The sequence below is a fragment of the Sporomusa sp. 246TCP1 genome (genome assembly GCF_057319775.1).
In genome coordinates this window covers 2,419,290-2,476,960 of record NZ_CM170492.1, presented here as the reverse complement: position 1 = coordinate 2,476,960, position 57,671 = coordinate 2,419,290, and the positions used below count along the sequence as shown (strand labels likewise).

The following is a 57,671-nucleotide window of genomic DNA, read 5'->3' as shown; positions in this document are numbered from 1 at the left end:
ACAGGTAATCCATATACGTGCAAAGCTCGTCAACGGATTATTGAGTCGTGGGACAGATGCTATCATGGGAGAGTAGATCCTTATGATGATCAAATTCACCACCAGTTAGATGCTTTGGACCTGCATAAGGTTTTGAAAGAAAAAGAAAAACTTATTCAGATAGCAAAACCATTTATGGCTATGCTTTATGAATTTTTTAAAGGATCCGGTTTTATAATTGCATTAACTGACGAAAATGGCTGTATTCTTGAAATGTTATGCGACGAAGATAATAGGCAAAATCCAATGAGTAGATGCTTTTATCCTGGTGTTAGTTGGCGGGAAGAAGATGTAGGGACTAATGCCATTGGAACAGTGATCAAGTTGGGAGAACCACTTCAGGTATCAGGTGCGGAGCATTATTGTAAAAAAATTCATTCTTTTTCCTGCTCGGCAGCGTCGATTTATGATTCAAATGGCCGGATTATTGGTGTTTTAGATATATCTCACGCGTCTCATACGTCCCATTTGCATACACTCGAAATGGTAGCAGTTATTGCTGAAGCTATTACTGCGCAGTTAAGCATTTGGCAAAAAAATTGTGAATTGGTTTTGCTTAATAAAAGAGTGACCAATTTTTTAAATAACATTTCCGATGGCGTGCTGTTAGTTGATAACAATGAGGTTGTAATCGAAATAAATCCTGCAGGTAAGGCTATGCTTGGAAAATCGGAACAACATATTTTAGGAATAGAACTTAAGCGCTTATTTGACAGTAGATCAGGGGAGAGGCTAACTGCTAGTAAAAGTTATCATAATGTCGAGATAACAGTGGATATCCAGGGGGGCGTATGTCAGTGTGTAGCATCTCGGGAGCCGATAATTAATGAGCAAAACGTGGTAACTGGCGGCATTATTTTCCTTAAATCGCTCAAGCAAGTGAAAAATACGGTTAATCGTTTTATTGGCAACTCTGCCCCGTTACAGTTCAACGATGTTGTTGGGAAAAGTGTTCAAATCTATGAAGCTATCCATGTTGCTACGCGGGCTGCGACTACTACATCAAATATTTTGCTGACTGGTGAAAGTGGTACAGGTAAAGAAATATTTGCCCAAGCCATTCACAATCGAAGTGCTCAGCATAATGGACCATTTGTGGCTGTCAATTGCGGGGCCATTCCACGGGAGCTGATTGGCAGTGAGCTATTTGGCTATGATGAAGGGGCTTTTACAGGTGCAAAACGGGGCGGTAAACCAGGAAAGTTCGAACTAGCTTTTGGTGGAACTCTTTTTTTGGATGAAATCGGGGACATGCCGCTCGAACAGCAAATCGCCTTACTAAGAGTGATACAAGAAAGAAAAGTAACGCGAATTGGCAGCGATAAGATGATCCCGATTAACATTCGTTTAATTTGTGCAACCAATAAAAATCTGCTGGAAGAAGTAGAAAAAGGAGCCTTTCGGCTTGATCTTTATTATAGATTAAATGTGTTGTCGATCATTATTCCGCCGTTGCGGGAGCGTTGTGAAGATATACAACCGCTTTTTGAACATTTTCTAGAAAAGTTGAGCCGCGAACAGGGTCGCAAATATTCTGTGGAATTCGAAGTCATTGCTTGTTTAAACAGATATCACTGGCCAGGTAATGTTCGAGAACTACAAAACGTGATCGAACACGCGGCCTGTTTAGCTGAAAATGGAGTTATTACCGTAGGGCATTTACCTGAAGTGTTTTATGCACCATCTTCGCTTAGGAAACAAGCAGTTTCACAACCAAATGATACTATTTTTAGCAGGGAACAGCGGAAGAAGATAGCGGGATTTACAGAGAAAGATAAGATAATTAGTAAGCTTGATGCATTTGCCGGCAATGTTAGTCGAGTAGCAAAAGAATTAGGGATATCTCGAAAAACTTTATATAATAAGATGCGATTGTATGCTATTGCCAATTACCAAAAGCGTTAATTGCCTGGTTTTGCAGGAATTGACGCTTTTGGTATTTTTTGTTTTGTGGTCATACTGGAAAATCCAGTTTCAAATTTCGGCGATGATGTCGCCCATCTTTGAAATATCATAACCATCTATACCGGCGACCTCTTGTTGAAATGTTTTGGACCGTAAAATTGAAATAATTTCTTGAAAGTGAGATTTTTCTAAATCTTGCCTTAAGAGCACAAGGTCATATCGCTCTTTCTGTAGCGGAACAAAATCGACATTCTTTACGTGCATAGCCGCCTGCTCCGTTCCTAGCCCCGCGTCAGCATCGCCCCTTGCTACGCTGCTCGCAACAGCCAGGTCGCTCATTTCTTCTTTTTCATATCCAACGATGTGGCAAGGGTCAATATCTAACTGACACAATTTTTCATCAAGTAGCACTCGTGCTCCTGACCCGCGTTCACGATTGATAAGTCGGACATTTGGTTTGGTAAGATCTGACCATTCCATAATTTCCTTTGGATTACCAGGTGCAACGTAGAAACCTTCCATCCGATAAACCAAATTAATAATAATTGGCCGTTGACCAGGTAGAAAGCGTCGTACATAGGGGATGTTATATTCGTCGCTATCGCCATCCCAAAGGTGAGCCGCAGCTATGTTGGCTGTTCCGTTGTATAGAGCCATTAACCCCTCCATACTTCCCGCATAATGCCTCAGGAAACGTACATTTTGAACCCGATACTCTAAATGCCGTGTCAGGATATCAAGCACTCCTTCCTGGCCGCAAAGAATGAGTTCGTTTCTACTATCAAATGAACTTTCTGACTGAGGCCTAGTAAATACTGGCCCAATGAGCTTTTTTTCCTGAAACTTTTTCTTATAGTTCTCAAGAGCGGCACTATCGATACGCATGTTCCGGCCAATCCGGTAGGCAACCAAATCGCCGCGCTTAATCATTTCGTAAACCGTATATCGAGTAACTTTTAGTATTTTAGCAATTTCATCCGGAGTATATGAAACTTCATCCGCCATTATTCTCCACCTCTCGGCAATAGCATATCGTATTTTGTTTTGTAAGACAACCCCATATTGGTTGCGTCAATGCTATGTATAATAAAATCAATATTTTGTTTGTTTGTTTCTGTTAGTTTGTTATTTGGATATCATTAAACAAAAACAAACTAGAATAAAATAAAATACGAAAAATGTTGAAACTTGTCATAGAATTTGCTAAAATATAGATAATAAACAACATAGTGTTGTTTAATTGCAGAGGAGTTGATAGTAATGGGAACCGGTAAAATATTTATTCGTGAAAGAAGAAAAGTAGGCGAAAGGGATAAGAAGCCCCGTTTTGTTATTGTTGCCATATCAGATATTGACCTCAAAGTTAAGGTTATGCATGTTCGCAAGCAGGAAATCGAGGAAATTGCTAGCCAACTTGGAGCAGAAATTATTTACCTAAAACCAGTCAAAGATGATGAAGATGACGATGATCATGGACACGAAGGTTGCGGACGCGATGGCCACAGACGCGATGGCCACAGACGTGATGGTCACAATTAAGTACTAGTTATGATTTAGCCGATACTAACAAAAAAGTAGGTATATATATGGCTCTTATTCGTGAGAGGGATAGTAAGAAATTACACATCAAAAGCAAGTTGATGGGCGAATCGCTTGTCAGTAAGTCGTTTCTCCAAAGCCTGGAAGAAAAAGAACCGTTCAAGGTGTATCCAAATGCGACTGTTCTTAAGCTTGGCGGTCAAAGTATTACAGATTACGGTTCAAAGGCGCTGACTCCCATACTTAAGGAAATTGTAGCTAACGCTCAGGAACATAAGATGCTTATTTCTACCGGTGGTGGTACGCGCTCTAGACACGTCTATGCGATTGCTATGGATATGGGGCTGCCAACCGGGATTATTGCTAAGCTGGGGCAAAGCGTGTCTGAACAAAATGCTTTAATGATCAGTACTTTGTTGGGTCCTTATAATGGAATAAAAATTAGTCAAGATGACATCCCTAAATTGGGACTGTATTTTTCCCAGGGTTGCATCCCGGTAATCCACGGCATGCCTCCATACGGATATTTTGAGCAACTTCCTGCCAAGGGGCTATTGCCTCCCAATAGGACGGATGTCGGCGCATATCTTCTATCAGAAGTTCTCGGGACAAAGCAGTGCATTTTTGTCAAAGACGAGGACGGTCTCTACACGGACAACCCGAAGGTTAATTCTGATGTAAAGTTCATTCCTAAGGTTGGGGTTCAAGAATTACTGGAAATGGATCTGGACGATTTGATCGTTGAGCGGGGCGTCTTGGAAATGATGAAAAACGCCCGCAATGTAAAGCAAATTCAGATCATTAACGGTCTTAAGGAAGGAAATATTACCAAGGCTCTAAATGGTGAGCACGTTGGGACGATTATCTTTAAAGACTAAACCAAATTTGATCGCAGAAAACGGCTTTCTTCCTGAATCAAGGAATGGAGGACTGCTGCTGCAAGAAGGGCAAGCCAACGAGGATATTCCAGTTAGCAATAGCTGGGGTATCCTTTTGTAATATTAGAAAATATATTATTTTTAGGTGAGAGCCCGTATACCTTTAATTAAGAATTTGATAAAATAGTAACATAAAAAAACGGTTTATTTTGTTTTGTGCCTTGAGCTTGTGAAAGGAATGGTTATATATATGGATAGTATATTTTCAGGTCTGATCCAGGCGCTATATCTATTGGTAACTGGTGATGCTGAGGTCTATGAGGTTGCCCTTTTGACTATCAAAGTATCTGGTTGGGCAACTCTGATTAGTGTGGGGTTAGGAATCCCGGTGGGTCTATGGTTAGCGTTAAAAGACTTTCCGGGAAAAAGACTGTGCATTAGTTTTATCAATTTTGGGATGGGGCTGCCACCAGTGGTAGTAGGGTTAGTTGTTAGTTTGTTTTTATGGCGATATGGGCCATTGGGTATGCTAGGCCTGATGTATACGGTCTGGGCGATGATTATTGCTCAGGCTGTTATTGCCAGCCCTATTGTAGCTGGCTTAAGTTTTGCGGCGCTTAGTGGACTCAATCCTAAACTACGGCTTCAGTTACTCTCCCTGGGCGCTACTGAGTGGCAGGCTAATTGGTTATTAATTAAAGAGGCTAAAATGGGTTTACTAGCAGCAGTAATGGCCGGTTTTGGCGGCGTGATTTCAGAGGTAGGAGCATCAATGATGGTTGGTGGTAATATTAAAGGCGAGACAAGGGTGCTGACTACTGCCACAGTTATGGAAGTTAGCAAAGGTAATTATGACATGGCGCTGGCTTTTAGTTTTGTATTGTTGATTGTTGCCTATGCGATAGTCGCTTTGCTGACCTATATGCAAAATGATGGAAAGCGGGAAAGTGTATGAGGCAAACAGTGCTGAAATTAGCTGATATTAAAGTTTTTCGAAATAAGCGCCAGATATTAAATATTGAAGCATTGTCAATATCGGCAGGTGAGATTATTGCTGTAGTCGGGCCTAATGGTGCAGGCAAAAGTACACTATTGCAGTTGATTAATATGCATTTGTCCTCTAAAGTGGGGAAGATGTATTTATTCGGAGAAGATGTTGACAGAGCTGACAAACAGACGCTGCGCCGCCGTTGTTCGATGGTTTTTCAGGAGACAATGTTATTAGATGATACTGTATTTAATAATGTGGCATTGGCGCTAAAGTTTCGTGGTATGTCTCCAAGTATAATCAAAGAAAAAGTAAATGGGGCGTTAGAGGCTTTTCATTGTACTCACTTGGTTACAAGAAGAGCCCGGAATTTATCTGGAGGAGAGGCGCAGCGGGTTTGTTTGGCCCGCGCTCTGGTTTATGAACCTGAACTGTTGTTGTTAGATGAACCGTTTGCTGCTCTTGATTCGCCTACCCGCAATACCTTGCTGGCGGAACTAAGGCAGGTGGCTATAGAACGTGGCACTACAGTAATGTTAGTCAGTCATAATTTTAATGATGTACTGTATTTTGCTGCGCGGGCTTTGGTGTTGCAGGCAGGTTGTATCGTGCAGGATGATAAGCCGGAAGAAATCTTGCGCCGCCCGGTGAATAAGGCAATTGCCAGTTTGGTTGAAATGGACAATATCGTCCCCTGTCAGGTGGAACAACAGGCTGATGCCGTTTTTGTGAAACTGATTAACGGTGTGCGTTTTGCCTGGACGGGAGAGGTTGTTCCGGCGGCGACGGTCTGTTGTCTGCCAGGAGATTGTCTGTATGTTTGCGATGAACAGTTAGCCTATCAGCTTAATCCATGGGTAGTTATGGGAGGCGTTGTTTCGCAGATAGTGCCAGGGATTGGGATGTATCGCATTATGGTAGAGGCACAAGGGTTGCCTTTGACAGTTCGTGTTCAAAGAGAACAGGTTATTGGCAGATTATCAGTAGGGATGCATATTAAGGTTGCCTTTAATCCTGGGGAAGCGCAACTTGTATGAAGCTGAGGGACGTTGAGTAAGGTTTCAGTACAGATCACTTTCAACCAAATATTGAAAAACATGAAAAAACTGTAGGTAGCTGAAATAGGCTTACCCTAGGTTTTTTTTATGTTAGATAACAGGTACTTTACTTTTGTGTATCCTTGTATGAAAACAAGCGCCCAAGTTGGGCGCTATACTTATTTTGTTTTTTGGGTAAATTTTGCACTTGCCAGCTCAGAGGCTTTATCAATTTTTGCGTTGTACTGTTGCGTTACTGTGTCTGAATTTTGATAGCTTGCTCCTTCTAATGCTTTTGCTGCATTATCAGTAGCTTCATTCATCAGATTTGTGGCTGCTTTTTTATTCTGCATGTCATCACCTCCTAATATAAGTGTGCACTACTTTAAAATAAGTTATGTCAAAATCTAAGATCAGTAAAATATTGGCTAATTTGTGTAGTAGTCCATTAATTGAAAGAACAGGATCGACTGTCGCTGCTTTTTTAGAGAGAGGCAGTAGGGGCGAGAATGATGGCGGAAAAAAGGATGCAGAACCAATAAATGAATTTTTTGTTGAAATAGAGAATACATCAGCGTAAAATCAAACTAACCGACAAGTAATATCAAAAGGTGAGGAGAATTTATGCAAAAGCAAAATGTTAGTAATGTATATTTTTCGTTAATTTATTGGCGAGATTTTCGCTTAAAAGTTTTTTTGGAAGGAATTTTGATTGGACTGTTAGCTGGAGTAGTAGTGGTGCTGTTTCGTTATTTGTTAGAACAAGGTGAACTGTTTCGGACATTATTATATCAATTTTTTCAAGATGGCCATTTTTTCTTGCGGGGAGTTTGGTTTTTTGTTTTACTCGTTATTGCGTGTGTACTAGGCTGGATTGTCCAAAGAGAGCCTATGGCGGCCGGTAGCGGTATTCCGCAGGTTAAAGGGATTCTTTTGGGATTGATGAAAATGAATTGGCTGCAGGTACTAATTCATAAGCTAACTGGTGGAGTATTGGCAATTAGTGCCGGGCTTTCACTAGGACGCGAAGGCCCTTCGATTCAACTTGGCGCAGCGGTAGGGCAAGGTATTAGCCGAATGCTTGGCAGAACCAAGATGGAAGAACGTTATTTATTGACAAGTGGGGCCAGTGCGGGTCTTGCGGCAGCATTTAATGCGCCCTTGGCAGGCGTAATGTTTTCATTTGAGGAACTTCACAAGAATTTTTCATCCACGGTTTTAATGACAGCTGTTGCTGCTGCAGTGACTGCTGATGTGGTTACACAGCATTTTTTTGGTTGTAGTTCGGTATTTTTTTTTGCTGGACTGCCAGTGCTTCCAACCGGTTTTTATGGATGGGTTGTCTTATTAGGAATGATCATGGGGTTATTTGGTGTGTTGTTTAATTATTGCTTACTAAAAAGTATGGACTTATACGAAAAAACGGGGTTTTCTCTTGGAAAGAAGGCAATTTTACCGCTTTTGGCAGCAGGTATTTTAGGTTTTCTTTTACCTCAGGTGCTTGGCGGGGGCAATCAGCTTGTTAATACTTTATCCATAGATCAAATAGGCATGAACATGATTTTTATTTTATTGGCAGTAAAGTTCTTTTTTACCATGATTAGTTATGGTTCAGGCGTTCCCGGCGGTATTTTTTTACCGATGCTGGTGCTTGGTGCTTTGGCAGGTGATTTGTATGGGCAAGTGCTAGTTTCAATGGGATTTTTTCAAACTGGTTATAGCGGAAACTTTATTGTACTTGCGATGGCTGCGTATTTTTCGGCGATTGTCAAAGCACCTATTACAGGGAGTATTTTGATTATGGAAATGACAGGATCATTTGAGCATATGTTATCATTAATTGTGGTATCTATGACAGCTTATGTGGTAGCGGATATATGCAAAGGCAAACCTGTATATGAGACTCTGTTAAACCGCTCATTGTGTAAGCAAGGAATAGCTCCTTATGTGACGATGCAAAAACGAATGGTAGTCGAAACTGTGATTGCATCAGGTGCGGCAATAGAGAGAAAAGAAGTAAAAGATGTTAACTGGCCTGACAAAGCTCTATTAGTTAGTATAAAGCGCGGTGAGCAGGAACTGGTCCCTCATGGGGATATCCGCATGTTGGCTGGTGATTATTTATATGTGCTGGTGGCAGTAGATAAAGCAGATGAAATTCGATTGTTGGCGGGGAACAAAATGTAATTACTATAGCAATTGGTTGTTTCTATTGATAGCCTGATACAAAAATTATTCACAACATAGAGATACGCTGTTAAATAGAGAGTTTACATCATACATAATACATTATATTATAATGTTATGTATGATACTGTCAGGGGGTAATTCGAGGTGTATGATGAATAAAACTACAATAATCAGCCGGGAAGAGGATCTGTATATTCCGGTACGGGATTATCTTGTCAGGCAAGGCTATACAGTTAAAAGTGAAATTAGTTATTGCGATGTCACGGCAATCAATAATGCCGGTACTCTCCTGGTTATTGAAATGAAGCTGCGAGTCAACCTTGAAGTCATATTGCAGGCGGTGCAAAGACAACGTACTGCCGATATTGTATATATAGCGGTGCCCAAAAACAATAAAGCTTTATCGACCGTAAAATGGCGGAATATATGCCATTTATTGCGACGGCTTGAAATCGGCCTGCTACTGGTCACTAACGGCAAAACGCCGGTAGTTGTCGAAGAAGCCTTGGCGCCGGAACCTTTTAACAGAGAGCTTAGCAGGCGGTCAGCCAAGCGGAAAAGACAGCAATTACTGGATGAATTTGCCGCACGGCATGGAGATTTTAATACCGGCGGCAGTACCGGCAAAAAAATAGTAACTGCCTATAAGGAAATTGCCATTCATATTGCTGCATTACTGGTCAAACATGGTTCGCTAAGTGTGAAACAACTCAAAGAACTGGGAACTGACACTAACAAAACAGCCGGAATTCTGCAGAATAATTACTATCATTGGTTTCAACGGACCGCCCGCGGGGTATATTGTCTCACCGAAACTGGTTTTGCTGAACTGAACTCCTATCAAGAACTGGTAAATTACTACACCGGCATAACAATATAGACGGAAACGGGTTGGCTGTTTATCGATTCATAGATGTATGCTATTTATATGGTTTATGCAGCGTTATTTTGGATGTCTTTAAGAAAATTATATAAATGAAGGGAGAGTTTATCACATGACAAAGAAAATTCCGCACAGATTATATTTAACTGAGGATCAGATACCAACACAATGGTACAATTTGCGTGCAGATATGAACGAGAAGCCTGATCCTATGCTAAATCCTGCAACAGGAAAACCAGTAATACCAGAAGATTTATATCCTGTATTCTGCGAAAAGTTGGCTCATCAGGAACTGGATGATACAACCAGGTATATTGACATACCTAAAGAAATTTTGGAAATGTACAAGAATTACCGGCCTTCACCATTATGTCGTGCATATAATTTAGAAAAGGCTCTGGAAACTCCAGCAAAGATTTACTACAAATTTGAAGGAAATAACACATCTGGAAGTCACAAACTGAACTCAGCCATTGCGCAGGCTTATTATGCAAAGGAGCAGGGATTAACGGGACTTACAACTGAAACAGGAGCAGGTCAGTGGGGAACCGCTCTTGCAGAATCTTGCTGCTATTTTGGAATTCCACTTACTGTATATATGGTAAAGGCATCCTATGAACAAAAGCCTTTTCGTAAATCAATTATGGAAACCTTTGGTGCAACTGTAATCGCCAGTCCCAGCAATACTACAGAAACTGGAAGAAAGATATTGGCAATGAATCCGAACACTTCAGGAAGCCTTGGATGTGCGATTTCTGAAGCCGTGGAAAAGGCTGTTACTACAGAGGGATATAAATATGTGTTAGGCTCCGTACTGAATCAGGTACTTCTCCACCAGTCAATCATCGGATTGGAAAGTGAAAAAGCTATGGAAATGCTTGGAGAGTATCCAGACGTAGTAATCGGTTGCGCTGGCGGCGGTTCCAATCTTGGTGGCCTAATTGCACCGTTTATGAGGGATAAGATCACAGGTAAGGCCAATCCACGCTTAATCGCAGTAGAGCCGGCATCCTGTCCATCTCTGACAAGAGGAAAGTATATGTATGATTACTGCGATACCGGAAGGATTACGCCTATGGCCAAAATGTACACACTGGGATGTACCTTTGCTCCATCACCAATCCATGCGGGCGGATTGAGATACCATGGCATGGCACCAATCCTTTCTAAGCTGTATCACGAGGGATACATGGAAGCAGTATCAGTAGAGCAGACAAAGGTATTTGAAGCGGCTACTTTCTTTGCTAAGTACGAAAGCATCCTGCCAGCTCCGGAATCTGCTCATGCCATTCGTACTGCAATTGATGAAGCGTTGAAATGTAAGGAGACCGGAGAAGAAAAAACCATTCTTTTTGGATTAACCGGAACAGGATTTTTTGATATGACGGCATACAGTTCCTTTCACGAAGGAACAATGATCGACCACATTCCAACAGATGAAGAGCTTCAGAAAGGCTTTGACAATCTTCCTAAAATACCGGGAATACAGGAATAGCGTGCTTCACCCCAAAAAGGCAGAGCCCGGCAATTTAATTTAGGCCAAACCACTTATAAGATAAAGTATAAGTGGTTTGAACCGCAGAGACGCAGAGTACGCAGAGGGAATGTTCTCGATATACATCTCCCCTCTGCGTTCTCTGTGTACTCTGCGGTTAGCCGTATCCTCAAGGGCGCGATAGCGCTTTTTTAATATATCAGAAAGTATAAGATTCGGGGTGTAGTCCTTTACTTGGAATTTTGGTAAAGTAAAAGCATGGCACACAATACATTATGGCAAATATTCTTCGACAAGAATGAGCATTGGGATAAATTTATAAAGCGTCATGGTAGACGTATTCGAGAAGTTGTGAAAAAAGAAATCAACAAATATCGTTATTGTGGTGATAGCAAGCATGGTTATAAAATGCTAGTATGTGAAGGGTGTCATGATGTAAAAATTATACCTTATCGCTGTAAAAGTAGATTTTGCACGACCTGCTCCTGTGGTGAAAGCGAAGAATGGAGTAGGATGATGTCAGAAGATGTTATCCAAACCAATCATCGTCATGTTGTCTTTACGATAGATGAAAATCTTAGAATCATATTTGAGAAGCACCGTAATTTGCTTAAAGGCTTAATGGATGAAGCAGCGCGTATGATTCGTGATTATTTTCAAAAAAAACATAAAGTAATACCTGGAATTATATCCGGATTACATACTTTTGGATCGAAACTGAACTTTAATCCGCATGTCCATATGTTAGTAAGTATGGGTGGTATGAAGGAAAATGGGGAATGGAAAAGTTATGACTTTATCCCTTTTCCCATGCTCCGTAAGCAATGGCAAACAGTGGTGCTTAAACTGATTCGAAAGAGTATTACGGCAGAAGAGAAGAAAAAAGTTCAGCCGCTATTACAACAAGCCTATGTAAATAATGCAGATGGCTTTTATATATATGCCCCGAAACAAAAGGGAAATTTTAAAGAACAATTACAATACATTGGTCGTTATATGAGACGTCCTGCAATCGGTATAAATCGAATAGTAGACTACGATGGTGAAATGGTAAGTTTTCGTTATCATGATAAAAATGATGGTCAAGAAAAGGTTGAAACAATAACGGTGGAAGAATTTATAGGTCGAATCATAAAACATATACCAGATGAACAATTTAAAGTGATTCGTCATTATGGAATCTACTCTAGACGAATCAAAACCCTATGCAAACAATTAATAACAGTTTGGCAAAAAAATGCACGTAAGTGGCTAGTAAAGATAAAGCGGTTAGTAAAAAGAAATTGGAGTCAAAGAATCAAAGAACAGACAGGAAAAGATCCAATGATATGTCCCCATTGTAGTAATTATTATGAATACAAGGGAGAAGTCTGTCTAAAAGAAGGTAAATTGACAGTAAAATATGCAAAAGATAGTATGGCGAGAGCTTATTTAGAAAGGATGATTGACGATAGCACAGGCAATGAGAAAAAAGAAAGCAAAGAAAATAGGCGGGAAGCCAACGCCTCCTCGCCCAAGTACGGTAAAGTATATTTGTTTAGTGTGTGATGAGATTGAGAATATTCCATACCAAGTTGTTAGGAATTTTGACAGAATGGATGACGGTGATCCAACGGTACCGCCACAGTTTGCTTGTCAAAAATGTGGCAATGCGATGTATCCTGAGTATTACAAAGGGGTTCATGGATTTGAGTATAAGATATCTGATTTGAGGTAGACCAAAAGGACGCGTAGCGTTTTTCTTATTTAATTGGGTGTGGTTTTTATATAAAGAGGGAAAAGACGAAATATGTCGAAATTAAACCAATAATAGAATGTTCTGTAATGAGCATCTATTCAGACTAATCGACCTAAAGCAAAAGTAATATATTGTTATGTGTGTTTATACAAGCCGCTGGTCATTAACTTTATTTCAAAAGGTGATATTGTGAAAAACAAGATGCAAAGTAAAAATAATGCGGCTAACGAGAGGGAAGTAAGTAAGACTAATTTGACTAATTTGATCGACATCGATTTCTTACAAAAATTTCAGGATGATTTTGCTAAAGGGGTCGGCCTAGCAAGTGTTACAGTCGATCTTGAAGGTAATCCGGTTACAAAGCCAAGTAGCTTTACCCGCTTCTGTATGGATTACACCCAGTCAACAAAATGTGGAGGCAAACGGTGTGCCGAATCCCATCGCAAAGGTGGTGAGGAAGCCGCCCGGACCGGTAAGCCGGTAATATACCAATGTCATGCAGGTCTTATTGATTTTGCGGCACCAATCATGTTGAAAGGGCAGCTAATCGGCACCATTCTGGGCGGGCAGATATTAACTACTTTCCCGGAAGAAGAAAAGTATCGTCGATTTGCTAAAGAAATCGGTGTCATTCCAGATGAATATGTAGAGGCGGTAAAGGAAGTTCGTATTGTATCTAAAGAGAGCATTGAAGCTGCCGCCAATGTGTTGTATATTGTAGCTAATAGTATGTCCAGAACTTCTTATCACCAAATAAAACTTAAAGCAGTGGTCACTCAGTCTGAAAGAAAGCTGCAACAGACCGACGAGGGACTTGTGGCGGTTCAAGAAAATCTACTGGCATCGCAAGACGAGCTAAGACAACAATTCGAAAACCTAAAAATACAAGCTATCGCGTTAGAGGAGAGCCAGCAACGGTATCGGTCTTTGTTTGACAACATGATAAACGGTTTTGCTCTCCATGATATTATCTGCGATGAAAGCGGAAAGCCGGTTGATTATCGTTTTTTATCTGTAAATCCGGCCTTTGAGCGTCTCACCGGACTAAAAGGAGATAAGATACTGGGAAAAACCGTGATGGAGATTCATCCCAATATTGAGCAGTATTGGATCGAAGAATATGGAAAAGTAGCTCTTACCGGCCAACCGCATTCAATGATTAAATATGCGCGGGAGTTAGGCCGCTATTATGAAGTAGAAGCATATTGCCCTGAACCGGGGAAATTCGCCGTTCACTTCCTTGACTGTACAGAGAGATTCAAGCATCATGAAAAAATGGAGCACATGGCCTATCATGATGCTTTGACTGACTTACCTAACCGATATCTATTCCGGGATCGTCTGCAAAAAGCTCTTGTTCGTGCTGCGGGGAGCAATAAGAAATTAGCTGTCATAATGCTTGATTTGGATGATTTTAAGCTGATCAACGATACACTTGGTCACTTTGCCGGTGATGAACTACTTAAGGTTATCGGTGAAAGATTGCGCTCCTCACTCCGTGAAGAAGATGTCGTATCCCGTGTGGGTGGAGATGAATTTATAATTTTGTTGGAAAATATTAAAAATATTGACAACATAACTCCAATTACTGAGAAGATTATCCAGGCGGTGGAAAAGCCATGGCATTACAACCAAAAAATGCACAATATTACATGCTCACTTGGAGTTTCGGTATTTCCAAGCGACGGACAAGACGCAGACGTTTTGCTAAAACAGGCTGATTTAGCCATGTATAAGGGGAAAGAGCTTGGTAACGGGTGCTGCCAACATTATCATTTCGATATGGGAGCTCAGGTTTCCCGGCGCGTGGAAATGGAAGCAGAGCTGCGCATAGCCATAGAAGAGGAGCAATTTATTCTTCATTATCAACCACAAGTCGATTTTAACGGGTGTATCGTTGGGGTCGAAGCATTAGTACGTTGGCAACACCCGGGCAGAGGGATGATCCCACCGATGGAGTTCATTCCTGCCGCCGAAGAAAGTGGTCTGATAACGAAGCTCGGCGAGTGGGTACTCCAGACAGCTTGCCGTCAGGCTAAGAAATGGCAGGATGACGGATTACCGCCCATCTATATGGCAGTAAATCTCTCGGCTCGTCAGTTTCATCAACAAAATTTGTTGCAAGTAATATCTCAGACAATTGAGCAATCGGGGCTGGATCCACAGAGGCTTATATTGGAAATTACCGAGACAGTTGCCATGAAAAGTGCTGAATACACTACTCAAGTACTACAAACATTACGATCCATGGGGGTTCAAATTGCGCTCGACGATTTTGGGATCGGTTATTCTTCGCTACTTTATTTAAAGAAATTTCCAGTTAATTTATTGAAGATTGATCGTTCTTTCATTCAAGATATCGACACTGAGCCTGAGGGGGGGAGTATTGCCAGAGCCATATTGGGGTTGGCAAAAAACCTTCAATACACTGTAGTAGCTGAAGGAGTCGAAACGGTTGAGCAACTCAACTTCTTAAAGAAGTTACAATGCGACCAAATGCAGGGCTATATATTCAGCAAGCCTTTACCTTCTGCCGGGATAACTGAAATATTGTTAACCATGCTACGTTAAAATAATTGGAGATGATTAAAGTTGATACGTTTTGAGAGTGATTATACAGAAGGTGCTCATGAGCGAATAATGAACCGATTAATGGAAACTAATGAAGAGCAGACACCAGGCTACGGCATGGATGAACACTGTGAAAGAGCCAGGGCTTATATTAGAAAAGCCTGTCATGTAGAGGAGGCAGATATACACTTTTTAGTTGGAGGAACACAGACCAATACTATTATCATTTCTTCGATTCTGCGTCCGCATCAAGGAGCAGTTGCTGCAATTACCGGACATATCGCAATACATGAGACGGGAGCGATTGAAGCTACTGGTCATAAGGTACTTACTTTGCCGAGTGAGGATGGAAAAATACAGGCAATACAGGTAAAAAAGCTATATGATGCTCACTGGAATGATGTAACTCACGAGCATATGGTGCAGCCCGGCTTGGTTTATATATCTCACCCTACCGAGAATGGAACCGCTTATAGTAAATCCGAGTTGGAAGCACTAAGTAAAGTTTGCCGGGAATGTGGATTGCCACTTGTTATGGATGGTGCCAGATTAGGATATGGTCTGTCTGCCAAAGATAGTGATCTATCTTTGGCAGATATTGCAAGCCTATGTGATGTATTTTATATAGGGGGAACGAAAATCGGAGCATTGATGGGGGAAGCCGTAGTAATTATAAATAATGCTTTGAAAAAAGATTTCCGGTATATTATCAAGCAAAATGGAGGAATGCTGGCTAAGGGTAGATTATTGGGGATTCAGTTTGAAACCTTATTCGAAGATGGTTTATACTATGAAATTTCAAAACATGCCGTCGATATGGCGATGATGATTCGAGAGGCATTTGCTGAAGAAGGATTTTCTTTCCGATATGATTCGACGACAAATCAGCAGTTTCCAATTTTACCGAATGAGGTGTTAAGCAAATTGAGCGAAAAGTATTCTTATTCTTTCTGGGAAAAAGTCGATGCTAAACACAGTGCCGTGAGATTTTGCACCAGTTGGGCTACGAAGAAAGAAAACGTTGAAATGCTGATAAAGGATAGTAAGGCATTACACAAGCTAGAGAATAGGAGATACCATTCATGAAAGAAGTAGTAGCCGGTTTAATAAAAAAAATAACAAACTTCTAATTACAAGACGAACGTTTCCACCAGAGCTAAATGGTAAGTGGGAGTTTCCAGGCGGTAAAATCGAAAAAAATGAAACTCCCCAACAAGGTCTTGAGAGGGAGATATTTGAGGAATTAAATATGCGTGTATGTGCGCGAAACCATTTTATGTCTGTCCGGCATCAGCACTCACGGGGTCCGATAAACTTGCTATTTTATTGGGCTGAGTGGGTCGAAGGTGATGCAGTATTGATTGATCACGACATGTTTGCCTGGGTAAATATTCATGAATTGAACCAGTATGATTTTGCTCCCGCGGATGCTGTAGTCGCCCAAAAATTACAGATTGTTTCGGGATAGACATTCCTTAAGGCGCAGACCGAAAATTCCTTTCTCTAAGAGAGACTGCACAGAGTGAGTCTCGTTAAATGAATAATCTATTGCAAATAATTAGGAAGTGTATTACTATAATACATAGATATACTATGCATTGAATAACAATGCTTAAACAAGGGGGATTCAAGAGTGCGGGTCAATAAGGAACTGCTTAAGGGAAGTACGGTTATCCTTATTCTGAAATTGCTGGAACGAAAACCGATGTACGGCTACGAAATGATCAAAGAGATGGCGAATACTTCAGGTGGGGTGTTTCACTTCAAGGAAGGAACGCTTTACCCCATATTGCATTCGCTGGAACTGGACGGGATGCTTGAAGCCTATTGGTCGGATGCCCAGGGGAATCGGCAAAGAAAATACTATCGATTGACCGAGCGGGGTCGGTCGCAGCTTGAAGAAAAAAGACGGGAGTGGGTTGTATTCCGCTCGGCGGTAGAACAGATTCTCGGGGAGGCGATTGTATGTCGTTAGAACAAAATCGTATAGTGCAAACCTATTTGGATGCAGTATGTTCTCAAATAAAATGGCATGAAGTACATGGGCAGGTGAAGTCGGAGCTGTTGTCTCATCTGGAAGAGATTGCTCTGGAATTGAAAAACGACGGCCTGTCAGAGCAGGACGCCATCCAGGCCGCGATACATAGAATGGGGGATGCGACCGACTTAGGCTGGCAGTTCCAGCAAACCCATGCACCCCAGAGAAACTGGCCGTTGGTCGGCGCTGTTGCCTTAATGAGCTTTCTGGGCTTGGCTGTAATGCATATGCTTGACACAAGTGGTGTGCTGCCAGGTGCGCTGCACGTGTTTGTCAAAAGCGCGATTTTTACCGGCATCGGAACCGCGATATTGTTTTGGCTGCATTACTATGATTTTAGAAAGCTGCGTCCTTACACTCCGCACCTTTATGCGGGCACAATACTGCTTTGGTTAGCCGTGTTGATGCTGGGGCCGTCCCTGAATGGAAAATCGTTTCTGGCGTTAGGTCCCGTTTTAATCGGTGGTTACAACCATAACCTCTTCATTAACTATATTGGCATTACGCCATGTTTCCTTACTCTTGCTCTGGCAGGAATCTTCATCGGCAGAGACTGGACAAATGGGTCCTGGATGATAAAGGCCGCTATGCTTTTGATCATTCCGGATTTCCTTTATATGATAAGCAACACCGCTTATCTTGCGGTGGTTTACACGTTGGTATTCATTGTCCTCATGGCTATGTCCGGTGCCCCAAAAACACGAATCATCGGCTTCCTGCTGATGCCGGTTGGTTTAATTCTGATCAAACTGTCATTGGCCGCGGATAATTTGAGTCTCCTCAATATTATCCGTTCTGCAGAGTTGCAAGGCATTTCCATGCCAGAAGCGGCTTCCACAGCATTTCACACCGACTTTGTCTTTCTTTACTTAGTGCATAAGTTTGGCTGGTTGGCAGGTGCCGGCGCTATTGCCGCAGGATGCACCATAACACTGGTATTGGTCCGCGCAGCGCGGCAGGTCAAGGACCAGTATGGGAGAATGGTTGTGGCGGGACTTGCCGCTTACTTTACTGTCAATTTTTCCTGGCATGTGCTGATGTCGCTGGGACTGGCTCCCGTTGCATCTGTATGCCTGCCGTTTGTCAGCTTTGGCGGCACGCAAACGATTGTAAACCTGGCAGCCACCGGGGTGATATTAAGTATTTATAAACGAAAGAATCTGCTGAATTTGACGAGATAAAAGTTCACAATAAAAGATTACGCATGTTTTTTTGTTTTAAGCAGGATTATGAAGTATTATGCAGAATAAAACAAAAAATAATATTGGCAAACCTCCTGAAAAGGCGGGACGCAAAGCCATGGGTCTAAAGATTCTAGTCTAAGATTGCCAGGTTGCAGCATGAAAGTTAGCTGAAGCTGGCAATTTTTTATTATCCAGAGGTAAAGGGTTACATTGATATTTGTACTTATTCTTCGGGGGTGGACTGGTGAAAGAAAATTATAATTATTTTGTGGTTAATATTGGTCCTGAATGTCTTGCCATCAATACTGATTGCGTTCGCGACAGAGTCTACAGCTTCTTTAAAGGTGAATCTACAGCTATCTGTCTTGATTTTAAAGACACTCTTTATATGGATGCTGCTGGTGTTGGCGTTATTGCTGCAATAGTTTTTGAAGGAAGACGTAAAGGTGTTAACATATCAATGAGAGGAGCCACGGGTTCGGTACTGGATATGCTTACATCTACGGGAATATATCGATTACCTTCGTGGAGTGATGATAACTTTGGAGTATGAAAGGCAACGTATTTTACTTGTTGATGACACAAAGTTAAGTAACCAAATCATGAAGGATATATTGGGTAATGATTACGATATTCTTGTTGCGACATCGGGAGAAGAAGCCTTAGTTTTAGCTGCTTCGGAGAGTATAGATCTTATACTGCTAGACGTTGAAATGCCAGGAATGGATGGTTACGAGGTATGCAGAAATTTGAAGAAAAATCATTATACCCAAAACATCCCCGTTATTTTCGTTTCGGCTGCTAATGATGTTCAACATGAAACAGAGGGACTTGAAGCAGGGGCTATAGATTATATTATAAAACCTTCCAATCCCGCTATTATAAAGGCACGAGTAAAAAACCATTTGGAGCTTAAGAAATATAGGGATATACTAGAGCGAATATCTTTACTAGATGGATTAACCGGTATAGCTAATCGTCGCCATTTTGATCAGACACTAGAAAAAGAGTGGAGACGAGCATTACGTCAGGGAAATATTTTATCACTAGCTTTAATTGATATAGATTTTTTTAAGAAATATAACGATTATTATGGACATCTCGCAGGAGACGAGTGTTTACAGAAAGTGGGCAACATTCTGAAAGAATCGTTAAAAAGAGCCCGCGACTTGGGAGCACGTTATGGCGGAGAAGAGTTTGTTATTCTTCTCCCTTCAACGGAGAAAGGCGGGGCGCTAACAGTTACGGAAAGAATATGTAGTAATATAGAGAAGTTAAATATTCCGCATGAGTTGTCAGAAGTGGCCGAATATGTTACTGTAAGCATTGGAGTGGCCACCATAAGACCAGAATTAGATAAGGTTCCTTCAGATTTGATCCGGCAAGCTGATTCTGCTTTATACCAGGCGAAAAATGCGGGACGGAATAGAGTTTGCAGCGGATCAGATTGATAGTCACCTCTTTTGGCTAACATAATCGCAACCCCATCGGTAGAAGCCAATAAAAGCTCTGGATGCCAGAAATGTCAGCGTAAGCGTGTAAAAGGTAGTAAACCAGCTCCAGTTATTGTATTTAATAAGGTTGGTGTAGAGTTCAAGTGGATATTCTATTGCGGTTAAGAAGGCACTGAACAATAGAGCATACCATATTATCCCGACTAGACCTCGCGTGCGGGTAGTTTGGTTATATAGAATACACATTACTGGAAATACCCACACTTCAAAAAGCAGACTTGTTTCAAAATATTTCGGTAGTAGACGGACTGGATATTCTAACAGTTTAAGGGTTTCAACTGCACCTCCCCAAATAAAATCAAGGGTGCATTTAAAAAAGAAAACGACGACCCAATCCCGAAAATACCGCCAATCTACGACGAAAAGCAGCAATACCAAAGTAATTAGCGCTGCTATTATCATAATAAATTGTTCCAGGTTAATAATCACTGATATCACCCCCAGAGAGCGATGCTCTTCACTCAAGTAGTATTTCAAGATTAAAGATATATTACGTCGTGGTTACTTTTTTTCAGATGACAATTTTTCCAGCCGAAAGATTTTGTGAAATTGATAGAATAGCCAGTACAAAAACCAGTCGGCCATGTAGGAATGCCAGATAGTCCACCACTGATGGTATCGTAAGTACCCGGAACTTACATAGATTAGCTCGATAGAGATAGCAACGGTTGTCCAAAGCAGCCAATAGCTTATCATATTCTTTGCTGCGCGACTGTTGGGCAGCCATTGAATAAAGAGATATGTTACAACAGGGTATATCGCCAGATCTTCACCCAAGTGTATGAAATAAGGTGGGCCGATGTATTCCCACAGCGGGTAATAGAACATTAAGACATCGGTAGCCAGCGCCAGGGTTTTGGCGAAGATGCATACCGGAAAAATTTCCCGCCAACGGTTTTTGTCGGAAAAAACTAGCCATATTATCCATGCAAATATAAACCATGTTATATAGAACATTTAAACTCCGCCACAATAGTTTTTTAGTATAAATAAGTATAGATGGCTTTGTCCTTTGAGCATTATGCGAGAGGGACAAGGCCACTTTTATTCTTATAAGCTACCCCAAAAATGCAAAGTATATTCTTTAGGTTTCCTAAAGTTAGGTTGGTGGGCATGTCCGTGAGATTGGTTAATAAAATATTTAAGTACTAAGCGATGATTACAAAGGGTCTGCAGGTTTGTGTGTTACGGATTGGTATGCCACTGGGACCAATGCAAAAAATTTGATTAAAATGTAGATTTGAAACAAACTTCTTGCAGGAATTTTATCTTTTAGTGAAAAATGTAATATAGAGGTGTATAATCATCAATTGATGATTATAACTCAACTCAGAGAAAGGATTTTTATAGGGGGGTAGAAACATTATGAAGCACAATGAAAAATCACTGGTAAGCGTTGCTCTTCTTATTATTGTAACTGTTTTTTTTACTGTCGGTTTGATTCTTGGTGGCGGAGCTTTATCTGTTGAGGCAGCCCAAAATCTGGAAGCAGCCTCGCCAAATGTATTTCTGGGGCCTGACACAATCCAAACTATCGTAAAACAAGCAGGACCAGCTGTAGTTAAAATTGAGACTGAGACACAAATTCAAAATAATGATGATCCTTTTTTAAATAATCCCTTTTTTAGAGATTTCTTTGGAGAACAGTATAAAAGAAAACCGGGACTAACAAAAGCATTAGGTTCAGGTTTTATCATTTCTAAAGATGGTTATATCGTAACTAATAATCATGTGGTTGCCGGTGCAGAAAAAATACATGCCTATTTAACCAATAGAAAAGAACCCTATGCTGCTAAATTAATTGGTTCAGATGAACAATTGGATTTGGCGATATTAAAGATTGATGCCGGTGATGATCTTCCATCTCTAGAGTTTGGGGATTCCAACAAACTGGAAGTAGGCAGCTGGGTTATAGCAATTGGTAACCCGTATGGACTTGACCATACTGTTACAGTTGGTGTTATAAGTGCAAAAGGTAGACCACTTAGTATTAATGGAAATCAGTTTACGGATCTTTTACAAACTGATGCGTCAATTAACCCGGGCAATAGTGGTGGTCCGTTAATAAATCTTCAAGGAAAAGTAATTGGTATTAATACGGCAATTAACGCGCAAGCGCAAGGAATAGGATTTGCAATTCCTAGTTCAACTGTTACCCAAGTTATAGACCAACTAATTAATGAAGGAAAAGTTATCAGACCATGGCTGGGGATTTACATGCAACCTATTACTAAGGAACTTGCTAATTACTTTGGGTTACAAGAGCCTGAAGGAGTATTAATAAGTGCAGTTGCAGAAAACTCTCCTGCCCAAAAGGCAGGTCTTAAAAGGGGAGATATTGTTCTTGAATATAATAAGAAAAAAATGAATGACCCCGATAGATTAAAGAAAGAAGTATCAAATGCAAAGATTGGGGAAAAAGTGGTTGTATTAATTTATAGGGACGGTAAAACTATATTTGTACCAATAAAAATTGAAGAAAAATAATAAAAATAATAAAAATAATTACTTATGTTCCCATTGGTCAATGAAGCCCTTTAATAACCAGCAGTTTCATTGATATTTGCTCAGCAGTAATTCGGCGAAAATAAAAATACCGCAAAAGATGGCCATTAATGTTGACCACTATTTTGCGGTATTTTTCTTTGTCCCGATGAAAAGTATAACAAATACTTATTAAATTATCGAAGTGAAGTCATTTCAGCCAGGCTGAAACGAGTTCCCTATATTTCATAAAATAAAAAATCAGGGGCTAACCTAAATGCAATTTAGGTTAGCCCCTGTAGGTGAATCTGGATACGGTAAAGTTATGGCCTGATAAAATTCTGAACTATATAAATATTGCCACTCTTATCAAAAGCGATTCCGATTCCAATTTTGGTATAAGATGAGTTTAAAATGTTGGCGCGGTGTCCTGAACTATTCATAAAGGCTGCCTCTGCTTGCTGAACAGTTCGGTTAATGCCAATATTTTCGCCAGCGGTGCTGTAGGTTATTCCAGCTTGCTTCATACGGTCAAAAGGAGATTGTCCCTCAGGACTGTAGTGGGAGAAATAGTTACGGTTAAGCATGTCCTGAGCATAGTTTCTCGCAAGTGTAGTTAAACGAGAATCCACTTGTAAATCAGGAAGACCATTGGCGCGGCGGTCAGCATTTAACAAACTAACTGCTTGCTGTTCAGTTGCAATTACATTTCCAGAACTTGTGCCGGTTGATGTCGTTGAAGTGCTGCTATTAGAAGTGGTTGTAGAGGAACTACCCGTAGCAGTCGTTGAGGAACCGGTTCCATTTGAACCTGTTGTAGGGCTGCTAGTAGTATTGGAAGAATTACTGCTACTCTTAATTGCTTTTACTGATGTGATAAACCATGAACTATTATAGCGGCGCAGACTAAGGGTTACATTGTAGCTAGTACCATTATGAATTACATTGACAACGGCTAATTTCGCGCTTTTGCTTACTAAAGTAAATTTATCGGTGGTCGCATTAAATCCGAGGGATTTTGAAGAAGCTTTAACTACATTAACGGGATCTTGACTATTACTACTGGTGTTTGTGTTACCCGAATTGTGATAGCTATAAGGTGTGTACGCATATGCCGTCGTTGAGAGTGGCATTGCCAACATGTATAACCCGATGGATGTTCCAAGTAATCCTAGCAGAGCATTGCGAATAGATCGTTTCATTTCATTGTCCCTTTCTCTTAGTTTATAAGCTTAAAGTAAGTGGTTCATGTTTACATAGTATAATAACATGAATATTCGTTTTTTTCTATTGTAAGATTAACCCAGCAGAAAAAGCGAAGAGGGCTAGATGAAATCCTTTTCGCATGCTTTAGATAGCACATTATGTAAAAGAGAATAAAATGTATTAGAGCTTACTATTTGGAGGGGAATATAAATGGGTTATTATATTTCGGTAGAGGAAGACATAAAAGTTTATGTCGAAGATATATACCCGGAGGGACAGCAAACTATACTGTTTATCCACGGTTGGCCTGCAAATTATAAGATGTTTGAATACCAATTTGATGAATTATCCCGTAAAGGTTACCGTTGTATCGGTGTGGATACGCGGGGCTTTGGAAAATCAGATAAGCCTTTGACAGGGTATTCTTATAACAGATTAGCAGATGATATTAGATGTGTTATTGAGGCGCTTGGCTTGCAGGATATTACACTTTCTGGTCACTCTACCGGGGGCGCGATAGCAATTCGTTATATGGCACGCCATCAAGGGTATGGCGTATCAAAGCTTGCCCTTTTCGCCGCCGCCGCACCAAGTCTTATTGAACGCCCAAACTTTCCTTATGGCTTAAAACGAGAAGCTGTAATTAAAATTATTCAAGATACTCTTAATGACCGTCCCAAGATGCTACAGGACTTTGGAGATATGTTTTTCTTTCAGTATGTTACCCAGTCATTTTCCAACTGGTTTTTACAATTAGGACTAGAGGCGGCAGGGTGGTCAACAGCGGCAATTGCTAAAACATGGCTTGATGAAACTTTATTTTCAGATATGACAGAAATATGCGTGCCTACTTTAATACTTCACGGAATTCATGATAAAGTTGTTCATTTCGATCTGGGAGAAGCACAAAATCAAGGGATAGAAAACTCACATCTTGTACCTTTTAGATATAGCGGCCACGGATTATTCTATGACGAGAAGGATAAGTTCAATAAAGTATTAATCCAATTCATTGAGGGATGAGACGATACTATTTTTCCCTTATTCGCTTGGCTCATCAATAAGTTTATAGTGAGCAGCAAAATTTTCCAAAGGTGTTTTTGATCTAGTAATCAAATTTAAATTAAATGGCGATACCATCATGCCGGTAGGAAATTTTCACTCCCATCTGCCAAGATTTTTTGTCATAGATGGAACAAATAAATAAAAGGGGCTTCCTGTGCCTTGAATTTGTGAAAGGAAGGGATATAAGAATATGAAAGCAATGGTAATTCGTAAATACGGGGGTCCTGAAGTATTTGAGCTAGCGGACATAGACAAGCCGGAGCTTCGAGAGGGTTATGTATTGATAAAAGTTGTGGCAAGCAGTGTCAACCCGCTTGAGACGAAAATTCGCTCTGGATTGGCTGCAAATATAGGGCCAGTGCTGCCTGCCATTTTGAATGCTGATGTCTCAGGTGAGATTGTAGCTGTTGGCGCTGGAACTGAGCCCTGGAAAGTGGGAGATCAGGTATTTGGCTGTACCGGTGGAGTTGGTCAATTGCAGGGGGCATTGGCAGAATATATGTTAGCTGATGCTCGATTGATAGCCAAAAAGCCGGAAAATATCGATCACTTTATGGCAGCTTTATTTCCACTAGTCACGATAACTGCCTGGGAAGGAATTGTAGAAAAGTCCTTGGCGAAACCGGGAGAAAAACTTTTAATACATGGGGCTGCGGGTGGCGTAGGTCATATCGCAGTACAATTGGCGAAACAGCAAGGGGCTATTGTTTACGGTACTGTCACGAACCCTGAAAAAGTTGCTATCGTAAAAGAATATGGTGCGGATCATGTTATTGTGGTAAATGACGAATCAGTTGAAGGTTATGTGGCTAAATTTACAGACGGTAAGGGATTTGATGCAGTTTTCGATACCGTGGGCGGAAATAATCTGATTCATAGTTTCAATGCTGTCAAACTAAAGGGTACAGTTTGTACTACTAACGCTAGAGCCACGCTTAACATAGGAATGATGCATTCAAAAGCGATTACCCTTCATGCATTGTTGATGACCGCTCCTATGCTATTTGATATTGAGCGGGAGCGTCATGGAATAATCTTAGACCAGGCGAGAAAATTAATTGAACAAGGAAGTTTACGTATTCTGCAGAATCCACAAAAATTTGCCTTCACTGACATCAGTAAAGCCCATGAGTATCTTGAGTCAGGTAAGGCAATTGGCAAAATATCATTGATTAATTCATTTTGCTAATATACTTTGGTTACTGAAAATGCACTAATATGTGGAGTACTTTCTCCAGCCCAGCAACTATGCTGGGTATTTTTTTAGGATAAAGTATATGTTTTTGAGAGTTATGGAGGCCCTATTTTGGGGCAATGCCAAAAGTAAAACCCCTCACCCTGTATTCTATTGACTCAACGTAAGACAATAGCGGCCTAAATTTTGGGTGAGCAACGATGATTTTTGTGCATATTTATTGGCACTAGGAAAATTTTTAACATTTAATACAAAAATTTTGGGAAAAAAGAAGGAAAATATTAAATCTCATAGAATTAATATCAAAAGATAACAATTATTCGAAAGAAGGGATATAAATATGGAGAATTTATTGAGTGATCTTGAAGGTTTGAGAATTGCAATGAATATTGAAAAAAGAGGTTTCAATTTCTACCAGAAGGCATATAACAAATTTAAAGATACACAAGCTAAGGCGTTATTTAAAGCGCTAATGGAAGAAGAACAAGAACATCTTAGTACCTTTACAGAGTATTTCAATCAGATTGAAGCTTGCAAAGAGGCTCATACTACGGAATATTTATTTGACGCAGAGACTTCCAAATATTTAACTGTATTAGTAGAATCCCATGTATTTCCGACTGAACAGGATGCAGAACGCATTATTAATGAGTTAGCAACTGTGGGAAATATTATTAAGTTAGCTTTGGGTGCTGAAAAAGATTCAATTTTGCTTTATGATGAACTGGCCAAATGTTCCAAATTTGAAGATGCAAAGACTGTATTTTTGAAATTAAAAGGTGAAGAGCAACGTCACGTTACAGAAATCAGTCAGAAACTCAAACAGATTGTAAATGCATAATTTTGAAGACATTTTAGACTTTTGTTACAATGAAACCGGTGAAAACAAATTAATAGCAACCATGAAATGGAAGGATGAATGTTATGCAATGTATACAAGCGATTAAGAAGGATGTTTACTGGATCGGTGGCAACGATTTTTCTACCGAACGGTTTGAAAATATGTTACCGCTGCCCAATGGGGTGAGCTATAATTCCTACCTTATTTTAGATGAAAAAACAGCAATAATTGACTCGGTCGATGCATCAATCCGGGTGCAATTTCTGACCAATGCTAAATACTTACTGCAGAACCGGAAATTAGACTACCTTGTTATTAACCACATGGAGCCTGACCACTGCGCAGTTTTGGTGGATTTGGTGGAAATGTACCCGGACGTGAAAATTGTCGGCAACGCCAAAATCTTTACCTTCTTCGAGCAATTTTATGGAAAGCCTTGCCCGGATAACTATGTTACTGTCGGCGAAGGGGATGTCATCGACCTCGGTCGGCACAAACTACAATCATTCAAAGCGCCAATGGTGCATTGGCCGGAAGTTACGGTTACCTTTGAACAAACAGAAAAGCTGCTCTTTTCCGCCGATGCGTTCGGTACTTTTGGTACGCTGAACGGTAACATTTTTGCAGACGAAGTAGATTATGAAGCCGTGTATCTTGCCGATGCTCGCCGGTATTACAGCAATATCGTCGGCAAATTCGGGCCACAAGTCCAATTGGCGTTGAAAAAACTATTGCCACTTGGCATTGAAATGATTGCACCGCTACATGGCCCAATCTATCGTACCCCGGAAACGATTCAATACATAGTGGGCAAATATAACGCCTGGAGCAGTTACGAGCCAGAAAAGAAAGGCGTTCTTATTGCTTTTGCATCCATGTATGGCAATACCGCAGCTGTTGCCAATGCTTTGGCCAATAAATTGGCATTGCGCGGTATCACTGATATGCGAATGTTTGACGTATCCAAAACCCATCCTTCCTTCATTGTTGCCGAAGCTTGGAAATATAGCCACTTGGTATTGGCTGCACCGACGTATAATCTAAACCTGTACCTTACCATGGAAAATTTCCTTCATGATCTCAAATGCTTGCATTTCCAAAACCGTAAATTTGCTGTAATTGGCAACCATAGCTGGGCATCAGCGGCGAAAAAACGCATGGTGGAATATGTTACGGAATACTTCAAAGAATCCGAGCTCATTGGCGATGCGCTGGATTTCAAGTCCTCACTGAAAGCAGAACAAGAGAAAGAACTGGATGCTTTGGCTGATGCGATTGCAGAAAATGTAAAGGCGTAACCTGAGACAGAAAATGTTAGGGAAAATGTAATTCAACCAAAAATAAAATACCGCAAAATGTGGCTATTTTATGTCGGCCATTATTTTGCGGTATTTTTTCCTGTATGGCACCTAATTCTATTTTACACAGATACGAACTTGATCCTTTAGCTCCAAACAGAATAGAGATGTGATACAATACTTGTTAGTGCAAAAGATAATGAAAGAAGGTATTTGTTCATGGAAAGAAAAAACATTTGGACAAAATATGATAATGAAGAATTGAAGGAATTAGAATTGGTCAATAGTGAATATTTAAAATTCTTAGATGGTGGAAAAACAGAGCGAGAATGTGTAAAAATTTCTGTAGAAATGGCAGAAAAATCCGGTTACAAAAATCTTGCAGACATTATAAAAAATAAAACAAAGTTAAAGGCCGGAGATAAAGTATACGCTACAAATATGAAGAAGGCAATTGCTTTGTTTTTGATTGGTGAAAATTCAATTGAAGAAGGAATGAACATACTAGGGGCACACATAGATTCTCCAAGACTTGATATAAAGCAGAATCCTTTATATGAGGATACAGAGTTAGCTTATCTTGATACCCATTATTATGGCGGAATAAAAAAATACCAGTGGGTTACTTTGCCACTTGCAATCCATGGTGTTGTAGTAAAAAAAGATGGAACGGTTGTTGAAATAGTAATTGGTGAAAATGAGAAAGATTCTGTTGTGTTCATTTCCGATTTGCTTATTCATTTATCACATGAGCAACTGGAAAAGAAAGCAGAAAAAGTTATTGAAGGCGAAGACCTTAATGTAATTATTGGAAATAAGCCATTAAAAGGTGAAGAAAAAGATGCCGTAAAGAAACAGATTTTAAAACATATCAAGGATAAATATGATATTGAGGAAGAAGATTTTATTTCTGCAGAATTAGAAGTAGTTCCAGCAGGAAAAGCCAGGGAAGCGGGAATTGATAAGAGCATGATTATGGCTTACGGTCATGATGATAGGGTATGCGCTTATACTTCCTTAGCAGCAATGTTTGAGTTTGACAGCATAAAGACAACCGCCTGTACAATCCTTGTGGATAAGGAAGAGATAGGTAGTGTTGGTGCAACTGGCATGCGATCAAAATTTTTTGAAAATACGGTAGCAGAAGTATTAAATGCAATGGGTGAATATTCAGAACTTATACTTAGAAGAACACTTGCTAATTCAAGAATGTTATCATCAGATGTTAGTGCAGCATTTGATCCAACATTTGCATCGGCCTTTGAAAAGAAAAATGCCGCTTATTTTGCAAAAGGAATGGTATTCAACAAGTTTACAGGTACAAGGGGAAAATCCGGTTCAAATGATGCAAATGCAGAATATATTGGAAAATTAAGGCAAATTCTAGATGAACATAAAGTTGCGTATCAGACAGCAGAACTTGGGAAGGTCGATTTTGGCGGTGGCGGTACCATTGCTTATATTTTGTCGCTTTATGGTATGCAAGTAATAGATTGCGGTGTGGCATTGCTCAATATGCATGCTCCTTGGGAAGTCGTAAGCAAGGCCGATGTGTACGAAACTAAAAAGGGTTACATGGCATTTTTATCATCACTATAAGAGATGCAAAGTAAAAACTATGAACTAAAGTGTAAATTAAGTAAATGTTTAGAAGTCGTAGAAATCCCCTCTGTATAGTTGTCGGAGGGGATTTTGACTTATTTCGACAAAAATTTTCATTCAAAAGTTGCATAGCAGTGCAGTTTTTGGAATGAAATGACACGCAAAAACATTTATGGCTATATAGAAAAAGGATTGGTTAATGAAGTAAATCTGATTTTCCAGAATTTTTGACCTTAAACAAGCGAAAACAATACGATAATTGCTATTGGCATGCTTTTTGCAACTATAGATAGTTGATAGGATAATACAATTGTTTCATCTTTATAGAAATGGAAAAATAATAGGAGGTATTTACATGAGCCAGAAAGGGATACAAAGCAAAGCAATTAACCACGAAGTGAATTTATCTACACTTAAGCTTTCCGATGTAATTAGTATTGATTTTTTACAAAAATTCCAGGATGATTTTGCAAAGGGCGTCGGTGTAGCCAGCGTGACAGTTGATCCTGAAGGAAAGCCTGTTACTAATCCAAGTTGCTATACCCGTTTCTGTATGGATTTTACCCATTCGACTGAATGTGGTGATAAGCGGTGTGCTGAGTCTCATCGCAAAGGAGGGGAAGAGGCCGAACGAAGTGGCAAACCTGTTATATATGAATGTCATGCTGGATTGATTGACTTTGCAGCGCCGATTATCGTCGAAGGTAAATTGCTTGGCACAATATTAGGTGGACAAGTTCTTACGGCAAGTCCTGATGAAAATAAATATAGAAGAATTGCAGGCGAAATAGGTGTTGATGGCGACGGCTATGTCGAAGCTGCTAAAGAAGTTCGAATTCTATCAAGAGAGGGTATTGAAGCAGCCGCTAATGTTCTTTTCACAGTTGCCAATAATATGTCCAAGAATGCTTATCAGCATCTAAAACTAAAAGCGGTAGCGATGGTATTGGATGACAGCTTACATCAGATTTCGGCCACTATGGAGGAATTAGCTGCTTCTGCAGGTTCTGTAAGCGATAATCAGAGTAATTTAAATACCGAGATAGGCAAAGTAAACTCTGTCACTGGTGAAATTAACGGTGTTATGGATCTAATCAAAGAGATTGCCGACGAAACTCGCCTATTAGGATTAAATGCAGCCATTGAGGCAGCCAGAGCAGGAGAAGCGGGATTGGGTTTCGGAGTCGTAGCGCAAGAAATCAGAAAACTATCGGCTGATTCCAAAGCAACAGTTGGCAAAATTAAAGAGTTTACTACCTTAATAAGAAATTCTGTTGACCGTACAGTTGCCATGGGCAACGAAACTGCGCTAACGGTTGAACAACAGGCAGCCGCTATTCAAGAAATAACAGCCAGTGTAGAGGAAATTACCAGTATAACCGAGCAACTAACCGCTTTAGCCAATGAAAGTTGATCTCACACGAAAGGAGGAATAAATAATGGCAATCAGCCAGATAGTCATTTTCGAGATTGATGGTAGTGAATATGGCATTGATGCACTAGCTGTCAATGGCATATTACGTGCCCAAAAATATAACATTCAAAAGGTTCCCGGACTTCCCAGTTTAATTGAGGGTATGATCAATCTTCGTGGTCAAGTAAGCTATATCTATAACTTACGTAATAAATTCGGATTAGCAAAAATGACCGATACGGAAGACAGCAAGTTTATCATGTTGAATGTGGATGAACAAGTTGTCGGTTGTATTGTTGATGAAGTAACCGATATTGTGCACTTCAACGAAGAGGAACTGCAAGCGGCGCCTGCCATAGCAAATAGTCTAAATGTAAGTTATATCAAAGGAATTGCCAAAGTAGAAGAACGGATGATTATTATGTTAGACCCTGTGCAACTACTGATAGCAGAAAGTTCTGCGATTAAAACTCCATTGGTTAAACTATCTGACATGGTAATTTCCGCTTAACACAAAGTTCAGTAAATTTCTTACCTCAGGGTTTCGGTACAGATCACATCCAACGAAATATTGTAGAATATGGCCCAAAACCTCATAGGGAGCCGTAGCAGGCTTACACTATGAGGTTTTTGATTTAATAGTTGAATTTGTTTCTCTTTAGCATAATTGCAATTGAGCCGAAAACTAAATTAGCTGGTAGAAATTACTAGCATTTAGCAGTATAATAAAGTTATTCATATGAAAAATGCGGGCCAGCGGCAAAAGATGGGGGTAAAATAATTTTTTCGAAAATAGCCACTTAAATGGGAAGTAAGCATATAAAAAGGGGGGAAGGCATTGTTAGGCAATCTGAGCGGGCAAACAAAAGTGAGGCCGGCATCAATAAAGAATACTATAATCAAATCGTTAGTGGCTGTTATTGTTCTTGCGGTAGTCACTGTGTATGCGGTTTCCGGCTTTGTTGTCTGGCAACTAACCCATCCGGTGCGGCGGCCAGTTAATGCTGTGCCGGCAACCGTAGGATTGCAGTATGAAGACATTGAGTTTACAAGCCGTGAAGATCATCTGCTTCTCAAAGGTTGGCTGATCAAAAGCGAAGGCAATAGACAAACAGTTATTTTCGCGCATGGATATGGCAAAAACCGTCTGCAGGACAATCTGCCTCTGCTGCTGTTTGCCGCCGCACTTGTTGATAAAGGGATTAACGTTGTGTTGTTTGACTTTCGCAACTCAGGCGAATCAGCAGGAGACATTACATCAATTGGAATATATGAAGTGAATGATTTATTAGGAGCATTTGATTTTGTTCAATCACGGCCGGACATTAGTCACGATACTTCTGTATGCGGGTTTTCTATGGGTGCGGCTACTTCTATCCTTGCTGCAGCAAAGGAGCCGCGTATTGCGGCAGTTATAGCCGATTCGCCGTTTGCCGATTTGAGTACTTATCTGTCTGACAATTTGACAGTTTGGTCAGACCTTCCTAAAATTCCGTTTAATCACACCATAATGTCTGTCATTCCCATAGTTACGGGGCTGCGGCCAGAGGTAGTCAGTCCTTTAGAGGAAGTTAACAACCTGAAGGGACGACCTCTGCTACTCATTCATGGTGAAGCAGACCGCGATATTCCTATTGCCAACAGCCTAAAATTGCAGCAGAGCTATCCAAATACACAATTGCTGCCCATACCGGGAGCAGGTCATGTTGGATCGTTCGTCGTTGATAGAGAAAAATACCTCCAAACTGTGATAGAATTTTTGCAAGTGAAAAAAGCTTACGGAGCAAGCGGAGGAAAACTGACTTTATAATTTTAAAAAAACAAGCCCCCGCAATCTCAAGAAAAAGAGAATACAGGGGCTTGTTTTTAATTGTACTGATAGCTATGATTTTTTTTAACATCATCAGGAAATGGTGTGAACGGAAGATGGAAGTTACGGCTGCCGCCTTTATTTATGTAGCTTAAGTGCTTGATGAAAAATCTGACGATGGAACCAGTAATGAAGGCAGAAATCACTGTGCCTTCGCGAATGCCATGGATTTCGCCAAAGTAAATCCAGGATAAGATGCCTGCAATAAGGACGATGCTAGTGTCAAAACAGGTCTTTGTATTGCCAAATTCTAAATGCCAATGAATAGCAATGGCATTGACAATGCCCTCACCCGGCAGAGTGACAACATTGCCGATGATTTCAAGAGTAACACCCAGGGCGAGAATAACTGTTCCAGCCAGTAAGGTAATGAATTTACTGATGTACAATTCCGGTGTCACTATGCCAAGCAGGTACATTGTAAGATCAATGAAACAGCTAAAGATACCGGTTATGGGAATCTGTAGCAACTGAATGTATGGAAACTGTCGCCGCAAGATCAGAATTTGGATAAGTAGGAATAACATATTTACGATAAAGGTAAAGCCGCCGAGGGAAATGGAATAACGCAAACTCAAAATATAAGGTGTGCTGGAAATCGGTGCGGTACCCAGCATGCTTTTAACGATACAGGAAATACCAAGAGCTACAAAAAAAGACCGAAAAAAAATAAAACCCAACGCTTTAAAATAGACATAAAAAAACCTTCTATCAAAATATAAATATATCCTTTAATTATAACACATAAGCACAATATGTCAAAAAAACCGAGAAATCCAAGTAGAACAGGTAAAAAAAATTCAGTCCATAGCAGGATTTGACGGCGATTCATAGAATAAGTTTTAGTTACTTATATATTTGATAGATCGAACCAAATCATCAGTAAAGAAAAGGGTAATTACAATAGAAGTGTAAGTTTGCCCGCATGATTAAAATGATTATTTAGGAGGAGTACTATTATGTTAAATCAAAATATTTTGGCGCTCGGCAAGAAGCGCTCGACAATTCGTGAAATCTTTGAATTTGGTAATCAGCGGGCAAAGCTTGTTGGACGGGAAAACATCTTTGACTTTTCACTTGGCAATCCCAATGTACCTGCACCGGATTCAGTGCAACACGCCATTCGTGATATAATTAATACTAAGCATCCGTCAGCTATTCACGGCTATACTTCGGCGCCGGGGAATGAAGACTGTCGTGCTGCCATTGCGGAGTCATTAAACGCCCGTTTTGGAACCGATTATTCGGCAAAAAATCTTTATCTTACTCTTGGTGCAGCTGCATCTATTTCGCTCTGCTTTAAGGCGTTAACAGCTTCGCCAGCGGATGAGTTCATCGTTTTTGCACCTTTTTTTCCGGAGTATCAGGTATTTATTGAGCATGGAGCTGGTGCTAAGTGCGTAGTGATCTCCGCTCAGGTACAGGACTTTCAGATTAACTTCGAAGAATTCGAGAGAAAGTTAAACCCTCATACGAAGGGAGTTGTGATTAATTCTCCTAACAACCCTACAGGTGTAGTTTATTCGGCTGAAACCATTAGCAGGCTTTCCGCACTTCTTAACATGAAATCAGAGGAATATGGCCATCCTATTTTTCTGATTTCGGATGAACCTTACCGTGAAATTATTTTTGATGGTATAGAGGTTCCGTTTATTGCACCGAAATACAAGAATACGTTGGTTTGTTATTCTTATTCTAAGTCATTATCTCTTCCCGGGGAACGTATTGGCTATGTTTTAGTGCCGAACACAGTAGATGATTTTGGAGACGTTTATGCTGCTATTTGCGGCGCTGGACGTGTGCTGGGGTATGTTTGCGCACCAGCGCTGTTTCAACAAGTTATTGCTCATTGTGCAGCAGATATAGCCGATATTTCTATTTATGAAAAAAATAGAAATATTTTGTTAGAAGCTTTAACTTCTATGGGCTACAAATGTGTAAAACCGGAAGGTGCATTCTATCTGTTTCCCCAAACGCTGGAAGAGAATGATTATGCATTCTGCGAACGCGCCCAAAAATATGATTTATTGCTTGTGCCTGGTGCAGATTTTGGCGCTCCGGGACATATGCGTATCGCATACTGTGTACAAACCGAAACTGTTCAGCGTGCGCTGCCTTTATTTGAAAAGTTAGCAAAAGAGTATGGACTTTAAAACAAGTCCATACTCTTTTACGTCACAAATCCGGACCCTTTGTTTACGGCAGAATTCCTTGCGTTTGCAGCAGGCTTTTTCAGCCGAAAATGAACAGGTAGAATAGGTATAGAGGAAGAACCGGTTGGGGTATTAAAAATGTACTCTAACCGGCTTTTTAGTTCCTATGGCTTTTTTGTTAGGGGGACGACACCCTTTACAAAATCAATGACATTTTACGCGAAATATGGAGGAATTTCGTGTAAAAGTATGGAATATTATAGAAAAACGACACCTGCCATAGGAGGCTCATAGTAGTTGAAAACCCACGGTGGGGATGGACATCTCATCAGACATAGCTAAGAACAACGTCTTACGTCACAAGAACGTTCGTGGAAATATATTTATTGAATGGAGTTGATCACCATGACCCGGAACTCTTTTAATATAAGACATATGACCGAAAATGAGGTGGCTTTAGCTGTGGATTGGGCTGCGGCAGAAGGCTGGAACCCAGGTCTTCATGATGCGCAGTGTTTCTGGGCCGCCGATCCTCAGGGTTTTTTGGTGGGTATTAAAGATGGACAGCCGGTGGGCTGCATTTCAGCAGTACGGTATGGGTTGGCTTATGGTTTCATCGGTTTTTATATTATAAAGCCCGAATGGCGTGGACAAGGCTATGGCCTGCAATTATGGCGGAGTGCTATGGAGCAGTTATCAGGCCGGGTGATAGGGCTTGACGGAGTGGTAGCCCAGCAGAAAAACTACCGGCAGTCCGGATTTCAAATGGCTTACTGCAACATTCGTTATAGCGGAGTATTTGCTGGCAATTTCACAGGTAGTATAACTGAGTTAAGACCTGACTTGAGCATTGTTCCCGCAAATCAAATCAATCAGGCTAATTTGGACGTCTATGATAGCAGCCTTTTCTTCACAGCCCGGCCTGATTTCCTAGCAAGCTGGCTAAGCCAACAGGACTCAACAGCTATGGCCGTTGTCAGCCAGGATATCATTTTGGGTTATGGTGTTATTCGCCGGTGTCGCCGTGGTTGGAAGATTGGACCGCTATTTGCTGAGGACGCGGATACAGCCGAGAAATTGCTGTTGTCACTAGCTGCCTGTGCCAACGGGGAACAGGTCTTTCTTGATGTGCCGGAAGTTAACGCGGTGGCTATAGCCCTGGCAGAAAAATATAAAATGACCAAAGTGTTTGAGACAGCCAGAATGTATAAAGGCATTGCGCCTACGATAACAATCGAAAGAGTATTTGGTGTAACTACCTTTGAACTGGGCTAACTTTTTACTTGGACGACCTTTATCTTTTGCGGCGAGTTAAGACTCCCGCCTCTGCAGGCGGCGTTTGTTCAGTTGGGGTAGACTCCCCAACTGAACCCGCCGATGTTTCAGCTATGCTGAAACGAGTTCACTCACGACGTGATATTCGCTGATTTACAATTAGTACAACTAGAAATCAGGTTCCTAGACTTTAACAACCCAGCCGGCGGGAGCTTCCAAATCGCCGAATTGAATACCACAAAGAGTGTTGTATAGTTTGGTAGTATTTGGACCAACTTCTGTTTCACTATGGAAGACATGGAGTTTACCTTTATATTGGATTCCACCGATTGGAGTAATAACAGCTGCCGTTCCGCAAGCACCCGCTTCTTTAAACTCTTTAAGATTATCAATCAAAACGTCCCTCTCTGTTGCTTTTAAGCCCAAATTTTCCTTAGCTAAATAGAGCAGGGAATATTTCGTAATGCTTGGTAAAATTGAAGGCGATTTTGGTGTGACAAATTCGTTATCTAATGTAATACCGAAGAAATTGGCTGAGCCGACTTCTTCGATTTTTGTATGAGTTAATGGATCAAGGTAGATACAATCACCGAACCCGTTTTTTTTCGCCAAATGATAGGAGTACAGGCTTGCTGCATAGTTGCCGCCTACTTTTGCAGCTCCTGTTCCATATGGGGCTGCCCGGTCAAAGTCAGAAACAGTAAAATTGACAGGCGCCATACCACCTTTGAAATAGGGACCGACAGGGATGCAGAAAACCGAAAATAAATATTCCGGGGCCGGACCGACACCAATATTATCTCCGACACCAATTAGTAATGGCCTGATATAAAGAGTGGCGCCAGTACCATAGGGAGGAACATAGGTTTCATTGGCTCGCACTACTTGTAATACGGCATCGACGAATTTTTCTTCAGGAATTTCCGGCATTAACAGACGTTGAGCACCGAGATTTATCCGTTTGGCATTTTCATAAGGCCGGAAAAGTTGGATATCTCCATTTTTGGTTCGGTAGGCTTTTAATCCCTCGAAACATTGCTGTCCATAGTGCAATGCAGTCGATGCCACGCTGATTGAAAGTTTATTATCAGTTACTAGTTCGCCCTCATCCCATTTGCCATCTTTCCAAGTAGAAACATAACGAAAGTCTGTTTTCATATAGCTAAAACCTAAATTACCCCAATCAATATTTGCTAGTTTACTCATGATTTTGTACCATCTCCTAAATTAATTATTAAGCTAACCTATCCATGACAGGATGAATGCAAAAAATCTTCTCAAGATTTGTATTATGACAAACAACGTTAAACAAATTTTCTCAAGTAATTCATCATCATACCCCCTTGTAAAAATAAAAAAACTCTTGCCCTTCAAGTCAAATAGACTTAAAGGGGCAAGAGATAATTCTCGCGGTACCACCCTTTTTACAGATAAAATAAAACTATCTGCATCTCTCATCAGGTCAAACAACCCTAGCAGAATAACGACTGCACTCCTTGCGGAGTTGAGACCGGCGCAGCTTACTTTGCAGTTCAGCCTTGCTGTTCAGGAGCGACGTTTGCATTCCCATCGTACCGGTTCACACCACCCACCGGTTCTCTGAAACGACATAGAGCGCAAGTTCTCCCTCATCACATTTACTATCTTAAGTTAAAGTGTAACTTTGCTTTATTTAAATATACGCTCATAGTTAACTCCTGTCAATGAATTTAAAAAAATTTTGTGCATTTGGGTTATGGTAGTTACGTTAATAACTTTACTACCAAAATAAATACTTAAAAAAAATAGGTATTTTGAAGGAATTAGAAGATTAAGCGGGAATAAAAAATAAGAAATTCTATTTAATGTATTATGTCAATTATTTAGACGTTAAAGTTTAAGAGTAAATTATAGAGGGAACTAAATCAGGGACATTAAATTGCTAATTCTAGCCTAGGGGGGTATCAGGCAAATGGGCCAATTGGTTAAAAAAACGCATATTATTATTATCGGAGCAGGTTTTGGCGGTATCCAGGCCGCAAAATTATTAGCGAATACGGCTGCACAGATTACTATAATCGATAAGCATAATTATCATTTATTTCAGCCATTATTGTACCAGGTAGCTACTGCCGGTTTGTCCGAAAAAGACATAGCCTGTCCGATTCGGACAATTTTTCGTGATCAAAAAAATATAGAGTTTCATATGGATGAGGTTATAGATATAGATCTAGCTGATAACCGGGTTATTACAATTACGGGACATCAGATTCCTTTTGATTACTTGGTAGTTGCTACTGGCAGTACAAATAACTTTTTTGGAATGGAATCCTTAGAAAAGAATGCTTTATGTGTGAAAACACTTGGCCAATCGGTTGCTACCCGGGACCACATCATAAAAATGTTCGAATTGGCTGCCCATGAGCCGGATCTGGAAAAACGCCATTCGCTGCTTACCTTTGTCGTAGTAGGTGGTGGTCCTACTGGTGTTGAATGTGCGGGGGCGTTGTCCGAACTCATTCATTTTGTATTGGCTAAAGAATACCATAATCTGAATTTCAAAGAAGTACGTATCATGCTTGTTGAGGCTTCGGACGCGTTGTTGCCGGTTATGCCTTTGGAGTTGCAAGAGGCCACTGCCGAAATATTACTTCGCAAGCATATAGAAGTACGGTTACTTGTACAAGTTAGCGGTTTTGACGGTAATACATTATTACTAAAAGGCGGGGAAGTAATTCCCACCCATACAGTTATTTGGGCTGCGGGTGTATGCGCCACTAAACTGCTGGATAACCTCAAACAAGAACAGGACCGCGCCCATCGTGTCGTTGTGAATGAATATTTGCATATCCAGAATAAAGCTGAAGTTTTTATTATTGGTGATGCAGCGCACTTTGAACAGGATAATTCGCCGCTGCCGATGGTTGCACCAGTTGCTATTCAGCAGGCCGGAGTTGTTGCCCAAAATATTATTAGTCTGATGAATGGCCGTCCACTGCAGAAATTTGTTTACAGACCTGTCGGTACTATGGCCACAATTGGCCGTAACGCCGCGGTTGTTAATATTGGCAAATTTAAGTCCCAAGGTTTTATTGCCTGGATAATTTGGTCTTTAATGCATATGCTGCGTTTAGTCCATTTCCGGAATCGCACAGTGGTGTTTATGAAATGGATCTGGGAATATCTAACATATGATCGTGTCGAACATGTAATAAACCGGGATTGATAATGGGAGATTACTATTATATATATGAATATTTAATCATATAAAGGTACAGCCTACGGGTAAGGAGCCGTGGTAACACTATTTTTGAGGTGACATATGAAAAACATACTATGTGATATGTGTGAGGAAACTTGCGAACATCCGGAGACGATTTGCTGGGCAAAAGAGGAGATGCTGGCGGAACCTACAGTACAGCAGTTGGCTGAAATATTTAAGATTTTAGGCGATAGTACCCGGATTAAAATATTACATCTCTTAACCCTTAGGGAAATGTGCGTTTGCGATATTGCTAAGACACTAGCAATGGGGCAGTCGGCCATATCTCACCAGCTTAGAGTGTTGCGCGCCGCCAGACTGGTCAAGTTCCGCAAGGATGGTAAAGTGGCTTGGTATTCATTGGATGACGAGCATGTAGTGGGTCTGATGTGCCAAGGGTTAGAGCATATCAACCACACCTAGAACTATAAAGTGGCTTGGAATCTGCAGATTCAAGCAAGAACAAAACAGAGCAAAACTTGAGTAGTATTATACATCAGGTTTTGCTCTTGTTTTTATCTACCTTCTTGTTTGATGTTTACGTTATCAATTTGCCATCACCATCAAGTCCTGCCCGTAAGCCGCCTAAAGACGGTGTCTGGAAAGCAATGCTACAGATAGATATTTGGCAAAAGCCATTGGCATACTAATAGGTAGAAAAGTGTCAACATATCACACTCGTAATATGCTATCGTTGCGTACATGCAATCCCGGACTTGACAAGAAGGCATGTAATCATTTATTATGATACATATGAACATATAATCATATAATTACAAAAAATTAAGTAACCAGCATACAAGGAGGGATAATGATTATGAAAACTCAGACCGAAGCATGTCATTGTGGATGCTGCTACAGTTCGCGTGATGTTGTCGCCTCGACGGCTGAGGCAGCAGCCGCTATAGATAGTACCAATTTGATGAATAGTACTTTTAGTATTGACGGGCTGGATTGCGCCGACTGCGCGGCTAAACTGGAGAAAGGCATCCGCAAACTGCCGGGCGTGCAGGAGGCCCAAGTAAATTTTGCGGCGGCCAAGCTAAAAGTAGTGTATGATAAGACACTTTTAGAGGTGGCCCAGATTACCAAAACCGTAAGCGGCTTTGGCTATAGTGCGGCGATACTGCAGGTTGCCCAGGACGCGCCGGGATATCATACGTCGGTGCTTAGGATTGCGGGAATGGACTGCGCTGACTGCGCCGCTAAACTGGAGAAAAAGATTACCGCTTTAGCCGGGGTCCGGTCAGCCACAGTAAATTTTGGCGCCGGCAAATTGATGGTCGAGCATGCTCTGACCGATTCCAAGATTATCAAAGCTGTACAGCAGGCGGGTTATCAGGCGGTCAGTGACGGGCCGGCTGCCCGGCTTGGCGCTCAGCCGGTCGGTGCATGGTGGCGCAAGCCGCGAACGATGGCTACGAGTATTTCCGGGGTCGCTTTGCTGGCCGCCATCCTGTTGGATTGGGTCGGGATGAGTGAAGATATTATTATTCCACTCTATTTTGCGGCTATAGCTGTCGGCGGGTATCATGTGGCAAAGAGTGGTCTATATGGTCTTAAAAGCCTGACTATGGATACCAATTTCCTTATGACCATTGCAGTCGTTGGCGCAGTAGCCATCGGGGAATGGAGTGAGGGTGCAACCGTTGTGTTCCTGTTTTCGCTGGGCAATGCCCTGCAGGCCTATACGTTGGATAAAACCAGGGAATCTATTCGCTCCTTGATGGACTTAGCGCCGCGGGAAGCGCTGGTGCGGCGGGATGGTCAGGAACTGCGGCTGTCAGTGGCAGAAATTGTGGTTGGCGATGTCATTATCGTCAAACCGGGCGAGCGCATTGCTATGGATGGTAATGTTGTGAACGGCATTTCTACCGTTAATCAGGCACCGATTACCGGCGAGTCCATGCCGGTGGAAAAACAGGTCGGTGATCTGGTGTATGCCGGAACAGTCAATGAACAGGGTGCTTTAGAAATCGCTGTCACCAAACTGACCGCCGACTCGACACTGGCTAAAATCATGCACATGGTGGAAGAGGCGCAGGCGGACAAGGCACCTATGCAGCAGTTTGTTGATATTTTTGCCAAATACTATACACCGGCCGTTATTCTGGCGTCGTTAGGTTTGATGTTCATTCCGTCGCTTGTGTTCAATCAATCCTTTGATCTTTGGTTTTACCGGGCATTAGTGTTGCTGGTCATCTCTTGTCCGTGCGCACTGGTCATTTCCACACCAGTATCGATTGTATCCGCTATCGGCAATGCTTCGCGGCGCGGGGTGTTGATTAAGGGTGGGGCATATTTAGAACAGATGGGGCGCATTCAGGCAGTGGCCTTTGACAAAACTGGGACGCTGACCATTGGTAAACCGATGGTGACCGATGTGATGCCGTTAACCGGTATAGCCAAAGAAGAACTGTTACTGTTGGCCGCGGCGGTCGAAAGGTGGTCAGAGCACCCGCTGGCCCAGGCGATTGTTGCCAAAGCTGGTAATGCACCTTTAAAGTCAGTAATCAAATTTAAGGCACTCATTGGCCGGGGAGCCCAGGCCAATGTAGACGATCAGACGGTGTATGTCGGCAATCGCCGCTTATTTGAAGAAATCGGGCACGCCTTGGCGAGCTACGAAGAGCAGTTGATTCAGTTGGAACAGCAAGGCAAGACTGTGATGCTGGTCGGTACAAAGCAGCAAGTACTGGGTGCCATTGCTGTCGCTGATACATTGCGGGAAAATAGTATGAAGGCGCTTGCCGCGCTACAGGCCGCCGGAGTGAAAAATATGGCGATGCTGACTGGTGATAACAAGCGGGTGGCAGCAGCTATTGCTGATAAATTAAATATAGATGCTTTTTATAGCGAACTGCTGCCGGAAGACAAAGTGTCGGCTTTAAAACAATTGGCTCATAAGTATGGCAGCGTAGCCATGGTGGGGGACGGCGTCAACGACGCTCCTGCCATGGCTACAGCCACTGTGGGTATTGCTATGGGGGTGGCCGGATCAGATACGGCGCTGGAAACAGCCGATATTGCGCTCATGTCCGATGATCTGAGCAAACTGGCCTATGTTATGAAGCTCAGTCGCAAGACGGTGGCAATTATCAAGCAGAATGTTACCTTTTCTTTGGTGATAAAATTATTGTTTGTGCTGGGCACTTTCGCTGGTTTCGTCAATTTGTGGCTGGCAGTGTTAGCCGACACCGGCGCTTCGCTTTTGGTAACACTAAACGGTATGCGCCTGGCGCGGGAAATAAAGTAAGTAGTTAAATTTGGTTCTCTTTAAATTTGTTGCTGACTTGTCTCTGTCGTCTAATGGTCATTTCAATTCGTTCAATTGGCAGCATTCGCATGATAATTACGCAAACAATGCATTCCACACTTAGATAGCTTGCGTTAAATAGGAATGAATATAGATATGGCGATACCCCCGGCGGCGCATAGCTGGTAAAAAACACGATACCGGAAAGATAATGGAATATAAACCGGCCAATAATACCAACGACAGTTCCCAACAGATACTGGTCTTTGAAATACCCTGCTAAGCCTAAAGCCATAAAGGGTAACGGGTAATCAAATAACACCTGTATCGGATGCAAGACATAGGGATCTTGGATCAAATTAATCAAACCATATAAAAACCCGGTGAGATACCCGACCTCGGGACCGTAAAAAAACGCCATAAGGAGTATAGGAATCATACTGCCGAGAGTTAGGCTGCCCCCCTGAGGCATATTGTATAGTTTAAATGCGTGCAGAATGGCGGCCAGAGCAAGTGCAAGTCCGATATGAGCCATCATCCGGGCGTTGAATGTAACCTTCTTCATCCGCAGCAACGCTACGACTAACAAAATGACTCCCCCTAGAGTCAATAGCGTAGCCGGGCTTGCGGCAATCGTTGCTATGTTGTCTACCAAGTTGCTTTTCATACCTTTACCTTCCATTGAATTAGTATAAGCCGCAGTCTCTTTGTAGGACTGCGGCTTTTTCCTGTTACTTGCAAGTCGCTTCCCTACGCTGGTATTACCCAGATCAGGTTAAGGGTTAATGAAATACTGATTTCATCTCTCAGCCCGGAGGCACCCCTAGCATATTTGGTATTTTATTCCATAATAACACTGTTTTATTAACACAGCAAGTAATTTATAAGTTTTGTAACTTTTGTTCTTATTTTTCACGCTTCCATTGTAAATAAACTCCCAATAAGCCTTTATCCACTGACACAGATGCTTCCTGGCAATCGCCTAACGGTTGATTACTAATTGCGTAAGGCAGGTTGCGTTGGAGTTCGGCTTTTTGTAAAGGCCAGCGTACACCGTCAATCGTAACACCTAAACAGCAGTTTGATAGGGAAATCAAAGATATGATATCAGGTATTATCTCAGCTTTTATCATTACTGTATCTTGGTCTGATAAAAAAAACAAGACTTCAGATTCATCAGCGGCAATACCTTTGACGCCCAATGTTTCCCAACCGGCTAATGTTTGTATGTTGCTAAAAGCATGGTCAAACCGTCCTCCCCATACACCGGAGACAACCGCGGTAGTCGTACCATACATTTCTTTCGCTCTAAGCATAGCAAGCTGAAGATCGGTATAATCCTTATCTTCAGGATATATCTCAACAGGAACATTCAGACTCTTCCCCCAAGCCCATGCTTCCGGGCTGGCGCTGTCGCCATCACCGATAATTCGTGCCGGTGTTATACCAGTTTGCTGACAAATATGGATACCACTATCAATACACCATACGGGGAAACCTTTTGCTATTTTTTGAAACCATTTTTTTTCTGGCGGTCTCCCGCCTGCAGTCATCATCAGCGTTACCTTTGGCAGTGGTTTTCTAAATGTAAGCTCAGCTTGCGGTAGTTTTAAACTATGCACCATTTTTTACACCTGTCCAATTTCCAATTCTTCAGATTGTTTACTTCACCCTCTTTGCCTTATAATCCTTCTTTACCCTAAAAGGGCACTGGTAAAAATGACATTCCAGATAATTAGGCAACAGCCATGAAAAGGATTTATTATAGCTTTGTGGAATTTTCTAATAGCAAGGTAGAGATTTTTATTTAATTTATTTTTTCTTTATTTTAAGAGGAGTGTGGACATATTGCCGGAAGACAAGCCCAAAAAACCAGCGAATTTAGTGTATGGAGTAGAAGATAGCATGCCATTAAGATCATTTATTCCTTTGGTCTTACAGCAAATTATTATGTTGTCGGTTGATTTGATATTTCCGGTGCTCATTGTTTCGGCTATTGGAGGTACAACCGAATTGGCGCAAAGCGTTGTCAGCCTGATGATGGTTGCCATGGGAATTGGCACACTGATGCAGGCATGCCATAAAGGGCCGCTTGGTTCCGGATATTTTTGTGCACAGGAAACTGGTGCGCCTTACTTTCCTGCTTCTGTAATGGCAGTGAAGGCCGGTGGTTTTCCACTGATGTTTGGTATGACCATAGTAGCTGGCCTATCTCAGATATTGATGAGTCGGGTGCTACATAAAATGCGTGTTCTGTTTCCGGTGGAAATTACTGGTCTGATTGTTACAATGATGGCTGTTTCTTTTATCAATTACAGTATTCCGAGTTTTGTCGGTCTGGATAGAAACGAGGGAGTAAGCGTTGCTGCCACAGTTGGGATATCCTGTTTGACACTGGCTGTAATCATCATGATGCATGTGTGGGGTACGGCTAGGATGCGTGAGTATTCTATCCTCGGCGGAATTTTGGTTGGTTATGTGATTTCGTATTACACGGGAGTTCTTACTGAAGCCCATCTAACCAAATTTGTGGAAGCTCCATTTTTTGCCTTCCCGGACATGGGCCATGTCGGCTGGTCATTCGATACCTCTTTGCTGGCTCCATTCTTGGTAGCTGCATTTTGTTCCAGCATCAAAACTATCGCTAATATTTCTACTTGTCAAAAAGTTAATGATGTTAATTGGCAACGGATGGATATTCGAACGGTGAGTAAGGGGCTCTTTTCGGAGGGCTGTAGTTCGATAATAAGCGGGCTTTTAGGTACTATGGGTCAAACCACCAGCTCTGGCAGTGTCGGATTGTCTGTAGCTACCGGAGCCACCAGTCGGCGTATTTCCTACGGCGTAGGCACAATGTTCATCTTGCTTGCCTTTTTACCCAAAATTGCCGCATTATTTGCTATTATGCCCAAGCCAGTAATGGGCGTCATTTTGCTAATCGAGATCAGTTTTGTGCTACCGACTGGAATGCAAATATGTTCTTCACGGATGCTGGATGCCAGAAAAATATTTGTTATCGGTTTGTCCTTTGCCTTCGGTATGGCGATCGAAATTATTCCTGATTTTTACACGACTTTGCCGGAATGGCTACAGCCTTTGTTCAAGACGAGCATGGCTATGGCTTCAATTATGGCAATTTTCCTGAGTTTAATTTTTCGAATTGGTATTGATAAGCACCGAATTCTGGAATTGGAACAGGGCACCATGTCTTCCAGCACTGTGTTTGATTTTATGGAAATCAGCGGGGAAACTTGGGGCGCGCGAAGCGAAATCATTAAACGGGCCGCATTCGCGATCAATGAATTTGTCGAGTCAGCTAACGAACTTGGCCTAGCTAATGGAAAAATAAAAGTGGACGTCAGTTTTGAGGAGTTTAATCTTGATGTAGATATATATTATGATGGAATATTGATGGATTTTCCTGTGGTACGTCCTACAGAAACTGAACTAATGGAAGATGAGTCCGCATTTATCAGGCTCTCCGGTTTTCTTATGAGAAAGTACGCCGATAAAATGAAATCGGAAATGAGTAATGGACGTTGCCATATACAATTCCATTTTGATCACTAACAACCTAATATCGTCTTTAGAAACTTGAAGGAGTTTTTTGTATTTGTAGGGAAGTTTATAGGGAATGATGTAGCTGTCATTCACAAGTACAGATCTGAATAATAGAAGTATTATGTTTAAGGGAATGAGAATTTAAATTGAACTACAGCAAAGAAAACGTAAAGTAGATGATAGAATGTATTCTTTGGAGGAGTGCAAGCGATGGAAAATAATTTCGATAATTTGATTGAATTGCAGAAGGTTTTGCAGAACTATGGAGTGCTAATTACATTTTCCGGCCGGTTTACCCAGGAGGTTATTGAGGAATTGGGAGATGCCGTAAAAAGGTATTTAGAGACGGATGCTACTTCACTTAATGATACTTATAATGTTTTTTCGGTATTTATTGAACAGACACAAAATATTAAAAATTATAGTGTGAAAAAAGCCAGTTCGCCCTTAGGCGAACAAATTGCCAATTCTGGGGTTGTGGTCATTGGCAAATCGAATATGGGATATTTTGTATCTTCAGGTAATCTGGTTGCAACCCAGGATGTCAAGCCTCTTATCGATCAATTGGAAGAGATCAAGCAGCGGGATAAAACCGGACTTAGAAAAATGTACAAGGAGCAGTTGAAGAAAGAACTGCCGGAAGGCAGTACCACTGCTGGGTTAGGACTAATTGACATGGCGCGAAAAGCTTGTCAACCTTTAACCTATTCAATTGTCCAAGTGGATGAAAAGGTCCACTTTTTTTCATTACAGGTTAGGGTTTAGGAGGAAAGTATGGACGGCTTAATTATTGAACAAACAAAATCTACTCCTAAAGTAGTGCTTGATCCCCAGAATGCAAAATTATCTATTGAGGGACAGTCTTATCCGGAAAATGCTTTTAAATTTTATGAGCCAATTTTTTCCTGGCTGGATAAATATTTGGACCAGTTGCAGCAAGATGTCGTGTTAGAGATATATTTTCATATGCCGTATATTAATACCAGCAGTTCAAAATGCATGATGATGCTCTTTGAAAAATTGGAGGAAGCCCATGAGGCGGGAAAAAAGGTAACCATCCGTTGGTACTATGATCAGGAAAATGAAATTGCTTTGGAATGTGCTGAAGAGTTTAAAGAGGATTTAGGTCTGCCTTTTGAAATTATACCTCTTAATGACGAGGGGATAAGTAATGGAAAATGATGAGGACAATTCTTTAAAGGGCAAGAACTTCGATTTGATGTACGATCGTGGGACCATAAAAGTAATAATTTGTGCTTGTTGCATCATAATATTGGCAGTAGTATTTACTGGCGGCATCAGCTATGTTATAACCCGTAATGCCATGGTAGATAAGTTAAAAAATAGGGATATGCTTTATATTGTGCAGTCTATGTCGGAAAAAATCGACGGGAGAATAGAACGGGCTCAAGAGACCTCCTTACTTTTGGCTGATGACCCGACGGTGCTTGCGTGGGTTGTGAGCGGGGGCAAGGATGAAGCAGCCGGCGAGATAGTTAAAACAAAAATTACCGATATTGGGAAGAACTACGATTATGTCAAGGCATTTGTGGCTAGCACCGTCACCAATCAATATTGGGAAGATAATAAGGTGGTTAAGCTTTTATCTAAAACAAGCTATAATGATAAATGGTTTTATAAGGCCCTGAAATCTGGCAAGAAAATAGAACTAAATATTGATTATGACAGTATCCATAATGAAACATTTATATTTTTTAACACCCTAGTAGGAGATGTACGACAGCCGGTGGCTGTAGCAGGTGTAGCTTTAAGCCTTGGGGATATTGCAAAGGAATTTGGCAGTTACAAATTTGGCGGCGAACACAGTAATTTATGGCTTGTTGACAAGCAGGGAAAAATTCATCTGGCGGATGACTTGGATTATAATGGACGCTTGGCAAGTGATTTTTTGCCAGCAGAAGTGATGCAGCAAATTTTGGGGGACATGGATAATGCTACTGCAAGGCCCAAGGTGCTGGAGTACCAAGATAGTCAGGGAAGGATCATGGATCTGGCCTACCAGTCAACAGCAACTACCGATTGGAAACTGGTCTTTCAAATTCCCCGCAGAGAAAGCATTTCTATTCTCAGCAGCATTAAAATAAATGCCATTATTGCCAGTGTGATTACTTTATTGCTGTTGGTCTTCATTTTTTATTTTATTTCCTACAAAATTGCCAATCCTTTTAAACGGGCCCTCAGTCTGGCAGCGGAAATGGAAAATCAGGTACAGTTGCGCACTCATGAACTGGCTGAAAAAAATCAAAGCATTATGGACAGCATTGATTATGCCAAACGGTTACAGGAGGCTATCCTACCTACGGAAACCGAATGGGCTGCTCTTTGCCGCGAGTATTTTGTTCTATGGCGTCCACGGGATGTAGTGGGCGGAGATTTCTACTGGATTCGCAAGCTGGATGCCGGGGGTTGCCTGATTGTTGTCGGCGATTGTACCGGGCATGGGGTCCCCGGGGCGTTAATGACTATGACGGTGAATTCTATTTTGAATCATATTATCGATAATTGCTTTGAAAGCGCCGGACAGATGCTGGCAGAATTAAACTGTCGTGTAAAAAAAACACTGCATCGTGAGGGCGAAAATCAAGTCAGTGATGATGGTCTGGACATTGCTATTTGCTATATTGAAGGCGCCCGGCTGGAATTTGCTGGAGCTAAAATTCCTCTCTATATAAAAAGAGACGGGCAGGTTCATATTCTTAAAGGGGATAATCGCAGCATCGGCTATCGTCGTTCCAAGATCGACCAGAAAGTTTGCTGCCATTTTTGGGATCTGGAGGCTGGCGATTGTCTTTACTTGACAACAGATGGCTATATTGATCAAAATGGCGGAACCAGGGATTTCCCCATGGGTAGAAAGGCCTTTATGGAGTGTATTGCCGGGCAAATCCAAGGTGCACCTTTCATAAAGCAGCGGGAAAGCCTTGAAGGTATGTTGGATGATTATAAAGGAAGCCAACCGCAGCGGGATGATATAACCGTGATTGGAATAACCTTTTAACTGGAATGAGGTGTTTCCGCAATGAGGAAGGATAACAGTAATTTGTTTAGTGCGGAAGAAGCGGTACTGCAGAATGCTTTAGTAGATACTGTTGATCAGTCGTATACAGGTAATGACTTGTTACCCCGCTATAAAGCACTAACCAGTCAATACAAAAAGTTACTGCGGCTATGCCGGAAGATATTTCATATCAGCGACAGTCAGGGGTTGGCGTTGCATCAGCAGCAAAATGAAATGCAGATGCTATTGGATAATGCAGAGCAAGGGTTCCTTACCTTTGGGTCGGCTTTAAAGGTGAACCGGCAATATAGTCAGGAATGTGTACGGATTTTTGGGAAGAAAATTGCTGGAGAACCGGTTGTGGAGTTGTTGGGTCAAATGGAGAATATCTGTGCGGAACAAATGGTAGACAACTTGCGCAAGGTGTTTACTTTACCGGCGGATGAGAGCAAGCAGCTGTTGCAGCAAGTATCCTGCGTTGTGATTATCGGTAATAAAAATGTGCGGGTAGAATATAAAAAAATAACCCAGACGGGCAGTCAGCTGGACCATATTCTGATTATGATGATTCTGACCGATATTACCGAAAAATTACGGGCGGATGCCCAGATTTACTACCTTAGCTTTCATGATAAATTGACAGATCTCTATAATAGAGCGTATGCAGAACGTATGATGCCTATTTTGGAACAGGCGGACAAACTGTCGTTAAGTATTGTCATGATTGATATGAATGGGCTTAAAGTGGTTAATGATGTGTTTGGTCACGCTCAGGGTGACCAGCAATTGGTTTCTTTGGCTAGGGTTCTTCGTCAAGCTTGCCGTGAGTCAGATGTCATTTGTCGCTGGGGTGGGGACGAATTTGTAATTTTTATGCCAAATACCAAACAAATGGAGTGTATAGGCATTTGTGAGCTCATTGGTCGTTTATGCCGGGATGCTAAACATACCTCTATTCCGTTAAGTGCCGCCATAGGGATGTCTACAAAAGAGAAAATGGGAATGCAACTTTCGGAAGTGTTTAGTGCAGCAGAAAAACGAATGTATAGCAATAAATTGAAAGAAGGCCAAGCCATACGGCAAGAGATTATTGACAGTTTGCTGGTAAGGCTTCAGCAACAGTGTTTTGAACAGGCCGGTCATAATGAAAGGATAGCAGCGTTGGGAGTTGAGTTTATTCATTATTTAGGTTTGCCGGCTGATTCTCTTGAGTTGCGTACCTTGCAGCCATTGGCGATGTTGCATGATATTGGCAAGGTGGCAATTCCTAAAAATGTATTAGGTAAGAAGGGCTTATTGACAGCTAAGGAACGGGAACTTGTTCAACTCCACAGTGATAAAGGCTACCGGATGGCGCAATCCATTGGCGATTCATCCTTGGCCGATATGATCCTAACTCTTCATGAACGGTGGGATGGGCAGGGTTATCCTTGCGGCTTACGAGGGCAGGCTATTCCTTGGTTGGCAAGGCTATTTGCAATCATAGAGACCTATGATGTTATTACCCATGAGCGTCCTTATGGCAAAGTGATGCAGAAAACGGAAGCCCTGACCGAGATTCTGTGTGGCAGTGGAAAAATGTTTGACCCGGAGCTATCGGAAAAGTTTATTCAGTTTATGCAGGGGAGATAGAATAATGGCAATATGGCCTTGAACCTTATGAGATAAAGGTTCAAGGCCATAATTATTTCCCGTTTCACCGCTTTTTTTATTAATGCGACTCAATAGGAGTTTCTTTTTTATGCGGTCTATTGGTTGGCATGAACAGCGCCGCAATCCCTAAAACGATTAATATGACTGCAACGAAGTTGTAAGCGTCCCGGTAGGCAAGAATACTAGCTTGATGAAGAAGATCCTGATATATTTTCCCCATAGCCTTTGTTGAGACCAGCGAGGATGGCACACCTAAATTCGTCAGTACCTGTGTGTAGGTTTCAAGTGCGTAACGGTAACCGATATCAGCCATTGTCAAATGCTGCACTAAATAGGATTGTTGAATTTGTTGGCTGTGTATAAGTTTATTGGTTACCAATGCGATACCAATACTTCCCCCTAGGTTGCGCGTAAGAGAAATAATCGCCGAAGCATTGCTGCTACTTTCCGGAGAGATTTTCGAAAAGGCGAGCGTACTGGCTGGCACAAACAAAAAGGGTAAGCCGAGAGTTTGCAAGATGCGTACAAAAACGAAAGTACTATAATCCGTCTGCGGAGTTATAAGGCCGGTAGCCCACATGCCAAAAGCGTTAATCAGCATACCTAAGGAGATTAAATACTTTGCAGGAACTACATTAACTAGTTTGCCGACGACCGGCATCATAATGAGAACCACGATCCCGGCCGGCGAAAGGAGGAGGCCGGATAATGTGGCGTCATATCCAAAATTAGCCTGTACCATCATCGGTAATAGCGTGGTGCTGCCATATAAAGCAAAACCGACAAAGAACATCATAACACAGGGCATACCAAAACTGGGTATTTTAAAGAGCTTCAGTTCGACTACAGGACGTTTTTGCTGCAATAACCAATAGATTGCCAACATGAGGCTGATGGCAGATATAACGGCAAAATGTACAATAAAAGAGCTGTCAAACCAGTCTTCCTGTTGTCCCTTATCTAAAACAATTTGCAGCGCCCCAAGGCCAAGAGCGATTAGTCCAAGACCAATATAATCAATGGAGCCGACAGCTTGTTTTTGCGCACTGGGCGGGTCTTGGACAAGAATTTTGACCAGAAAGGCAGCTAACAGGCCGATAGGTACATTCATGAAAAAAATCCAGCGCCAGTTATAGTTATCGGTGATATAGCCGCCCAGAGTTGGACCAAGTATCGGCGCCAATACTGTCGTTATACCTGTGATAGCAAATGCCATCCCCAATTTTTCAGCGGGAAAACTATCTTTAATGATGGCCTGTTGGGCTGGTTGCAAACCTCCGCCTGCCAGCCCTTGCAATAGTCGAAATATAATTAGCATGGAGAGAGATGTCGCAATACCGCACATAAATGAGGTAAATGTAAAGCCAATGATACAAAGAATGAAGAAATTTTTACGTCCCATAAGACCAGACAACCAGCCGGACAGCGGCAAAACTATACCATTGGAGACAAGATAAGAGGTTAGAACCCAGGTGCTTTCCTCTGAACTTGCTCCAAGAGAACCCGCAATATGTGTAAGCGCGACATTGGCAATGGTCGTGTCCAGCACTTCCATAAAGGCGGCAAGACTGACGGCGATTGATACCCAAATAGGGTTTACTGGCTTGGGAGCCGCTTCGTTCATATCTTTGCTCCCGAACTTTCAGTATATACAGTAGGTATAACTGACATCCCCGGCCCTAGTGGAAGAGTAGCATCAGGTGGATTATCAAACACAATTTTTACGGGAACACGTTGTACGGTTTTAACAAAATTGCCGGTAGCATTCTCCGCCGGAAAAAGAGAAAAATGAGAACCGGTTCCTGCTTGAAAGCTATCTATTCTGCCGTGCAATTTCACGCTGGGAAAGGCGTCAATACGGATATCGACAGGTTGACCGGGACGCATATGATCCAGTTGTGTTTCTTTGAAATTAGCAACAATCCATAATTCTGTCCCAACTAGCGAGGCCAGTTGCTGGCCTGCCTGGACATAGTTGCCGGTTTCAACGCTGCGTTTGGTAATCCGTCCATCCATCGGGGCAGTGATTTTGGTATTGGCCAGCTCCGTTTCAGCTTGTGCTAAATCTGCTTGGGCCTGCTGCACCTGAGCCAAAAGTTGCTCACCAGTATCTTTAGCTGCTGCAATTACACTGGGTGCTGTTTTGGCTGTACGAAGATCGGCCTGTAATTTATCCAAAGCGGAATGATCTGCTTTTTCTGTTGCAATTGCTTGATCCAGTTGCTGACGGGAACAGGCACCCACAGTGAACAGACTCTCCATACGCTGCTTATCAGCTAGTGATTTTTCCCAGGTTGCCTGAGCTGATGCCACCTGAGCAGCAGAGGCATCAATATTGGATGATGCGGAAACTGTGGTTGTTTCCAGATTATTGTGAGATGCGTTGGCAGCCGCTTCAGCAGCCACTAATGCAGCTTTGGCCCGGTCACGACGGATAATATAGTCAGTCGGATCAATCTCCATAAGGACATCACCAGTTTTAACCATTTGATTGTCTTGTATATTCAAAGTTTTTACATAACCTTGTACCTTCGGACTTAAAACAACTGTGCGTCCTTCAATGGTGGCATTGTCCGTTGATACCTCACCACAGTGAAAATAATAATAACCACCAGAGCCAACAGTAACTACCAAAAGAACAGTAATAAGTTTCATGAATTTTGATGGTATTTTCATACAATCTCTCTTTTCCTAAAATTTTATTAAATTTACGCAAACTATAGTAAGACAGGTGTGGTTCGTACTTATTATATAAAGTGGTTAATATTTACTGACAACACAATAGTAAACAAACATTTGTTTGAAATAATTGAAACGATCATACGTCTTTATAATTCAATTTGTAGTATTTGTTTTTGGACTTGCAACTACATAGGTCCTAGGTTTCCAAATTCATAATGCCGTGCAGATAAAGATGAAAGGCATGAGCTACATATTCGGATTCATTATCGGCATGTTTTGTCAGGGGAAAAAGTTTGAAAACAAAAGGTTTGGCAATGAAATAAAAGTTTAGAATACCAACTAGTGAAACTGCTGCATATGTAATATTTAAGTCTTTCCTCAGGCAACCTTTGGCGATGCCTTCCCGTAAGGTAGCATCTATAAACTGATAGACCTGCGATAGATGTTTTTCGATAATAGGTTCGCCATATGCTGTGGGATTCGTCACTTCGCTGTATATGAAACGGGATAAAAACGGGCGCAGCGCATGTATATGTGCAATCTGGTTGGCATAAAGGGTGAGTCTTTCGACGGGTGAGATAGAATTATTTTTTTGTACTTCCTTCATTACCTGCAGAATGGGAGAAAACTGTTCAGTCAATACAGCTTCATAAAGTCCCTCCTTGCCATTAAAATAATAAGAAATAGCAGATACATTAATTTGGGCAGCCACGGTCAGTTCGCGCACTGATACAGCGGCAAAGCCTTTGACAGCAAACAGTTCTGTTGCAACTTCAATCAATTTTGAGCGGGTCTTATTTTCCATGACAACAACCTCTTTTAGAAATGTAAGTATGTCTTACTTTAATTCAAACAATCGTTTGTTTTATTTAATAGTAACATGACCGCTATAATTTGTCAATTTTTTTGCATTCTGGCATAGAAGGGCTTGACATATATATCGTAATATCGTAATATACAAATACAGCGATATAAATAATGAAGGGTGATATACATGGATGTTGGTGATCTTTCCCTATTTACTGAAGCGGCAGAGCTTTTGAAAGTGCTTGCTCACCCAATTAGACTATGTATTGTAAAAGGTCTGATAGAAAAAGGTGAATGCAATGTTTCACACATGCAGAATTGTCTTAATGCTCCTCAATCAACAATATCCCAGCATTTGCAAAAATTAAGAGCAGCCGGTGTTATCGAAGGTGTTCGCAATGGGTTGGAGATTAATTATAAAGTACGCGATCAGAAAGCAATAGCCTTGGTCAATGTCCTATTTAAAAGCAGGACATAAAAGGAGTTTGTTTTTCACTTAAATTTTTGAAGGAGGTACTATCATGGCTAAAAAGGTATTATTAGTTGGTGGAGTTGCCGGAGGAGCATCGGCGGCAGCAAGACTGAGAAGATTAGACGAAACAGCTGAAATTATTATGTTTGAGAGGGATGAGCATATTTCTTTTGCAAACTGTGGCTTGCCATATTATATCGGACAAAACATCAAGGAGAGAAGTAAGCTTCTGGTGGAGACACCACAAAGTATGCAAGAACGGTTTGCTATTGATGTCCGAATTCATAGCGAAGTAACTAATATTAATCCTGATCGAAAAACAGTAACAGTAAACAGTAAAGACAGAGGCATCTATGAAGAATCCTACGACTATCTAGTATTATCTCCGGGGGCTAAAGCGATTAGACCGTCCATTCCGGGAATTGACAGCGATAAGATTTTCACATTAAGAAATATTCCTGATACTGATACGATAAAAAGTTTTATTGAAAAACAAGAAGTCAAACAGGCAGTCGTTATTGGTGGCGGCTTTATCGGTGTGGAAATGGCGGAAAACCTTAAAGACCGGGGGTTAGAAGTAACCCTGGTAGAAGCAGCACCTCATATCTTACCGCCTTTTGACACAGACATGGCAATTATTGTGGAAAAGGAATTAGAGGATAATAATGTAAAACTTTTGCTAAACGATGGTGTAAAATCCTTTGCAGATAAAGGCAGCAAGATTGAGGTCATTTTGAACAGTGGTAAAATGCTTACTGCTGATACGGTTATTCTAGCCATTGGCGTAACACCAGATACCAGATTTCTTAAAGACAGTGGCATTGAATTAGGGGTTAAAGGGCACATTCTTGTTAATGAGAAGCTGGAAACTTCCTGTCCAGGTATTTATGCTGTAGGTGATGCCATTGAAGTTGTTGACTTTGTAACTAAACAAAATGTAGCAATTCCTTTGGCCGGCCCAGCGAATAAGCAAGGAAGAATTGCCGCTGATAATATTGCTGGATTAATTTCCACCTATAAGGGGACTCAGGGAACCTCGATACTCAAGGTTTTCAGTCTAACGGCCGCAAGTACAGGTAGTAATGAAAGAACACTCAAACGATTAACTATTCCTTATAAGGTAATTTACGTGCATCCTGTATCTCATGCCTCCTACTATCCGGGAGCATTGCCGTTGTCGTTAAAGCTTATCTTTAACGAGGAAGGTACTATTTTGGGAGCGCAGGGAGTTGGCTCTGACGGCGTAGATAAACGTATTGACGTAATTGCTACTGTAATTCGTCTTAAGGGCAAAGTATCCGATTTAGCAGAACTTGAACTTTGCTATGCACCGCCTTTTTCTTCAGCTAAAGATCCTGTTAATATGGCTGGCTATGTAGCAGAAAATGTTTTGGCAGGTCGTGTAGAAACGTTTATTTACGAGGAATTGGAAAACTACAATAAAGAAGAAACTCAATTAGTGGATGTTCGAACTGAATTTGAGTTTGAAAATGGCCATTTGGAAGGAGCCATCAACCTCCCTGTTGATAAACTAAGACAAGAGTTAGGCAATCTGGATAAAAATAAACCAATTCTAGCATACTGCCAGGTAGGATTGCGGGGCTATATCGCTGCGCGAATTTTAACCCAGCATGGTTTTAACGTTAAAAACATGACTGGCGGTTACAAATCTGCATCCGCACTGCGCTTTAAACCAGATAGTACTACCTCTATTTCTAAGAAAGAATCTAACATAGATTCTGATACGCAGCTTATTAAAGAGGTAAAATTCCAAACAAAAGACTATAATAAAGTATTGGATGCTAGCGGGCTAAGTTGCCCCGGTCCTTTAATGCAAGTTAAAGCATCAATTGACGGAATGGTCAACGGCCAAATCCTTAAAGTAGTGGCCTCTGATCCAGGTTTCTATGAAGATAGTAAAGCCTGGTGCCTCCGAACAAAAAATGAACTTCTCGATATAAAGAAAGAGCAAAGTCAAATTATAGCTTATATAAAAAAAGGCAGTGATCCTAAAATTACAAATCAGAGTTTGTCCAATCTGCCAATGAAAGACAACAAAACCATAGTAGTCTTTAGTGGAGACCTTGACAAAGCTATAGCTGCCTTTATCATAGCCAACGGTGCCGCTTCGATGGAAAAAAAGGTTACTTTATTTTTCACTTTCTGGGGTTTAAATATTCTGAGAAAATCCGAAAATGTTTCCGTAAAGAAAGGCTTTATTGATAAAATGTTTGGTCTAATGATGCCCAAAGGCAGTAAAGAGTTAAAACTCTCCAATATGAATATGATGGGGATGGGGAGTAAAATGATGCGCATGGTGATGAAAAATAAAAATGTAAGTTCTCTCGAAGAACTTATTCAAGCGGCCTTAGCTTCAGGCATTGAGATAGTTGCTTGCCAAATGTCTATGGATGTAATGGGTTTACAGCCGGAAGAATTGATTGACGGCATAAAATATGGCGGTGTCGGTTATTATCTAAACGAAGCAGAAGATTCCAATGTAAATTTATTTGTATAAGTTGAATTTGGGATTACAGACAACAAAAACTAGGCGACAGCAAAGTGTCGCCTAGTTTTT

49 protein-coding genes, 2 riboswitches and 1 other annotated feature (1 of these 52 only partly in view) are annotated in these 57,671 nt (G+C 41.3%); of the genes, 37 read left to right on the top strand and 12 right to left on the bottom strand.

The genetic code is table 11. The features are described from left to right. Nucleotides 1-1,944: the 3' portion of a sigma-54-dependent Fis family transcriptional regulator gene (locus tag AC1ECB_RS11885; protein WP_485668886.1), read on the top strand. Its footprint begins 63 nt before the window's first position; only the last 1,944 of its 2,007 coding nucleotides appear in the window; its start codon lies off the left edge, out of view; the stop codon is at nt 1,942-1,944. A 69-nt stretch (nt 1,945-2,013) separates the two neighbouring features. Here the strand turns inward: AC1ECB_RS11885 and AC1ECB_RS11880 are convergent, their stop codons facing one another. After that, the gene (locus AC1ECB_RS11880) at nt 2,014-2,949 is read right to left on the bottom strand and encodes a substrate-binding domain-containing protein (RefSeq protein ID WP_485668885.1); all 936 of its coding nucleotides are present in this window, start codon (nt 2,947-2,949) and stop codon (nt 2,014-2,016) included. Between the two features lie 255 nt (nt 2,950-3,204). On the opposite strand from AC1ECB_RS11880, the gene AC1ECB_RS11875 reads away from it, so the two are divergent. The 4 genes from AC1ECB_RS11875 (at nt 3,205) to AC1ECB_RS11860 (ending at nt 6,386) form a co-directional block, all read left to right on the top strand. Next, complete coding sequence (locus AC1ECB_RS11875) at nt 3,205-3,483, top strand: hypothetical protein (RefSeq protein ID WP_485668884.1); 279 nt, start codon at nt 3,205-3,207, stop codon at nt 3,481-3,483. 47 nt (nt 3,484-3,530) lie between these two features. Further along, nucleotides 3,531-4,361 (top strand): amino acid kinase family protein, encoded by an 831-nt coding sequence (locus AC1ECB_RS11870; protein WP_485668883.1) that lies wholly within the window; start codon nt 3,531-3,533, stop codon nt 4,359-4,361. 250 nt (nt 4,362-4,611) lie between these two features. After that, nucleotides 4,612-5,316: an ABC transporter permease gene (locus AC1ECB_RS11865; protein ID WP_021170950.1), complete on the top strand. Its 705-nt coding sequence runs from the start codon at nt 4,612-4,614 to the stop codon at nt 5,314-5,316. Beyond that, nucleotides 5,313-6,386, top strand: coding sequence for an ABC transporter ATP-binding protein (locus tag AC1ECB_RS11860; RefSeq protein ID WP_485668882.1), 1,074 nt, complete (start codon nt 5,313-5,315; stop codon nt 6,384-6,386). Before AC1ECB_RS11865 ends, AC1ECB_RS11860 begins: the two co-directional genes overlap by 4 nt. 179 nt (nt 6,387-6,565) lie before the next feature. Here AC1ECB_RS11860 and AC1ECB_RS11855 read toward each other — a convergent pair whose 3' ends face one another. Continuing rightward, the gene (locus AC1ECB_RS11855) at nt 6,566-6,739 is read right to left on the bottom strand and encodes a hypothetical protein (RefSeq protein ID WP_485668881.1); all 174 of its coding nucleotides are present in this window, start codon (nt 6,737-6,739) and stop codon (nt 6,566-6,568) included. Between the two features lie 271 nt (nt 6,740-7,010). On the opposite strand from AC1ECB_RS11855, the gene AC1ECB_RS11850 reads away from it, so the two are divergent. The 11 genes from AC1ECB_RS11850 to AC1ECB_RS11800 all read left to right on the top strand — a co-directional run bounded on the left by AC1ECB_RS11850 (nt 7,011) and on the right by AC1ECB_RS11800 (nt 19,936). Continuing rightward, a complete protein-coding gene (locus AC1ECB_RS11850) occupies nt 7,011-8,573 on the top strand; it encodes a ClC family H(+)/Cl(-) exchange transporter (RefSeq protein WP_485668880.1) in 1,563 nt (520 codons plus the stop codon). A 151-nt stretch (nt 8,574-8,724) separates the two neighbouring features. After that, on the top strand, nt 8,725-9,456 hold the full coding sequence (locus AC1ECB_RS11845; protein ID WP_485668879.1) for a DUF2161 family putative PD-(D/E)XK-type phosphodiesterase: 732 nt from the start codon (nt 8,725-8,727) through the stop codon (nt 9,454-9,456). A gap of 115 nt (nt 9,457-9,571) precedes the next feature. Continuing rightward, nucleotides 9,572-10,954 (top strand): TrpB-like pyridoxal phosphate-dependent enzyme, encoded by a 1,383-nt coding sequence (locus AC1ECB_RS11840; protein ID WP_485668878.1) that lies wholly within the window; start codon nt 9,572-9,574, stop codon nt 10,952-10,954. Between the two features lie 258 nt (nt 10,955-11,212). Next, on the top strand, nt 11,213-12,502 hold the full coding sequence (locus AC1ECB_RS11835) for an IS91 family transposase (RefSeq protein ID WP_485668250.1): 1,290 nt from the start codon (nt 11,213-11,215) through the stop codon (nt 12,500-12,502). 379 nt (nt 12,503-12,881) lie between these two features. Continuing rightward, a complete protein-coding gene (locus tag AC1ECB_RS11830; protein ID WP_485668877.1) occupies nt 12,882-15,263 on the top strand; it encodes an EAL domain-containing protein in 2,382 nt (793 codons plus the stop codon). 21 nt (nt 15,264-15,284) lie between these two features. After that, nucleotides 15,285-16,349, top strand: a complete 1,065-nt coding sequence (locus AC1ECB_RS11825) for a threonine aldolase family protein (protein ID WP_485668876.1) — start codon at nt 15,285-15,287, stop codon at nt 16,347-16,349. Then, nucleotides 16,330-16,731, top strand: a complete 402-nt coding sequence (locus AC1ECB_RS11820) for a (deoxy)nucleoside triphosphate pyrophosphohydrolase (protein WP_485669325.1) — start codon at nt 16,330-16,332, stop codon at nt 16,729-16,731. Before AC1ECB_RS11825 ends, AC1ECB_RS11820 begins: the two co-directional genes overlap by 20 nt. 165 nt (nt 16,732-16,896) lie before the next feature. After that, on the top strand, nt 16,897-17,238 hold the full coding sequence (locus tag AC1ECB_RS11815; RefSeq protein ID WP_485668875.1) for a PadR family transcriptional regulator: 342 nt from the start codon (nt 16,897-16,899) through the stop codon (nt 17,236-17,238). Beyond that, entirely contained in the window at nt 17,229-18,482 is a 1,254-nt protein-coding gene (locus tag AC1ECB_RS11810; protein WP_485668874.1) for an FtsW/RodA/SpoVE family cell cycle protein, read from the top strand. The genes AC1ECB_RS11815 and AC1ECB_RS11810 overlap by 10 nt, the downstream gene beginning before the upstream one ends. 75 nt (nt 18,483-18,557) lie before the next feature. Beyond that, a riboswitch (cyclic di-GMP riboswitch) is annotated at nt 18,558-18,642 on the top strand. Nucleotides 18,643-18,729: 87 nt separating this feature from the next. Next, nucleotides 18,730-19,038: an STAS domain-containing protein gene (locus AC1ECB_RS11805; protein WP_485668873.1), complete on the top strand. Its 309-nt coding sequence runs from the start codon at nt 18,730-18,732 to the stop codon at nt 19,036-19,038. After that, the gene (locus AC1ECB_RS11800; RefSeq protein WP_485668872.1) at nt 19,028-19,936 is read left to right on the top strand and encodes a diguanylate cyclase domain-containing protein; all 909 of its coding nucleotides are present in this window, start codon (nt 19,028-19,030) and stop codon (nt 19,934-19,936) included. Before AC1ECB_RS11805 ends, AC1ECB_RS11800 begins: the two co-directional genes overlap by 11 nt. Nucleotides 19,937-19,939: 3 nt before the next feature. On the opposite strand, the gene AC1ECB_RS11795 is transcribed toward AC1ECB_RS11800, so the two are convergent. After that, the gene (locus AC1ECB_RS11795) at nt 19,940-20,401 is read right to left on the bottom strand and encodes a CBO0543 family protein (RefSeq protein WP_485669324.1); all 462 of its coding nucleotides are present in this window, start codon (nt 20,399-20,401) and stop codon (nt 19,940-19,942) included. Nucleotides 20,402-20,500: 99 nt separating this feature from the next. After that, nucleotides 20,501-20,956, bottom strand: coding sequence for a CBO0543 family protein (locus AC1ECB_RS11790; protein ID WP_485668871.1), 456 nt, complete (start codon nt 20,954-20,956; stop codon nt 20,501-20,503). Between the two features lie 408 nt (nt 20,957-21,364). Here AC1ECB_RS11790 and AC1ECB_RS11785 point away from each other — a divergent pair, with 408 nt between their 5' ends. Beyond that, entirely contained in the window at nt 21,365-22,486 is a 1,122-nt protein-coding gene (locus AC1ECB_RS11785; protein WP_485668870.1) for a S1C family serine protease, read from the top strand. A 320-nt stretch (nt 22,487-22,806) separates the two neighbouring features. On the opposite strand, the gene AC1ECB_RS11780 is transcribed toward AC1ECB_RS11785, so the two are convergent. Continuing rightward, on the bottom strand, nt 22,807-23,685 hold the full coding sequence (locus AC1ECB_RS11780; RefSeq protein ID WP_485668869.1) for a CAP domain-containing protein: 879 nt from the start codon (nt 23,683-23,685) through the stop codon (nt 22,807-22,809). 214 nt (nt 23,686-23,899) lie between these two features. Between AC1ECB_RS11780 and AC1ECB_RS11775 the strand changes: the two genes are divergently transcribed. The 8 genes from AC1ECB_RS11775 to AC1ECB_RS11740 all read left to right on the top strand — a co-directional run bounded on the left by AC1ECB_RS11775 (nt 23,900) and on the right by AC1ECB_RS11740 (nt 32,914). After that, nucleotides 23,900-24,712 carry an alpha/beta fold hydrolase gene (locus AC1ECB_RS11775; RefSeq protein ID WP_485668868.1) on the top strand — a complete coding sequence of 271 codons (813 nt, stop codon included), beginning with the start codon at nt 23,900-23,902 and terminating at the stop codon, nt 24,710-24,712. A 232-nt stretch (nt 24,713-24,944) separates the two neighbouring features. Beyond that, a complete protein-coding gene (locus AC1ECB_RS11770) occupies nt 24,945-25,943 on the top strand; it encodes a zinc-dependent alcohol dehydrogenase family protein (protein ID WP_485668867.1) in 999 nt (332 codons plus the stop codon). Nucleotides 25,944-26,289: 346 nt separating this feature from the next. After that, nucleotides 26,290-26,790: a ferritin family protein gene (locus AC1ECB_RS11765; RefSeq protein ID WP_485668866.1), complete on the top strand. Its 501-nt coding sequence runs from the start codon at nt 26,290-26,292 to the stop codon at nt 26,788-26,790. Between the two features lie 83 nt (nt 26,791-26,873). Continuing rightward, nucleotides 26,874-28,088, top strand: a complete 1,215-nt coding sequence (locus AC1ECB_RS11760) for an FprA family A-type flavoprotein (protein ID WP_485668865.1) — start codon at nt 26,874-26,876, stop codon at nt 28,086-28,088. Nucleotides 28,089-28,307: 219 nt separating this feature from the next. Beyond that, nucleotides 28,308-29,687, top strand: coding sequence for an aminopeptidase (locus AC1ECB_RS11755; RefSeq protein WP_485668864.1), 1,380 nt, complete (start codon nt 28,308-28,310; stop codon nt 29,685-29,687). A 358-nt stretch (nt 29,688-30,045) separates the two neighbouring features. Then, nucleotides 30,046-31,104, top strand: coding sequence for a PocR ligand-binding domain-containing protein (locus tag AC1ECB_RS11750; protein ID WP_485668863.1), 1,059 nt, complete (start codon nt 30,046-30,048; stop codon nt 31,102-31,104). A gap of 25 nt (nt 31,105-31,129) precedes the next feature. Further along, on the top strand, nt 31,130-31,615 hold the full coding sequence (locus tag AC1ECB_RS11745) for a chemotaxis protein CheW (protein ID WP_485668862.1): 486 nt from the start codon (nt 31,130-31,132) through the stop codon (nt 31,613-31,615). Between the two features lie 327 nt (nt 31,616-31,942). Then, on the top strand, nt 31,943-32,914 hold the full coding sequence (locus tag AC1ECB_RS11740; protein WP_485668861.1) for an alpha/beta hydrolase: 972 nt from the start codon (nt 31,943-31,945) through the stop codon (nt 32,912-32,914). A 56-nt stretch (nt 32,915-32,970) separates the two neighbouring features. Here AC1ECB_RS11740 and AC1ECB_RS11735 read toward each other — a convergent pair whose 3' ends face one another. Continuing rightward, entirely contained in the window at nt 32,971-33,591 is a 621-nt protein-coding gene (locus AC1ECB_RS11735; RefSeq protein WP_485668860.1) for a YczE/YyaS/YitT family protein, read from the bottom strand. 342 nt (nt 33,592-33,933) lie between these two features. Here AC1ECB_RS11735 and AC1ECB_RS11730 point away from each other — a divergent pair, with 342 nt between their 5' ends. Together AC1ECB_RS11730 and AC1ECB_RS11725 are read left to right on the top strand one after the other, a co-directional pair. Continuing rightward, nucleotides 33,934-35,127 (top strand): pyridoxal phosphate-dependent aminotransferase, encoded by a 1,194-nt coding sequence (locus tag AC1ECB_RS11730; protein ID WP_485668859.1) that lies wholly within the window; start codon nt 33,934-33,936, stop codon nt 35,125-35,127. A 462-nt stretch (nt 35,128-35,589) separates the two neighbouring features. Beyond that, nucleotides 35,590-36,402, top strand: coding sequence for a GNAT family N-acetyltransferase (locus AC1ECB_RS11725; RefSeq protein ID WP_485668858.1), 813 nt, complete (start codon nt 35,590-35,592; stop codon nt 36,400-36,402). 183 nt (nt 36,403-36,585) lie between these two features. Here AC1ECB_RS11725 and AC1ECB_RS11720 read toward each other — a convergent pair whose 3' ends face one another. After that, complete coding sequence (locus tag AC1ECB_RS11720; protein ID WP_485668857.1) at nt 36,586-37,608, bottom strand: branched-chain amino acid aminotransferase; 1,023 nt, start codon at nt 37,606-37,608, stop codon at nt 36,586-36,588. 180 nt (nt 37,609-37,788) lie between these two features. Continuing rightward, nucleotides 37,789-38,043 (bottom strand) — a binding site (T-box leader). Nucleotides 38,044-38,353: 310 nt separating this feature from the next. On the opposite strand from AC1ECB_RS11720, the gene AC1ECB_RS11715 reads away from it, so the two are divergent. From AC1ECB_RS11715 to AC1ECB_RS11705, 3 genes are all read left to right on the top strand, one after another. After that, nucleotides 38,354-39,607 carry an NAD(P)/FAD-dependent oxidoreductase gene (locus tag AC1ECB_RS11715; protein ID WP_485668856.1) on the top strand — a complete coding sequence of 418 codons (1,254 nt, stop codon included), beginning with the start codon at nt 38,354-38,356 and terminating at the stop codon, nt 39,605-39,607. A 96-nt stretch (nt 39,608-39,703) separates the two neighbouring features. Next, complete coding sequence (locus tag AC1ECB_RS11710) at nt 39,704-40,066, top strand: ArsR/SmtB family transcription factor (RefSeq protein ID WP_485668855.1); 363 nt, start codon at nt 39,704-39,706, stop codon at nt 40,064-40,066. 394 nt (nt 40,067-40,460) lie between these two features. Further along, entirely contained in the window at nt 40,461-42,899 is a 2,439-nt protein-coding gene (locus AC1ECB_RS11705; protein WP_485668854.1) for a heavy metal translocating P-type ATPase, read from the top strand. A 4-nt stretch (nt 42,900-42,903) separates the two neighbouring features. Here AC1ECB_RS11705 and thiT read toward each other — a convergent pair whose 3' ends face one another. After that, entirely contained in the window at nt 42,904-43,566 is a 663-nt protein-coding gene (gene thiT / locus AC1ECB_RS11700; protein WP_485668853.1) for an energy-coupled thiamine transporter ThiT, read from the bottom strand. A gap of 63 nt (nt 43,567-43,629) precedes the next feature. Further along, nucleotides 43,630-43,734, bottom strand: a riboswitch (TPP riboswitch). A gap of 70 nt (nt 43,735-43,804) precedes the next feature. After that, complete coding sequence (locus AC1ECB_RS11695) at nt 43,805-44,524, bottom strand: thiamine diphosphokinase (RefSeq protein WP_485668852.1); 720 nt, start codon at nt 44,522-44,524, stop codon at nt 43,805-43,807. A gap of 223 nt (nt 44,525-44,747) precedes the next feature. Here AC1ECB_RS11695 and AC1ECB_RS11690 point away from each other — a divergent pair, with 223 nt between their 5' ends. The 5 genes from AC1ECB_RS11690 to AC1ECB_RS11670 all read left to right on the top strand — a co-directional run bounded on the left by AC1ECB_RS11690 (nt 44,748) and on the right by AC1ECB_RS11670 (nt 51,111). After that, nucleotides 44,748-46,469, top strand: a complete 1,722-nt coding sequence (locus tag AC1ECB_RS11690) for a uracil-xanthine permease family protein (protein WP_485668851.1) — start codon at nt 44,748-44,750, stop codon at nt 46,467-46,469. A 201-nt stretch (nt 46,470-46,670) separates the two neighbouring features. Continuing rightward, nucleotides 46,671-47,225, top strand: a complete 555-nt coding sequence (locus AC1ECB_RS11685; protein WP_485668850.1) for a SiaB family protein kinase — start codon at nt 46,671-46,673, stop codon at nt 47,223-47,225. A 9-nt stretch (nt 47,226-47,234) separates the two neighbouring features. Beyond that, nucleotides 47,235-47,642, top strand: a complete 408-nt coding sequence (locus AC1ECB_RS11680; RefSeq protein WP_485668849.1) for a DUF1987 domain-containing protein — start codon at nt 47,235-47,237, stop codon at nt 47,640-47,642. Beyond that, complete coding sequence (locus AC1ECB_RS11675) at nt 47,632-49,479, top strand: SpoIIE family protein phosphatase (RefSeq protein WP_485668848.1); 1,848 nt, start codon at nt 47,632-47,634, stop codon at nt 49,477-49,479. Before AC1ECB_RS11680 ends, AC1ECB_RS11675 begins: the two co-directional genes overlap by 11 nt. 21 nt (nt 49,480-49,500) lie before the next feature. Further along, a complete protein-coding gene (locus AC1ECB_RS11670) occupies nt 49,501-51,111 on the top strand; it encodes a bifunctional diguanylate cyclase/phosphohydrolase (protein WP_485668847.1) in 1,611 nt (536 codons plus the stop codon). A gap of 79 nt (nt 51,112-51,190) precedes the next feature. Here the strand turns inward: AC1ECB_RS11670 and AC1ECB_RS11665 are convergent, their stop codons facing one another. The 3 genes from AC1ECB_RS11665 to AC1ECB_RS11655 form a co-directional block, all read right to left on the bottom strand. Next, a complete protein-coding gene (locus AC1ECB_RS11665) occupies nt 51,191-52,756 on the bottom strand; it encodes a DHA2 family efflux MFS transporter permease subunit (RefSeq protein WP_485668846.1) in 1,566 nt (521 codons plus the stop codon). Beyond that, the gene (locus tag AC1ECB_RS11660) at nt 52,753-53,808 is read right to left on the bottom strand and encodes an HlyD family secretion protein (RefSeq protein WP_485668845.1); all 1,056 of its coding nucleotides are present in this window, start codon (nt 53,806-53,808) and stop codon (nt 52,753-52,755) included. The genes AC1ECB_RS11665 and AC1ECB_RS11660 overlap by 4 nt, the downstream gene beginning before the upstream one ends. 202 nt (nt 53,809-54,010) lie before the next feature. After that, nucleotides 54,011-54,619, bottom strand: a complete 609-nt coding sequence (locus tag AC1ECB_RS11655) for a TetR/AcrR family transcriptional regulator (protein WP_485668844.1) — start codon at nt 54,617-54,619, stop codon at nt 54,011-54,013. Nucleotides 54,620-54,808: 189 nt separating this feature from the next. Here AC1ECB_RS11655 and AC1ECB_RS11650 point away from each other — a divergent pair, with 189 nt between their 5' ends. Continuing rightward, nucleotides 54,809-55,099, top strand: a complete 291-nt coding sequence (locus AC1ECB_RS11650; protein ID WP_485668843.1) for an ArsR/SmtB family transcription factor — start codon at nt 54,809-54,811, stop codon at nt 55,097-55,099. Between the two features lie 43 nt (nt 55,100-55,142). Further along, nucleotides 55,143-57,611, top strand: coding sequence for a CoA-disulfide reductase (locus AC1ECB_RS11645; protein WP_485668842.1), 2,469 nt, complete (start codon nt 55,143-55,145; stop codon nt 57,609-57,611). The last annotated feature ends 60 nt before the right edge of the window (nt 57,612-57,671 follow it).

Excerpts from the sequence above, each read along its gene's own strand:
- AC1ECB_RS11880 (WP_485668885.1), bottom strand. The coding sequence starts at position 2,949 with ATGGCGGATGAAGTTTCATATACTCCGGATGAAATTGCTAAAATACTA.
- AC1ECB_RS11845 (WP_485668879.1), top strand. The coding sequence starts at position 8,725 with ATGATGAATAAAACTACAATAATCAGCCGGGAAGAGGATCTGTATATT.
- thiT (WP_485668853.1), bottom strand. The coding sequence starts at position 43,566 with ATGAAAAGCAACTTGGTAGACAACATAGCAACGATTGCCGCAAGCCCG.
- AC1ECB_RS11840 (WP_485668878.1), top strand. The coding sequence starts at position 9,572 with ATGACAAAGAAAATTCCGCACAGATTATATTTAACTGAGGATCAGATA.
- AC1ECB_RS11790 (WP_485668871.1), bottom strand. The coding sequence starts at position 20,956 with ATGTTCTATATAACATGGTTTATATTTGCATGGATAATATGGCTAGTT.
- AC1ECB_RS11860 (WP_485668882.1), top strand. The coding sequence starts at position 5,313 with ATGAGGCAAACAGTGCTGAAATTAGCTGATATTAAAGTTTTTCGAAAT.
- AC1ECB_RS11650 (WP_485668843.1), top strand. The coding sequence starts at position 54,809 with ATGGATGTTGGTGATCTTTCCCTATTTACTGAAGCGGCAGAGCTTTTG.
- AC1ECB_RS11835 (WP_485668250.1), top strand. The coding sequence starts at position 11,213 with ATGGCACACAATACATTATGGCAAATATTCTTCGACAAGAATGAGCAT.
- AC1ECB_RS11680 (WP_485668849.1), top strand. The coding sequence starts at position 47,235 with ATGGACGGCTTAATTATTGAACAAACAAAATCTACTCCTAAAGTAGTG.
- AC1ECB_RS11870 (WP_485668883.1), top strand. The coding sequence starts at position 3,531 with ATGGCTCTTATTCGTGAGAGGGATAGTAAGAAATTACACATCAAAAGC.
- AC1ECB_RS11770 (WP_485668867.1), top strand. The coding sequence starts at position 24,945 with ATGAAAGCAATGGTAATTCGTAAATACGGGGGTCCTGAAGTATTTGAG.
- AC1ECB_RS11765 (WP_485668866.1), top strand. The coding sequence starts at position 26,290 with ATGGAGAATTTATTGAGTGATCTTGAAGGTTTGAGAATTGCAATGAAT.
- AC1ECB_RS11875 (WP_485668884.1), top strand. The coding sequence starts at position 3,205 with ATGGGAACCGGTAAAATATTTATTCGTGAAAGAAGAAAAGTAGGCGAA.
- AC1ECB_RS11810 (WP_485668874.1), top strand. The coding sequence starts at position 17,229 with ATGTCGTTAGAACAAAATCGTATAGTGCAAACCTATTTGGATGCAGTA.
- AC1ECB_RS11760 (WP_485668865.1), top strand. The coding sequence starts at position 26,874 with ATGCAATGTATACAAGCGATTAAGAAGGATGTTTACTGGATCGGTGGC.
- AC1ECB_RS11665 (WP_485668846.1), bottom strand. The coding sequence starts at position 52,756 with ATGAACGAAGCGGCTCCCAAGCCAGTAAACCCTATTTGGGTATCAATC.
- AC1ECB_RS11775 (WP_485668868.1), top strand. The coding sequence starts at position 23,900 with ATGGGTTATTATATTTCGGTAGAGGAAGACATAAAAGTTTATGTCGAA.
- AC1ECB_RS11695 (WP_485668852.1), bottom strand. The coding sequence starts at position 44,524 with ATGGTGCATAGTTTAAAACTACCGCAAGCTGAGCTTACATTTAGAAAA.
- AC1ECB_RS11850 (WP_485668880.1), top strand. The coding sequence starts at position 7,011 with ATGCAAAAGCAAAATGTTAGTAATGTATATTTTTCGTTAATTTATTGG.
- AC1ECB_RS11685 (WP_485668850.1), top strand. The coding sequence starts at position 46,671 with ATGGAAAATAATTTCGATAATTTGATTGAATTGCAGAAGGTTTTGCAG.
- AC1ECB_RS11705 (WP_485668854.1), top strand. The coding sequence starts at position 40,461 with ATGAAAACTCAGACCGAAGCATGTCATTGTGGATGCTGCTACAGTTCG.
- AC1ECB_RS11755 (WP_485668864.1), top strand. The coding sequence starts at position 28,308 with ATGGAAAGAAAAAACATTTGGACAAAATATGATAATGAAGAATTGAAG.
- AC1ECB_RS11780 (WP_485668869.1), bottom strand. The coding sequence starts at position 23,685 with ATGAAACGATCTATTCGCAATGCTCTGCTAGGATTACTTGGAACATCC.
- AC1ECB_RS11670 (WP_485668847.1), top strand. The coding sequence starts at position 49,501 with ATGAGGAAGGATAACAGTAATTTGTTTAGTGCGGAAGAAGCGGTACTG.
- AC1ECB_RS11655 (WP_485668844.1), bottom strand. The coding sequence starts at position 54,619 with ATGGAAAATAAGACCCGCTCAAAATTGATTGAAGTTGCAACAGAACTG.
- AC1ECB_RS11735 (WP_485668860.1), bottom strand. The coding sequence starts at position 33,591 with ATGCTGGGTACCGCACCGATTTCCAGCACACCTTATATTTTGAGTTTG.
- AC1ECB_RS11785 (WP_485668870.1), top strand. The coding sequence starts at position 21,365 with ATGAAGCACAATGAAAAATCACTGGTAAGCGTTGCTCTTCTTATTATT.
- AC1ECB_RS11715 (WP_485668856.1), top strand. The coding sequence starts at position 38,354 with ATGGGCCAATTGGTTAAAAAAACGCATATTATTATTATCGGAGCAGGT.
- AC1ECB_RS11855 (WP_485668881.1), bottom strand. The coding sequence starts at position 6,739 with ATGCAGAATAAAAAAGCAGCCACAAATCTGATGAATGAAGCTACTGAT.
- AC1ECB_RS11675 (WP_485668848.1), top strand. The coding sequence starts at position 47,632 with ATGGAAAATGATGAGGACAATTCTTTAAAGGGCAAGAACTTCGATTTG.
- AC1ECB_RS11660 (WP_485668845.1), bottom strand. The coding sequence starts at position 53,808 with ATGAAAATACCATCAAAATTCATGAAACTTATTACTGTTCTTTTGGTA.
- AC1ECB_RS11865 (WP_021170950.1), top strand. The coding sequence starts at position 4,612 with ATGGATAGTATATTTTCAGGTCTGATCCAGGCGCTATATCTATTGGTA.
- AC1ECB_RS11750 (WP_485668863.1), top strand. The coding sequence starts at position 30,046 with ATGAGCCAGAAAGGGATACAAAGCAAAGCAATTAACCACGAAGTGAAT.
- AC1ECB_RS11745 (WP_485668862.1), top strand. The coding sequence starts at position 31,130 with ATGGCAATCAGCCAGATAGTCATTTTCGAGATTGATGGTAGTGAATAT.
- AC1ECB_RS11710 (WP_485668855.1), top strand. The coding sequence starts at position 39,704 with ATGAAAAACATACTATGTGATATGTGTGAGGAAACTTGCGAACATCCG.
- AC1ECB_RS11645 (WP_485668842.1), top strand. The coding sequence starts at position 55,143 with ATGGCTAAAAAGGTATTATTAGTTGGTGGAGTTGCCGGAGGAGCATCG.
- AC1ECB_RS11720 (WP_485668857.1), bottom strand. The coding sequence starts at position 37,608 with ATGAGTAAACTAGCAAATATTGATTGGGGTAATTTAGGTTTTAGCTAT.
- AC1ECB_RS11730 (WP_485668859.1), top strand. The coding sequence starts at position 33,934 with ATGTTAAATCAAAATATTTTGGCGCTCGGCAAGAAGCGCTCGACAATT.
- AC1ECB_RS11795 (WP_485669324.1), bottom strand. The coding sequence starts at position 20,401 with ATGATAATAGCAGCGCTAATTACTTTGGTATTGCTGCTTTTCGTCGTA.